Raw genomic sequence first — 57,671 nt, forward strand, 5'->3', positions numbered from 1 at the left:
CAAGGAAACTAAGAACAGAGATTGCCACAATCGATACAACCATCGCTTTGTAACCAAACAACTGCTTTCTTGAGAACGTCGCAAAGATTTCTGAGAAAATACCGAAAGCCGGCAGGATAACGATATATACCTCAGGATGTCCCCAAATCCAGAAAAGGTTCGCCCAAAGCATTGGCATACCGCCCGCTTCGAGTGTAAAGAATGCTGAACCGAATAAACGATCGAATGTCATAAGTGCTAAAGCAACTGTTAAAACAGGGAATGCGAAAACGATAATGACAGACGTGATCAATGTTGTCCATGTAAACATCGGCATACGCATAAGCGTCATACCTTTTGTACGCATTTTTAAGATGGTCACCATGAAGTTAATACCTGTCATTAGTGTACCAATACCTGCAATTTGGAGCCCGAGCAAGTAGTAGTTCTGTCCAGGTCCTGGTGAGAAATCATTTCCGGCGAGCGGCATGTAACTCGTCCAGCCTGCACTTGGTGATCCTCCAATAACGAAGGAAATGTTGAACAGCATTGCTCCGACCATAAATGTCCAGAAGCTCAAGTTGTTCAAATACGGGAATGCAACGTCACGTGCACCAATTTGAAGAGGAACCACGACGTTGATTAAGCCAATTAAGAATGGCATCGCCATGAATAAAATCATGATCGTACCATGCGTTGTGAAAATTTCATTATAGTGGTTTGAATCTAAAAACGTATTATTAGGAAGCGCCAGCTGCGCGCGCATCATCAGTCCGTCTACCCCACCGCGGAAGAACATAATCACAGCAGCAAGGATATACATGATTCCAAGCTTTTTATGATCAACTGATGTCAGCCATTCTTTCCAGAGCCATTTCCACTTTTTGAAGTAGGTTAAAACAAACACAATAGCAATGGAAGTAAGAGCGATAGAAATTTGCGCACCAAGAATTAATGGGTCTCCAGTTACAAAAAACTCATCCCATTTTAAATGCATAACGGCCTCCTCCTTTCCTTAGTCAGTTTATTCGTTTTCTAGTTTTCTTTTATAGTTCTTCACATTCTCGAAAGGATCTGTCTTGGAATGCGGAGAAACTGATTGGTACCCTAAACGTTTGCGTGCTTGGAGTGCATATTCAGAATCCTCTCCGTGCTTCGCAAAAGATAAATGTGTTGATGAGAATGTCTGCACATCTGCAGCATCAGGAAGCATCAAGTAGTCATACGTTTTCTTCGTTAACTTTGGTGCTTCTTTTTTCGTTTTATTTACCCATTTATCATAGTCAGACTGCGTCATCGCATTGACTTTGAATTTTTGCTGAGCAAAGCCTTCGCCTGTGAAGTTGGCGTTTCTTCCTTCATATGTGCCTACTTCATCAGCTTGAAGATATTGTTCCATTTCCATTCCAGCCATCGCATACTTCTCCCCGCCTAGCTGAGGAATCCATAGTGATGCCATTGTATCAGCGGAAGTGATTTTGAATAAAACCGGCTGATCTTTTGGAATGTTTAAGTAGTTCACTGTTTCAATATTTTCCTCTGGATAGCTGAAGATCCATTTCCAATCAACTGCTGTAGCATAAACGACAAGTGGATCTTTATGACTTGTTGCTTGAGGCGCCTCTTCCAAAGAGTAAATGGTTTTTACAGTTGGAACTGAAAGGGCAGCAACGATTAATATTGGGATCACTGTCCAGACAACTTCTAGAAGCGTATTCCCGTGTAGTTCTGGGTTATAAGAGGCGTTTCCAACGTCCTTACGCTCACGGTATTTAACCAAAATGATGGTAAACAGTACAAATACCGCACCAACGATAAAGAGCATGAATCCAATAGATAATAGGATTAAGTCTTTTTGTTGTGCTGCGACTGGTCCTTTAGGATCTAAAACAGCGATATTGCTGCAACCTCCTAATACAAAAACACTCACGAGCATCGCTAATAAAAGCATAGGTTTAATGGCTCTGAACAAGAAGATCACCATCCTTCCTTAAATAATGTATAAATTGCTGAATAATTGTGAAAAGCCATCTGCCTTCGAAAACTTTTCTTCCCTTTGTAATGCTATCAAAATCTGTTGGAGTTAGCTCCCCTTTTTTCAAAAGTTCATTTATTTTTCAACAGATTTCTATTGAAATGTCATAAATTCGCCATAAATTTATATTATTGCACACACAATAAATTTCTAGGAATTTGAAAAGTTGAGAGTTGAAGGCAAAGGACAAACAATCAAGAACTTTGTCAAATTTAGGTTTACCACAATAAAAAAGTTTGGTCAAATTTCAATTTAACTTTATGAAATTTTATCTAGGTAAACAATTCTGAAATAGGTATCCCCATATTTAACAAAAACCTTACTCATTTTAACGCAAGTCGACAAGAAAAGAAAGTATCGATCCTCCGCCTATGCGCTGTAATGATTGGTAATGGTGATAAATGAGTGGAAACTCACTAAAGACTTCCAGCAAAAAACCGGCTCATCGCCGGCTTCTCATTATTCGTCTCTCACCAAAATGTCTGGTCGTCTATAGATGCTTCCTTCATGTTCTATGTCTATATACGTCCACTTGCCTGTATAGGTTAAAAAGCGATTCCCCTCTTTCTCGACGACCATCGTATCTTCTGATTTCAATCCTGGTAAGGAAGGATTCCAAGTGAATACTTGATGAACCTGGATCTCTTCCACCGATGTAGGAACTGCAATGATCTCTCTAGACACAAATCCAGTCTTGCCACCTTGGTGAAGCTTTTTCCAGCTATCAGGAAATCCTTCTTTTTCATATTGAGCAATGCCGGCCTTCAATACATCTCCAATGGTGTTCCCTGGACGAGTAGCCGCATTCATGACCGTGTCAATTCGCGCAAGCCTTTCCTTGTTTTCTTCAAGCTCCTTTGGTAGCTGTCCAAAGTAAACGGATCTTGTGACATTTGCCACGAGTCCATGCCGTTCAGCACAAAGGACAACCAGTGCATGCTTTTGAAGTGCTTTTTCTGTTGGGATCGGATGGCGATATTGATGAATCCGGTCATCTGTTGCCACAAGCAGCACTTCTATCGTCATCCCCTGCCCGATCGCTCTTTGAGCAACAAGCGAAGCAATTTCATGCTCCGTCTGTCCTGGAACGATTTCTTGGCAGACACTTTCTACAATAACCGCTGTTTCATGACAAAGGGTTTCATATTGGCTGAGCTGTGGCGCTGAAAGGATCGATCGAACACGAGACAAATCGGGTTCGATCCATTCCACTCCTTCCATTTGAATGTCCGCACCGATTCGTTTGTCTTTTATGAGTGTTTGAATGTAAGGAGTCTCATCCTCAAACCAATCCATTGTGACGACTTGAAAGGGATGGTCAAAATACGCCATTTCTTCTTCAATGATTCGTTTTTCTTCCATTTGATTCACAACTAGGACAATATCGTCTTTCAACACAAGTAGCTGACAAACGCCCTCTGGCGTGTTTAACACAATGTGGTTTCTTCTTCCTCCTGTAAGCCAAGAAAAGTTATTACGCTTTTGAATCAGAACACCGTCGAGTTGTTTTTCTTCCATTAAAGTTCTTACCTGTTCAATCATCAACTCATCACCTGCCTGTATGGAGTGTTTGAATGAAACGTTTAAATGCTGTTTTCCCTTGCTCTGTTCTTTTAAACACACCCGCCTGCGCGAGTATACGAGAAAAAATGAGGCCGATTTCTTTTTGTAAAATGGCTTCTACGTTGTCCTTCGTAAAGGTATTCTCTTCGATCAGACGCTCTGCCCATGACTCGTGCTTCATGATAGACGGGCAGGCTTTGATTTCTTCAAAAGGGTGTTTGGATAGCAGCGCCGCTTTTAGCAGGCTTAATTCCTCTGCTAATCTTCCAGGAAGGACGGCGAGACCCATGACCTCAATTAAACCGATATTCTCTTTTTTAATATGATGAACTTCTTTGTGCGGGTGGAAGATTCCGTCGGGGTGCTGCTTGTCTGTACGGTTATTTCGTAGCACGAGATCTAATTCGTACTCATCCCCATGACGACGTGCAATTGGTGTAATGGTATTGTGCGGGGTCTCTCCTGTATGAGAGAACAGACCCGCTTCTGGATCTGAATACATTTTCCACTCATGTAATATAAAATCCGCTGCCTCCGCAAGCGTCTGCTGGTCGCTGCTTTGAAGCCTGATCACTGACATCGGCCATTTCACAATGCCCGCCTTCACCCTCGGAAACTTTTCGAGAGAAAACACTTCTTCCATCTTTGCTTTCGCCATCGGAAATTCATGAGCACCACCTTGAAAGTGGTCATGACTTAATATGCTGCCTCCAACAATGGGAAGATCAGCATTTGATCCTATGAAATAGTGCGGATATATAGATATGAAGGAAAGCAGACGCTCGAAGGTCTTTTTAGATATCTGCATTGGTTCATGCTCGCCCTTGAACACAATACAATGTTCGTTGTAATACACATACGGCGAGAATTGCATAAACCACGACTCATTTGTAAGTGTCACCGGAATAATCCGGTGATTCTGTCTTGCTGGGTGATTGATGCGTCCCCCAAACCCAACGTTTTCTTTACAAAGGAGACAAAGAGGATATTGCTTTTGACTCAGCTTTTTGGCTTCAGCGATCGCTTTTGGGTCCTTTTCCGGTTTCGATAGATTAATCGTGATCTCAAGCTCACCATCTTCGGTCGGTGTAAACCACTGCACATTTTTGGCGATTCTGCCTGTATGAATATAGTGGGCATGCTGCTGCATTTCATAAAACCAGCTTGTCGCTGCCTTTGGTCCGCAATGCTTGCGTTTCTCTTCAAACTTTGCATAGATGACACTCGGAGGCGCCACCAAGCAGCCCATGATTTTGGCATCTAATAAATCACGATACGTATCTGTCCCGTCAGGAATAAGACCTGTTTCAACTGCCCAATCGAGCATCGGCATTAAGATGTCTTCAAGGTCGCTGTCTCCTGAGACTGTTCTTGGCTCAGCATCATCGAGACCAAGCACCTCTAGCAGCCGGTTCCTTGTATAATCCATATCTAGTGGTGATATTAGCTCTTTATTGATCCCGTATTGAATCAGCTGTTCTAGCTTTTCAAAAATATCAATCGCCATTCCCTTTGTCTCCTCCCCTGCCTGCTACACGTTACTCACTTTGATAGCCATCTGGATGTTTCTGAAACCAATCCCATGCACTTTGAATGATGGTGTGGAGATCTGCATATTGCGGCTTCCATCCTAGTTCTTTCAGCGCTTTTTCTGATGAAGCAATCAGCTTAGCTGGATCACCCGCACGTCTTTCTGCCACCTGTGCTGGAATGGCATGGCCCGTCACTTCTCTTGCGGCTTCTACTACCTGCTTCACAGAGAAGCCTGTTCCGTTCCCTAAGTTGTATGTCGCGCTTCCTTTTCCTTCACGCAGACGCTCAACCGCTAGAATGTGCGCCTCTACTAAATCCATGACATGAATGTAGTCTCTAATGCATGTACCATCCTCTGTTTCATAATCCTCACCGTAAATCATGATTTGATCACGTTTTCCTAATGCCACTTGCAGAATAATTGGGATTAAATGCGTTTCTGGCTGATGATCTTCACCGACAATCCCTTCTGTATGAGCACCGGCTACATTAAAATAGCGAAGCACAACGTATTCGATACCATATGCCTGCTCAGACCACTTCAACATTTTCTCAATCGCGAGCTTTGTTTCCCCATAAGGATTCGTTGGGTTCGTCTCATCCGTTTCAACGATCGGTACACGCTTTGGTTCACCATATGTCGCAGCAGTTGAAGAGAATACAATACGTTTCACATCAAATTCATTCATCACCTGAAGTAAAGCCGTTGCACCTCCGACGTTGTTGTCATAGTACTTCAGCGGGTCTGTTACACTTTCTCCAACAAGTGAATCTGCCGCAAAGTGCATGACCGCTTCAATGTCATGTGTTTGAAAAACACGTCTTAAAAAAGCGTGATCCCTTAAATCTCCCTCTTCTAATACGGCACCCTTTACGACTGCCTCTTTATGACCTGTCTGCAAATTATCCACAATCACCACTTGTTCTCCTTTAGCCAAAAGAGCCGCTACCGCATGACTGCCAATAAAACCTGCTCCTCCACATACTAAAATTGCCATCAAATGTCCTCCTTCGTTAATTCTCTAGCGCCGCCTCCAATTCCAGCTGTGTAAAAAGAGGCTTGAATACCTGTTTTTTCTTGATAAATCGCACCTGTTTCTTCTATAAATGAGTCCAGCAGCTCTTCTTTCACAATGCTGACGGTACAGCCCCCAAAGCCAGCACCTGTCATACGAGAACCAATCGCCCCTGGATGTTGCCATGCGGCTTCAGCCAGTGCATCTAGCTCAAGCCCAGTGACTTCATAATCATTCTTTAAAGAAAGGTGAGATGCCTTCATGAGTGCACCTAGTTCTTCCATTTTATCATCTTTCAGAAAATTTACTGCTTTCATGGTCCTCTCGTTTTCCGTGATGGCATGTCTTGCACGTCTTCTACACGTTTCATCTTGTATCAAATGTTCATGCTTAGCGAATTCATCCACCGTGAGCTCACATAAATGCGCAATATCTCGTTCTTTTCTAAGATCGTTTAAAGCAGATTGACATTCTAAACGGCGTTCATTGTATTTGGAATCTGCAAGTGTTCGTTTTTTATTTGTATTGGCAATGACAAGGGCCAGACCCTCTTGCCGAAATGGGCTGTATTCAAAGGAAAGCGTGTCACAATTGAGCAAAATAGCGTGACCTTCTTTTCCAAGACTAATTGAAAATTGATCCATAATGCCGCAGTTCACGCCAATAAACTCATTTTCAGCACGCTGCGCAAGAAGGGCTAGGTCGATTTGCGTTACACCGAATGACGACCATTCATTGATCAAGACAGCCGTGACGAGCTCAATAGAGGCAGAGGATGACAGGCCTGCGCCATTTGGGATATTGCCGGCATACACAATATCAAAGCCTTCTTCCACATCCATGCCTGCTTCGATAAACTGTTGGAATACTCCCTTCGGATAGTTCGCCCAGCCGTCCGATTCTGAGAAAGCGATTTCAAAAAGGTCGAACTCTTTCACACCTTCTTCTTCAAAATTCAAGGAATACATTCTGACGCGTCCATCTGATCGTCTTGCTCCCGCAGCATATGTACCAAGGGTAAGTGCACATGGAAATACATGGCCCCCATTATAATCTGTGTGTTCACCAATCAGATTGACTCTGCCTGGGGCGAAAAAATAGCGGAGTTCTTCCTGATCTCCAAATTGCTGGTGAAATGCTGCTCGTAATGTGTCGATCATATCCATTCCCCTTTTCTCTTCTGATAATCTTATTTTAGTTGCCCCGTCAGCTGAAGTTCAATGGTAAAAAAATCGTTAAAAAATACCCTTTTTTTGCTGTGAATGGTACGATGTGATATGAGGTGTACCATGATTCAAAATAGAAAAAGGTTGTTTTTTGCTGTGAAGGAGGGTTTCCAATTTGAAGAAAGAAGCATTTGCATTTCGTTTTCACCATTCTGATGTGACATTGCCGGCCCAAATCTGGTCTGTTGGCTGGGAAGTTCAATCATCTTCGTTATACAGCTGGAATGGCGTAGAGCGGAAGGATCAGGGCAAGTGCATCTTTCAGCTCACACTGTCTGGACACGGCATGATTGAAATCGGACAGAAACGATTCAAAGTATTGCCTGGACAGGCCTTTCTGGTGAAAAGCCCTAGTGCTTATCAATACTATTTTCCAGAAGACAGTGAACATTGGGAATTTCTCTATTTAACACTTTATGGGGAAACCTGTGACCTTTGCTTTGATCAATTTATCGATCAAGGAAAGCAGGTCATGCGTTTTCATCCGAATTCCAAACCGATCCGCCTGCTAAAGAAGATTTATGATGAAGCCAGTGAAAGACGGATTACCAATCCATTTGAGGGGTCTAGCCTTGCTTATCAATTTGTCATGGAACTGTATTCATATTTGCCAAAGCTTGAGGGACAAATGGAGAAATGGCCTGAGCCCATCGTCCAAGCGGCCTTATTTGCAAGCCACCATTTTCACGAGGAGATTGGGCCTGACGATATGGCAGCTGCGGCACGTTTATCCAAAAGTCATTTTACGAGGGAATTCAAAAAGGCAACTGGCTTCACACCGATTCATTATTTAACCAATATTCGTTTAGAAAAGGCGGAAACGTTACTGAAAACAACGAAATACTCGATTGAAGAAATCGCCACACAGTGCGGCTACCGAAATGCGAATTACTTGAATAAAGTCTTTCGAAAGAAAATCGGCATGTCTCCAAAGCAACTCCGGGAAACAAGCGATGCATAATAAAAAGCAGCCGCTTTTCAATTGGCTGCTTCTTTTACGCTTTCGTTAGGTCAACACGAATTCTCCCTTGTCTTAAAACAATGGTCATTTGCGTATCAGGGGTCATTAAATTTTCTAAAATGTCCGTTGCTGTTTGAAGCGCAATGTCCATTCGGTTGATCTTTTCCTTTTCTTGTTCAGAAAATGCTTCTGGATGTGCGGTCATTTCTTTGACTAGCCTCAACACTTGTTCATGCTGCTTTTCTGTTTGTTGATATATGGCATCATATAATTCGTCTGGCCTGCTGCTCATTTCACATCACCTATCTTTTTCATGTGTTAAATCGCATCTTCTTTTGTTTTCTTGAAGACGAACCATTTACTGGCGACATAATTGACCACGACAATCACAAAGTTAACAAGAATTTTTGCGACGGTTTCGTTGAGCGCCATTTGGCTCACAAATAAAATCATCAGCCCCAGATCTACACCTAGAGACATGAGACGGACACTAAAAAATGAAGAAAGCTCACGCATTAGGCTTTTTGTGTCACGAGCCTTTTGCTTGAAGACATACTTCTTATTGGTGATATAAGCAAAGAGCACAGCAAATACCCATGAAACAACCGTTGCTGTTTTGTAATCCATAGAAAACATCTCAACGAATAAATAGAAGCTGACTATGTTGACAATGGTTGTACACACACCCATGATCAGATACATGACAACTTCTTGATACTTTTGAAAAAGGCTATACATGTCTTTCTTCATTCCTTCTTGGTGAATTCTGTTTCTTTTAGAATACCATCTTAAGAAGAACTTCCCAAACGAACAATATGTGCGTCCTATAAAGATGAAATTTGTTCACGCTGATGGCATATGTCAACCTTATTGGTTTATATGAGTCAAATGATTTAGGTCTTTATCATTATTTTAATTTATAATCTTTTAACTGACTTTACAATTGTTTATTATGAGAAGTAAGAATTCAATATTTATGGGTTTTTTAGTCATTTTTTTAGGGACGTGGTAGGTGATAGATTTTACAAAATAGGTTAAATGTCATCATTTTTCGACAAAAATCTATTTTTGTACTCCATTCACATACACGTACAGTTACTAGACGGTTTGTTCAAGTCATTGGTTGCAGATGAATATGTCTTATTGAACTGGAGGATATTATGGATACGCAAGTGAAAAGAAGAGTTGACGAAGAGTGGGTTTATTTGATTCAAGAAGCGAAAAAAATTGGACTAGGCATCGAGGAAATACAAGCTTTTTTAACATCCAACGGTGATCAGAAGATGATAAACAAACCGTAATCAACGCCGTTATCCTTTGTCTTTCAGATTGCTTTGGCTAAAGTTCTAACCTGTCAATTGACCTTTTAAACATCCTTTCATGACGATACGCTACAATAATTGAACACCTCATCATACCAATCCCTTCCACTCAATGGGGTTCTGTCTTTCTATTTTTAGGAGGACAGTCCGTTCCCTGTTCTTTATATGACCCCTTTTTAGCTGTCATTCATGAAAATTGCCCATTTTCGTTATAAAACCAAGCTCCCCACCCATATATTAAGCATAAGACACAAGAAAGAAGAAAGGTGGGTGGCGCGTGAGTTCAGATTCTCTATCTTATTATCATCAAAAGAAGGATCAATATTATCACGGTGTGAACCCTGTGATTGTCCATCGTATTCGCAAGGAATGGACGTCTATCTTGGATATCGGATGCGGCACAGGCCAGCTTGGAAAAGTCCTAAAACAGCAAGACCGTACCATATATGGAATTGAATCTTTTGAAGATGCGGCAAAGCAGGCTGAGAAAGCGCTGGATCATGTTTTATGCGGCAATATTGAACAGTTGGCGCTGCCTTATCAGCATGAACAATTTGACTGCATCATTTTCGGAGATGTTCTTGAACATTTATTGGACCCTTGGGCCGTTTTAAAAAAGGTCAAACCCTTTCTAAAAAGGGAAGGGGCCATCTTGTCTTCCATTCCGAATATTGGTCATATTTCAACGGTTTTAGAATTACTGGCTGGGAGATTTTCTTATACAGATGCAGGATTAATGGATCAAACACATTTACGCTTCTTTACCCTTCACGAAATTCATGCCCTCTTTCAGTCAGCCGGGTTTCATGTTCGTGAGCTTGAAACCATTCGTGTACAACACTCTTCCTATACGGGCGTCATGAATGATCTACATGAATTACTCGTAAAACATGGCATCCGTTTTGATTTTAACGAGGCTGCGACAGCCTATCAATACGTGGTTGAGGCGGTTCAACTCAATGAGTAGCCCCACCATCTTATTTGTTTTATGTGTAAATGATGAGTCGATGTTTCAAGCTTGCTTCCGGCAGCTCGCTTCACTTCCTGCTCCGCACGGGTATCATGTAGAGGTTTTGCCCATTAGACATGCATCAAGTATGACCTCTGCATACAATGAAGCTCTCACTCATCCTGCACAGTTTAAAATTTATCTTCATCAAGATACACTCATCGTCAAACAGCATATGCTTCTCGAGCTGATTCCACTTTTCTTGCAAAATCCGTCACTTGGCATGCTTGGGGTAATAGGTGCAGAAAGTGTGCCAGACAATGGAATCTGGTGGGAGAGCCATGATTGCAGAGGGAAAGTCATTGAATATCGGCACGACACCTATCAGCTGCTAACGTTTGAATCTGGTCATCCACAGACAGAGCCCCAAGGTTATATCAAAGCTTCTGCTATTGACGGTCTTTTTATGGCAACACAATATGATATCAAGTGGCGTGAGGACCTCTTAGACGGGTTTCATTTTTATGATGTGTCACAATCTTTTGAGTTTGCACAGCAGGGATATGAGGTTGGGATTGCAAGGCAAGAAGAGCCCTGGTGTATTCACAAATGCGGAGATCATTTTGATGCAGAAGCATATGAAAAAGCGAGACAAACATTTCTTGCGCATTATCGGTAGAAAGCACCCTTTTCGGGTGCCCAGAATGTAGAGAAACTCATGTTTTTCTACATTCTTTTTTATTTTCCACGTCATGATGTTAGGTGAGCATGAATGAAAATGCCTCCCACACATGTCTTGAAATGGCCTTTTGGTGCTTTTGAGATCTTGTGCAGCTTTCAAGAAAAGGACACGGAGCTCATACTTTCGGATCTGATTTGTAGAACCGATAACCTTTCCGATCCGTTATTGTATATGCTTTTCTCTATTATAAAATGGGGTGATGTAAGTTTTAATGGGGACAATAAAGCTGTCGAGATTTTCTCGACAGCCTGACAGACCCTAAAGGTCTGTTTGATTCATTAAGTAGATAATCTAGAATCACGGGTTCCAAAACGAACATCAGGATTTTCACTAGAACGGGTTCCATTCCTCACAGCAAAATCGTTATCTTGTTGAGATAAAGTTATAAGAGGAAAATCCTCAGTAGTAACGCTACTGCCTGTAGCATTTCTTACAGTCAGATCAGTGGATTCTGGAGAAGTAGCATTTCTTGAATTCACATCAAAATCGACAGATGATAATGAGATCACACCTAGCAATGTTGAAGCACTCAAAAAACCAGTAAGAACCGTTTTAAAATTCATATGAACAGTCGCCCCTTTGGATTTGTTTTCGGGCGTACATCACTTTTTCATACATTTTTACAGATTCATCCATACGCCCATTCTCATTATAGTACCGAGCCGCTTCGAGCGCTAGGTCTTCCATGTATGGATAACCCCTCTCATTCTCTAATTTTTCCAATGAGCTCATGACTTCACTTAAATTTGCTGTTTTTAAAAATAAATTTTCCAATACCATCAGTAACGATAAAAATAGATCATTTTTTCTATTCTTCGCTTCTTCCCAGCCTCTTTTGAAAAATCTTTCACCCTTAATAAATTCCTTTTGACTCAAATGAAATAACGATAATTCATAATAAACCAAAAGCAACTCTGTAGCATTAATAGGCTCTCCTTCTAGAATAACCTGATTAAAATAAGCTAGTGCCCTATTAAAATCACCTAATCCTTTAAAACAACACCCAATATTAAATAATGACTTCACAATCATTGGCTTATTAGACATTGCCTTAGATTTTTCTAAAGCTGACAATAAATGAGGAAGCGCCTTTTCTCTGCATTCAAAATCAATGAAATTACCTGCCATAACAGTTAGACAATTAATTTCTCGAATCATATAAAGGGAATTGCTCTTATGTGCCTTATAAGTATCATAAGAAAGACCAACGTAATACATAGATACGTGTGTCTGTTTCATGTGATAAAACACTTCTGATAATTTGTAATAAAATTCCGCTCTTTCTAACTCATCCCCTACTTGCTCCAGGCGCTTTTCCGCGCGCTTATAGAACACAATAGCTCTAATAAACTCACCTTTTTTAAATTCATACATTCCTTGAAAAAAATTAAAATAGTATTCAAGAATGGCTGACATCTTCTTGCCTTGTCCTTCTACAGCTTTCAAGTAATCCGATTTTTCAAGTGGTTCTTTAGAAGGCTGCACATAGTCTGTCATCAATTGATGACGGAACTCCATCAACTGAAAATAAAGAACCGCCTGTTCATCTTCTTCCATGACATCGATTTTTTTTCTAACCTCTTCTCTTAGCTTCTGAGCCTCTTTAACATTGAATCTTTTTATTTGCTTATACCATTCATTTATCTTGATCGCTACAACTGGAGACGGTATAGACGCCATCTACAATCCCCCCTAGAAAACCAATTTTTAATAAATGTTAGCACAATAACTCCTAATAAAACCCTATTTACCCATTTATATGTAAAATTTTCGGCATAGCGCAAGCACTTTTTAAGCAAGTAGGGCACAAGACATATCGGTTTTTATACGCAATCGCATTGGTGTTTTTGAAATAGGCGCCATGTATTTTAAATAACAAAAAAACAGGCTCTTCAGCCTGTTCTTTATTATCCAGTGATGACCATATTGATGAATGGGACACTTAGTAAAAAGAAAACAACAGCAAAATAACAAGCACCATTTAACATCATCAATACTGATATTACCGTCATCATACATTCTCCTCCTAAAAAGAACCTAAGTTGCGGTCAACGCAACCCAAAAAGAAATTTTCCAACGAATTCCCAAATGCGAATCAATCAATGATAGGATGAAAACATGTCAAAAAAGGAGGGAGCACTATGAATTATTATGCTGTTGTATTTTTTTACGCCGCCACTTAATAAAAGCCACTGAAAACACAAGAAGTAAAATCGCAATAAGCTTGAAAATAAAGCGAGTGAAGAAAGTAGCATCTTCGAACTCCGTTGCAAAGATACAAGCCCCTATGATTATCCCGATCATGCCTACTACCCAATTCCAAAACACATCAATCACTCCTCAATTAACTTTTTTTAAAAGAAAAGCATTTTTTATCCATATGTTTATTATTGCACAAAAAACAAGGGGGAAATATCCAAAATGAAAAAGTTCATAATCGGACTTTTAGGCCTGACGCTATTTTTAACAATTCCATTACAAACCGTAGCCGCAGTAACCCTAGAACCTCAAGAAATTAAAGAATCTTATCAAACTGAAATTGAAGGCAAACTACATACTTTCAATTCTGTAGTGAAAGGCAGCACTCAAACAATAACGATTGATAATGGTGAACAAATAGATAGCGTCTCTTATGACCGGGCAAAAGAAGAACTCCGTATTAACAATGAACTAGTAGACATTAAAGAATTTAAAGAAGCTGGATCAGAATTATTAAGTGAAGACGGCGAATTTAACACAAAATCAAACAAAGATTATCAGTGGAGACTTGTAAAAACCTATAAAAACAAATTCAACGTTACTCTTGCTATTGTCGTTCTTGTGACAACAACAATTTTGGCATTACCGACAGGGACCGGTGCTGTTGCTGGCGCAGTCTTGACACTAAAAGCAATAGCCATACTCGCTACAACAGTAACTACAGCTTCAGGATCAACAGGTCAAAAAGTCTTTCATTACACATTCAAAACATACTACAGCCCGAAAAATGGTTACTGGAACAACAAATTTGTCCTATCTGTCTACAAAGATTCAAAGCGTAAAAAGCATGTTAAAACAGTTTCACATACGACACGTCTTGGGAAAAAATATTAAAAGAGAAGCAGGCTCCATCAGCCTGCTTCTCTACATGTTTATGTAATGTAATTCTTGATGTTAATATGCCAACGCATTATGACCTCAAATGTTTCATTTGCTAAATCGAATCTACAGACTATGTGACAATGGATATCACAGAGTTTTTTTCTTTGATCTTATATTTGATTTCCAGCTTCTTGTGTTTATTTTCATTTTCCCAATATTTATATCCACAATTGATCAGGCTAATCACCCTTTTCGGGTGCCTTTTTTATGATATACTGTCATAAACAACCAGATCGTCTCATATGCATTGGAGTACCTTGTCCCTAATTCGTACAAAGGAGGAAACGATGGCAGACAAAAACGTTCATTATAAGAAGGTTGCCGCTTCAAAGGATTTTCGAAAACTTCTTGAGGAAAAACGCAGATTTATCGTACCGATGACGATTTTCTTTTTTCTCTTTTACTTTTCACTTCCGGTTGCTACATCCTACTTCACCTTTTTGAACACGCCAGCAATTGGAGCGATCACGTGGGCTTGGTTATTTGCCCTCACGCAATTTGTGATGACATGGGTTTTATGTGGACTTTATGCAAAAAAAGCAGCTCAGTTCGACAAATATGTAAGCGCTTTAAAAGTTGAATCAAGAGGTGATGACGAATGAGTATGACCGCTTTTATTTTATTCATAGCGATCGTAGGGCTCACATTGGTCATCACGTATTTTGCTGCGAAAAAAACAAGCAATGCGAGTGATTTTTACACAGCAGGCGGTGGTCTGACTGGGTTTCAGAACGGCCTTGCCATTGCCGGGGACTATATGTCTGCTGCTTCATTTTTAGGGATCGCCGGCATGATCGCCTTAAATGGATTTGACGGCTTTTTCTATAGTATTGGTTTTCTTGTAGCGTATCTTGTCGTCCTTTATGTCGTGGCTGAACCGCTTCGAAATCTAGGAAAATATACGATGGCTGATATGATTGCTGCACGATTCAAACGCCCTGCTATTCGAGGCGTGGCTGCTTTTAACACCATCACGGTTTCCACTTTTTATATGATTGCGCAGCTTGTTGGGGCAGGTGCATTAATCAAACTGCTTCTTGGCATTGATTACTGGATTGCGGTGCTGATCGTAGGTGTCTTGATGACTATTTATGTCGTGTTTGGCGGCATGATCGCAACAAGCTGGGTACAGATCACTAAAGCTGTGCTTCTCATGCTGGGCACGCTGATTATTTCGCTGCTTGTGTTTGCCAAGTTTGATTTTAGTCTGCTGAAGATGTTTGAACAGATGAAAACAGCGACCCCGCTTGGTGAAGCTTTTCTTCACCCGGGAAATAAATATGATGTGCCTTTAGAGACCCTGTCTCTGAACCTTGCACTTGTGCTTGGAACAGCAGGTTTGCCGCATATTTTGATCCGTTTTTATACGGTAAAGGATGCCATTTCTGCGCGTAAATCTGTTCTATCCGCTACGTGGATCATCGGGATTTTTTATTTAATGACGGTTTTCCTCGGCTTCGGTGCCGCTGCTTTTGTCGGAACAGATGCAATTACGGCAGCCGATGCAGCAGGAAACATGGCAGCACCACTGCTTGCACAGGCCCTAGGGGGAGATTTATTATTTGCCTTTGTTTCCGCTATTGCCTTTGCGACTATACTGGCAGTGGTCACCGGTCTCGTTTTATCCGCCGCGTCTGCCTTTGCTCATGACTTTTATAGCCAGATTATTCGCAAAGGAAAAGCAAGTGAACGTGAACAGGTGAAGGCGGCACGCTTTGCTTCTATCGGCGTGGCCATCCTTTCCATCATTCTTGCATTATTTGCGCAATCTTTAAACGTCGCTTTTCTTGTGTCACTTGCCTTCGCAGTGGCAGCAAGTGCGAATTTACCGTTGATTATCTTCACTGTCTTTTGGAAACGATTTAACTCAACAGGGGCTATCGCAGGAAGCTTAACAGGTCTTCTGAGCGCACTCCTGATCGTGTCACTCAGCCCAAGCGTCTGGGACCCATCAGGGGCAGCCATTTTCACAGGAGAGCCGCTTATCCCACTATCGAACCCTGGGATTATCTCGATCCCGCTCGGATTCCTTGCGGCCTACTTAGGCACCATTTTCTCCTCTGAAAAAGCAGATGAAGACACCTTTACAGAAATTCAAGTAAAGGCACACACAGGTATGCATATGGATACAGATTGATGAGAAAAAGCCGGCTGCTCTGCCGGCTTTTTAATATCGCTGGAATAACTCTGGGTTTTTCGGGACGTTTTCTAAATAAACGATCTTTCCTTGATCATCCAGCTCCGCAATATCAATGCCTTCTGCTGTATATACACGACCGTCTGTTAACTTTCCGCAAACAGCCCAGTTTGTTTCATACTTCCCATCTTCACGTTTCACCCAGCCATCCCACATATGCTTAATGTCTTCATGTACGTGGAAAAATGTGTTCAAAAACTGTGTGAACGCTTGGATGCCAGGCTTTTCAGCACCATTTAAGACAATCATGACATCATCTGAAAACAATGCCAGCAATTCGTTCATTTGCTCTTGCCCTTTTCCCGCTTCATCATATCGGCGAAAATACGTATCGAGCACTTCCATCATTCATTCTCCTTTATTTACCTGTCATTTCGAAAATAATCGAACAATTAGATTGTACACAATTGTATCTCTACTGTCTATTTTTCACGCAGATAAGAAAAGACATGGATGAGTCAATCCATGTCTTTTACAGATGAAAGAGCTGCTTTCTCTGACTCGACAAGAGATGTTAGTTCTTCCGCAGCTTTTTTCGGATCAGCGCTTTGGCTAATGGCGCTGATGATGCTAATGCCATCGGCTCCCGCTTGGATGACTGGTGCCGCATTTTCATACGTGATCCCGCCGATGCCCACAATAGGAATGTGAAGACCGTGTTGACGTACTTCGTTGATTAAAGAAACACCTTGGACACTGCGTGTATCCTTTTTTGTTTCTGTAGGATAGACTGGACCCATCCCAACGTAGTCTGCCCCGTCCTTCATCGCTTGCCTCACTTCATCTAGATTGTGCGTGGACACGCCTAATATTTTATTCCCGATTCTTTGCCGTACATCTTGTGCAAGTGTATCTTCCTGCCCAACATGGACACCATCTGCATCAAGATCTATTGCAAGCTGTACATCATCATTTACGATAAAGGGGATATTCGCTTCTTGGCAAAGTGCTTGAATCTGTTGAGCGATTTTTTTCTTTTCTTCACCTTGCAGAGCACCTTCACCCTTTTCACGAAACTGAAACATCGTGATCCCGCCTTGAATGGCCTCTTTCACCACATCAAGCGGATGCCGGCTTGTATTCGCTGTTCCCATAATAAAATAAACCGATAATTGCTGTTTGATTAGCTGCTGATCAACCTTCGTCATGCAAAACTCCCCCTATTTTCCCTAACGTGATCACATCTTGACCATTTGTATTGGATAGCGCGTTTAACAATTCGATTTGAAAGGTGCCTGGCCCTTTCTCTTCTGTCTGCTGAGCTGCCTTTTCTGCAGCGACACCATAAAACAGCAGAGCTGATGCCGACGCATGAATGGGCCGTTCCCCTGTTGCACAAAATGCCCCTATGACAGAGGTGAGTAAACAGCCAGTCCCTGTCACCTTGGTTAACCATTCGTGTCCATTATGAATAGATAGAACCTCTTCTCCATCTGACACGACATCCACTTTTCCCGTAATCGCCACAACGGTTTGAAGGGCTTTTGCCGCCTGCTTTGCTAAAGACGATACATCTCCATTTGCCCCTTTTGCATCAACCCCTTTTGACTGCCAGCCATTCACTCCAATTAAATGAGCTATTTCAGCAGCATTCCCTCTGACAACAGTGATGTCCACTTGCTGTAACAGCTGTTTCGCGGCACTCGTCCGAAACGTTGTCGCACCAACACCAACAGGATCTAATAGAACCGGTACACCTTTTTCATTGGCCGCTTGTCCAGCAATGACCATCGCCTCCACCGTATCCTTTGTTAGTGTGCCGATATTCAGCACAAGTGCATCCGCTAATTGCGCCATTTCTGCCACTTCTTCTTTGGCATTTGCCATGACTGGAGAAGCACCTAAAGCAAGCAGTCCATTCGCTGTAAAGTTCGTCACAACTTGGTTGGTGATATTATGGACAAGCGGATTTTCCGCTCGAACCTTTTCCAAAAGATGAGACACGCAGCTTAATTTCATCTGTATCGTCCTCCCTTTTACTCTGCATCCCACACATAGGATTTTGTATGCTTTAACCATTCTCTTGCAGCAAAGGACAAGTAGCGGTCCTTTCGCCAAATGACACCCAAATGCCACGGAATAGACGGATTTAAGGAAATGATCCTCACTTTATCAGGATCTAGATCACGGCAAATCCGTTCAGGCAGAAGCCCGATTCCAAGGTTCTCAGCAACCATTTCACTGATGAAATCCCATTGTGACGTTTCATAAATAACGTTCGGCCTGAATCCCGCATTCATACATTCATTTAAGATTCGGCTGTGCAGAACGAAATCTTCTCGAAAGAAAATAAAAGACTCTTCCTTTAAATCAGCCAAATGAACCTCATCACGTCCTGCCATCGGATGTGATGGATGGGTGACAAGCTTCATATTCTCTTTAATGATGGTGTATGTATGAAAAATTTTATCATTTGCAGGCAGAACAATGACACCAATATCTAATGATCCATCCTCTACCCCTTCCTCTACTTTAATGGAGCCGTGCTCCACCAATTGAAAGGTGACATCTGGATACTGCTGGCGGAATTCCCCCATCACATTTGGGAAAAAGCTTGATCCAATCATGGGAGGCAGTCCTATTCGGATATGTCCTTTTTTCACATTCATTAAATCATTTAATTCACTCGTTAAATTCTGAAAGGATTGTGTGATTTCACTCGCCTGTGTATACATGGTTTGTCCAGCATCTGTCATTTCAACCTGTCTGCCATTACGGTAAAACAACTGCACACCTAGCTCATCCTCTAGGTTTTTGACCATCTTGGAAATGGTCGGCTGCGACACATAGAGCGATTGCGATGCTTTCGTAAAACTCTTTAACCGTGCCACTTCTAAGAAATATGTTAAATGTCTGATGTCCACATGGTTCACCCTTTCTATAGACAAAAGGAATACTAACTATTCGATATATGTATTTTACCTATAATAGAACGTGCTGTACACTTTAAAGTAAGCTCACCGATTAGAACGTTGTGTTGTTTTTGTGAAACAGTGAACAATTTATATAGAAAAAGGAGTGAACAGAAAGTGCAATTGCTCAAAACGTCGCTGATTGCTACCCTTCAGATTATGGCTTTATTTGCTTTTGCGAAATTGATGAATGTGCTGGCGGCCTTTTTGCATTTAAGAATTCCGGGCACGATCTTAGGCATTCTTGTCATTTTCTTATTACTTCATTTTAACATCATTAAATTAAAATGGATTGAACTTGGCGCCGTATGGTTGCTCGGAGAACTGCTGCTCTTCTTTATCCCTTCAGCAGTAGGCGTGATTGATTACGGAACATTACTTTCTCAATCTGGCACAAGTATTGTCCTTGTGGTTTTACTTAGTACCTTTGTGGTCATGCTCTCGACTGGCATGATGACGCAGATGATTGCGAAAAGAAAGGAGCGAAAAAAGCTATGTTAGTTGGCGGACTATTCTTGATCCTAACCATTCTGATCTATCTCGGATCAAAAGCGGTTTATAAACGTCATCCGAAAGTCTATGTCTCCCCTTTACTTGTGACACCGGTTGTTCTTGTGGTCTTGCTGTTAATCGTGAACATTCCTTACGATGCTTACAATCAAGGCGGAAAATGGCTGACAAATATGCTTCAACCTGCGACTGTGGCATTTGCCATTCCTTTATATAAGTATTTTCACATTCTGAAGAAGCATGCAGTAGAAATTATTTTGAATGTGGCTTGCGGTTCTATCGTTGCAATTTTATCAACAGCGTTTATCGCCAAATTGTTTCATTTGGATACGAGTCTGATCGAGAGCCTCGTCCCAAGATCCGTCACAACACCCGTGGCGATGAGTGTGTCTGAAATGATTGGCGGGATGCCGTCCGTTACGGCTGTCTTCGTCATTTTAACAGCATTATTTGGCTCAATCATTGGGCCATTGGTTATCCGTTATTTCCGTATTGATAATGACATTGCAATGGGTGTTCTGCTTGGTACAGGAGCACATGGTGCAGGCACATCGAAGGCCTTTGAACTGAGCTCGGTCTCAGGCACGATCTCAAGTGTGTCCATGATCATTTCGGCCATTATTACATTATGTGCAGCGCCTATCCTGATGTCGTTTGCCTTATAGAAAAAGCCATTTCCCCTTATCGGAAAATGGCTTTTTCTTATGCTTGGATGAAGACAACCTTTAAATAGTTCCCCTCAGGATAATTTTTCGTTGTACGGAAGTCCTCAGGAAGTGTATATTCCTCAAGAATACGATACGTTTTCCCAGATTCTTTAAAGGCCTGTGCAATAAATCCTTTAAACTTTTTCATCCCAAATGCACTGCTATTGGTTGACGCCACAATGACGCCGTTCTCAGCTGTGATCTGGATGGCTTCTTTTAATAGTTTCTTATAATCCTTCGCTGCACTGAATGTGTGTTTCTTCGTTCGTGCAAAGGAAGGCGGGTCCAAGATCACGACATCATAGCTCCAGCCTTTTTTCGCCGCAAACGGGAAATATTTAAAGACATCCATGACTTTGATATCCTGCTCGTCTACATCAATGCCATTCACTTCAAACTGCTCAGATGTTTTTTTCAAACTACGGTTTGCAACATCTACACTTGTCGTACGGCTTGCCCCGCCAAGCGCTGCTGCTACAGAGAAAGCGCCGGTATAAGAGAACGTATTAAGGACGGTCTTTCCTTTTGCATAGCGATCTCGAATTGCTTTTCGCACATGACGCTGATCAAGGAAAATACCTGTCATCGCACCATCATTTAGATAAACCGCCACGTTCATCCCATTTTCTTTGACGATAAGAGGAAATTCACCTTTCTCCCCTTTTACAAAATCGTCATCTTCGATATATTGTCCAGACGTATCAAATCGCTTCTTTTCATAAATGCCTTTATAGTCAGGGTACACCTGCTCAATCGCAACCAATACATCTTCTTTTAATGTATAAACACCTTCGCTATACCATTGGATGAGATAGAATCCATCATAATAATCAATCGTGATTCCACCAATTCCATCCCCTTCTCCATTGAACACACGGAAAGCCGTCGTCTGTGCATCACGAAATAGATGCGTTCTGCTTTTGGATGCCTGTTCAAGTTTAGAAACAAAAAAGGCCTGATCTATTTTTTCGTTAGCGTCAAAGGAAAGCACCCAACCGATGCCTTTATTTTGCACACCATAATATCCTTTCCCTAAAAAAGAGCCTCTTTCATCTACCCATTCAATGAGCTCGCCTTCCTGTACACCGTTCACACGCGACACAGCATCTTTTGAAATAAGCGGATATCCCTTTTTCACTTGTTCTGCAAATGTTTGTTTTAATGAGATTTTTTTCATTTGTGTCATCCTTATCCTAAATTGACTCTCTCTATCCTACCATATGAATGTATACGTTACTTCTATTATGATAAGATGAGGAGAAAAATATCAACTCGACATAGAGGAGGCTCTTTTTTGACAACATTACGCTTAGATCATACAGGGATTATGGTGACAAATATTGATCAGTCCATTGATTTTTATGAAAAAGTGGTGGGCATGAAATTAAAGGATCGCATCACTCATACAAACGGAGTCATTGAACTTGCCTTTCTTGGCTTTAAAGACGAAGCGGAAACGGAAATTGAACTCATTCAAGGGTATAGCAGCGACCTTCCATCTGAAGGAAAGGTCCACCACCTCGCCTTCACAACAGATAATATTCACGCTGAATTCAACCGTATTCAAAAGCTGCAAATTGAGCTAATAGATGAAGAAATCACAACATTACCTAATGGCTATTGCTACTTCTTTTTCCGAGGGCCAGACCAAGAGTGGATTGAGTTCTTCCAACGATAATATTTCCTAGGAAATGCATGCGAATCGGTATATTCATTCTCGTCACAAAGAAAAAGAGTAAGAGCATACCTGCTCTTACTCTTTTTTTATAGCACCTTACTAAGAAACAATTTGGTACGTTCATGCTGTGGGTTTCCAAAGAGTGCTTCTGGTTTGTCTTCTTCGACGATATATCCACCATCCATAAAGATCACGCGGTCTCCCACTTCTCTTGCAAAGCCCATTTCATGTGTGACGACAATCATCGTCATTCCTTCGACTGCTAATTGTTTCATAACAGCTAAAACATCCCCAACGACCTCAGGGTCAAGAGCAGATGTCGGCTCATCGAATAAGAGCACTTTCGGGTCCATCGCCAAAGCTCTTGCAATGGCAACACGCTGTTTTTGTCCACCAGATAATTGGTTAGGGTAACTTTTGGCCTTGTCTTTCAAGCCGACCTTTTCAAGCAAGTCTAATGCTTTATCGACTGCGGCTTTCTTCTCCATCCCTTTTACTTTCACCGGTGCGATCGTGATATTTTCTAACACGGTTTTATGAGGAAATAAATTAAAGTGCTGAAACACCATACCAACTTCTTGTCGTACTTTATTGATATTCACTTTTGGGTCTGTAATCGTATGTCCGTGGACAACAACTTCCCCAGCCGTAATATCCTCTAATTTATTGAGACATCTTAGAAATGTGCTTTTCCCTGATCCTGAAGGACCAATGACACATACAACCTCTTTTTCCTCGATGACTGCATTAATATCCTTTAAAACTTCGTTGTCACCAAAGGATTTCTTTAAGTTTTTCACCGTAATCATACTCATTTCACATCAAATCTCCTTTCTGCGTAGCTAGCCAGTAGAGAAAGTAAATAAATGATCACGAAATAAATGACACCGACAATGAGCCAGACATTCAAAGGATCAAAGGTAGCCGATGCTTGAACTTGTCCCCGCTGCATGATATCAGCAATACCGATAATCGATAAAAGAGAGGTGTCCTTCAAACTGATGATGGCTTGGTTAGTAATGGCTGGAAGCATACGGCGAAATGCCTGTGGAAGGACGATAAAGCGCATGTTTTGTCCACCTGTGAATCCTAAAGAGCGTGCGGCTTCAGTTTGTCCTTTATCGATGGACTGAATCCCTGCACGAATAATTTCTGAGAAATAAGCTCCTGCGTTAATCGCTACTGTAATAATCCCTGCCGGCACTCGGTCAAGTGAAATGAATTCAAGTGTATTTAACCCAAAATAAATGAAGAATAGCTGTACGATAAATGGCGTTCCTCGAATGGCATTGACAAAAACGAGTGAAATAAAGTTCAAGATTTTAAATGGTGATAGGCGGAATAGCGCCACAATTAACCCGATGATAAAACCTAAAATGATAGCAACAACAAAGATATATAAAGTGGTTTGCAAACCCTCCATTAAATACGGAAATGCATTAACAATCGTATCCATGTTTCTCCCTCCCTAATTCACATACGGTTGACACATAAAGAAAGCGCGCTCTGAGCGCGCCTCGCTTGTGTTATGACTTCAAATATTTCTCAATAATTTTGTCATATTCACCGTTTTTCTTTAGGTTTTCCAGCCCTTTATTGATTTTCTTCAATAAGTCCTGGTTTTTCCCCTTCATCACTGAGATCCCGTATTGGTCTCCATTCAAGCGATCTCCAACTGTTTTCAATTTCAAGTCTTGCTGTGCGATCGCATACGTAATGACAGGATAATCCTCAATTAAAGCATCTGCATTTCCATTAGATACTTCTTGGAACATAGATGGACTGTCATTGAATTGAACTACTTCATACCCATATTTGTCTGCGTTATCTGTTGCAAATTTTGCACCTGTTGTCCCATTTTTAACAGCTAGCTTTTTCCCCTTTAAATCATCAATTGATTTGATGCTGCTGTCCTTTTTCACAACAACTGTCAGACCAGCGTCGAAGTATGGATCTGAGAAATCCACTTTCTTTTTACGCTCATCTGTAATACTCATACCACCCATTCCAACATCAAGCTGACCTGCTTGCATCGCTGGAATAATCCCTGAGAAATCCATTGCTTCAAGCTTCACTTTGAAGTCTTGGTCTTTCGCAATGGCGTTAATTAAATCAACGTCTATTCCCACAGTTTTACCGCCCTTTTCAAATTCAAATGGCGGATATGTTACATCTATCCCGATTTTATATGTGCCTTTGCCTTCTCCCGAACCGCTGTCTGATTTTGAACCACAGGCTGCCATGACGAGCACAACAATTAGTCCCATGATCAGTAACATCGATTTCTTCATAAAACACGACCCCCAATTGTCAGTTTTGTCTAAATATTCGCAACAACAATCTTACTATACCACGCTAAAGCTATACTGTGTGATATTTTTTATCAATACCAAAGATCCATACAATTCTAGATCGATAGTCTCTTTAAATTTTACTTTTTTGCGAATAACTCATTTTATTCTGAAAGAAGCATGTTTCACAATATTCATGTGATATAATCTCACAAAAAACCGCGAACACTCCTTTATAAATAACACTTCTTTCTCATCTATGAAAAAACCCTCTTTCACTGTCTCTCTTCCTCTATTGATATCCTGATATATTTTTTTCAATATCCTCTTTTTACCTAAAAAAATGTAAGCGTATACAATCCAATCGTTACTCCCTATTTTTTTCACTACTGGTTGAATTTACATCAAAAAACATGTTTTACAAATTGAGATAGACCGCTTAAAATATAAGAAGATACTTAATATGGAAAGATGATTCAGACAAATAAGAATCAGCAGAAATGAATAAGTGAAGAAAGGAGGATACCAATTGGCAGAAACAGGTGTTTTGTCATCCGTTGATGTAGCAAATATGCTAAATGACTGGTATGTCTTGATGAAAAAAAGAGACATACAAGAAGCAATACAGCTAAAAGAAGAGATTCTTCAAGCATTTGATCGAATGGAAGAGAATCAAGACGTCTTACTCTACTATCAACTTTTAGAATACCGTTTCAAAGATTTAGTCGAAGATACAGCTTCGTTAGATCACAGTCTTTTTGTAGATGAAAATGCGATTCGCACAGATGATATGCTCAGCTACTATTTCTATTTCTTTAAAGGCATGTATGAAATGCGCAGAGGGAATCAAGATACAGCATTTCACCATTTGAAATTGGCCGAGGATAAATTAGATCTCGTACATGATGACATTGAAAAGGCAGAATTCCATTATAAAACAGGATGTCTATACTATAATATAAGATCCACACTTCTCTCCATCCACCACTTAAAAAAGGCTTCGTCTATTTACGACGCAGATCCATGTTATGTGAAAAAATCAATCAGCTGTCAAATGATGCTTGCTCTGAATTATGCGGATCAATCGAAATATGAAGAGGCAGAAGCTTTGTTTGGACAGGTGATTCACTCACTCGAACAGATGGAGGATCCAGATTTACTTGGTCACGCGTATTGCAATGCAGCCTTTATTAAAAGTCTAAGAAATGAATACAGTGAAGCTGTACCGCTCCTAGAAAAGGCTTTATTGATTGAGGCATTCGAAACTTCTTCTCCAGGCGGCTATTTACTGGCCTTGTATGCCTACACGAAAGCGCTGTTTAAGCTGAAAAAGCCTGGTTTGTTCCACTATTATGTACAGCTTTCACTTCAAAAAGCAGAAAATTTAAAACAACGAAACATTTCACTTAAATTATCCATTTTAGAAACATTGATGCTCCAGCCAGACAACATGATTGAGCAGATCATTTCTTATTGTGATCAATTAGAATCTATGAATTTCCTTGTTGATCTTGAGGCTATCTGTCAGGATGTAGCCGCCTACTTAACTGAAAATGGTCTTCCGAAAGAAGCGATGTATTTTCAGAACAAGGCATTGTCATTCAAAACTTGTTAAGAAGATGGAGTGATGTATGATGAAAAAATGGCTGATCTCAAGTGCGATTTTTACGCTCTTGTTCACAGGTGTTTGGATTGGCACTTCTACACAAAAAGGCAGCCCGTCCGCACAATCGCAAGATGACGGTACGATCATTCAAAAGAGAGATCGAGGCACCAACCCTTAATAAGACTGAAAAGAGTAGCTGTCATTCAAAACAGCTACTCTTTTTATTGGTTAATCAATTTCTCGTTTGATATTTTGCATTTTTTCATCTAAGTAGTGAGCGATATCTGCCGCTTCCTTTAGTTCATCGGTGAGCTGATGAGGAACATCGTTTTGCAGTTTATAATAGATTTTATGTTCGAGACTCGCCCAGAAATCCATCGCAATGGTCCGCACCTGAATTTCAACCTTCACATGCTCCACACGATTCGTTAAGTAAACAGGAATCTCAACAATTAAATGAAGACTTCGATAGCCATTTGGTTTCGGATGCTGAATGTAATCCTTCACTTCAAGGATCTTTAAATCCTCTCTTTGCCTCAGAACATCAATAATGTTATAGATATCTTGAATAAACGAACAGATGATGCGGACACCAGCGATATCATGTATGTACTCCTTGGCACATTGTGTGGTGATGTCACATCCTTTTCTCGCTAGTTTATTCACGATGCTTTCAAAGGATTTGATCCGTGATTTTGTATGCTCTATTGGGTTGTGTCCATGGATTAAATTATATTCCTGACTAATAATCGAAAACTTTGTATCCATTTCATCTAATGCAAATTTATATACTAATAATTCATTTTTCCAGTCTTCCATGACACTTTTCAAATCTTCTACATGAGTTGCTGACATATTCATTCTTTTTGTCATCTCCTTTTGGCAAACAGCTGTTACACTGCTTTCCGTTTACTAGACGGAGAGAGGACACAAATGGTTTTAAAAAAATACATCTTAGCCCCGTTGTTTGTAATAAGTCAGCGCGAGTGCCAGTGCAAGCACAGATCCTTTCACGATATCCATTGCATAATACGGGACAGACATCATCACAAGTCCATTTTGCAAAATACCGATGAGCACCGCACCAATAAATGTACCGAATGCGTTTGGTTTACCTGCTCCCATGACTGAAAAACCGATAAAAGCAGCAGCTACCCCATCCATTAAATATGGCGTTCCTGCGTTAATTTCTGCTGTCATCACCCTTGATGCCAGCACGATACCACCGATCGCCGCAAATAAGGCAGACAACAGATATGCTGCGATTTTGTATTTGTTCACATGAATACCAGATAATCGAGCGGCTTCTTTATTTCCACCGATGATATACATCAATCGCCCATGCTTTGTGTAAGTCATAAAAACATGGGCAAAAAGCACAATGGCCGCCATAATCAAAATGATAAAGGGGACCTGCCCAATCTTGCTGAAAAAGGCAGGGATGGTGCCAGTTGAAAAAGTGCCATCAGGCAGCACCATATTTTCAGAAATGGTCGCACCTTTCGTATAGGTTTGTGCGAGCCCTTGAATGATAAACATCATGGCTAGTGTCATGAGCATATCTGGAATCTTCATTTTGACAATCATCCAAGCATTCAGCAAACCGACAATAAGAGAAGCCGCCAGCGCAGAAAGGATCGCAATGAGTGGGTTTTGCGAGAACCATACAAACATGGAGATCACAATTGCATTTGATAACGTAGCAACTGAGCCTACAGATAAATCAAAGCCGTTCACTGCTAGGGAGATCGTCAGCCCTACCGCAATGATGGTTACAATCGAGATCGATCGTAAAATATTGATGATATTTCCTGACTGTAAAAATGCCGGATTGGCTGCCGCAAAGACAACAATCAATACGACAATCGTTAAGATGGTGCCATATTGATAAAAGAAATCAAACAGATGAAAGGATGGCCGCTGTTTCTTGATTTGTTGAACTGGGGCTGAAACTTGTCGTTCACTCATGATTGTCCTCCTGTTGAATGATATAAAAGCTCTTCTTCAGTCATTGGTGCCGTCATTTCCCGGGCAATGCTGCCATCATATAAGACGTATACTCGGTCGGCAATTCCTGCAATTTCTGAAAGCTCACTTGAAGCATAAACAACCGCTTTTCCTCTTGCAGCTAGCTCTGCAATGAGGGAGAAAATGTCCTTTTTGGCTCCAACGTCTACACCTTTGGTTGGTTCATCAAAGAGATAGACATCCGCCTCAGCCAACAGCCATTTTCCAATCGCAATCTTTTGTTGATTTCCACCGGATAGATGCTTCACCTTCGCTTCAAGAGAAGGTGTCTTGACGCCAAGCCGCTTGACGATTCCATCTGCTGCCTTCCGTTCCTTAGAACGATGTAAGAAGCTGAACGGCCGTGTAAACGAACGTAGACTTGCAGCTGTTACGTTCCATCCAACAGTTTCTTCTGTTAGAATCCCTTCTTTTCTCCGTTCCTCAGGCACAAGGGCAATACCCGCTCTCACAGCGTGATGAGGCGACTTGATATGAATGGTTTGACCATGCAGCTGCACAGTGCCTGATTTTTTTTCTGAGGCGCCGAATAGGGCTTTGCACAATTCTGTTTTACCAGCACCGACTAGTCCTGCAATCCCGAGAATTTCTCCTTTTTTCACATGAAGATGAATGTTGTTTAATTTATGCTGGTCATGCAACTCTTTCACATCAAGCACAATCGGTGCATCCTCTAGCGGTGTACGGAATGGGAATTGATCCTCTAATGGCGCGCCAAGCATTTCTTCAATGACCTGCTTTGGATCTGTTTCTTTAATGAGGTGCGCCGCCACATCAGTTCCATTCTTCATCACAGTCAGTTCATCACAGATGTTGAAAATCTCCGGCATGCGATGCGAGATAAAAATGATGCCTGTGCCGTTCTTTTTCAATTGATGAATCATTGAGAATAACTTGCTTGTTTCTGCATGACTAAGTGGAGCGGTTGGTTCATCTAAAATTAAAATGCTGCATTTGATCGACACAGCCTTGGCAATGAGCACCATTTGTTTTTCTGCCAGTGTCAGATCACTCACAAGACGCTTCGTTGAGATGTCAATGTCCATCTCTTGTAACAGCTGTGCTGCCTTGCGGTGAATCTCTTTCCAACGGACGAATGTTTTTTTCTCCATTTCATGGATCATCATATTTTCGCCAACACTTAAATAAGGCACTAGAGCTGTATCCACTTCTTGATGGACGGTCTGCACACCGTATGAGGCCGCATCCTTCGGTGTATGAATGGTCGCCGCCTCGCCATTGATGTGGATGGTTCCTTCAAAATGTGAATGAGCACCAGAGAGAACTTTCATTAACGTTGACTTCCCAGCACCGTTCGCCCCAATCAGGGCATGGACTGTGCCTTTTTTTAATGTGAAATTTGCTTGATCTAACGCTTTGACTCCTGGGAATTCAATCGAAATGTTTTTCATATGAACTAGCGGCGTTGTCATAGGTGTCCTCCTTCTCTCCTGATCGTCAATTGAAAAACGAAACACCCTCTATGAAAAGAGAGTGCACGTTGTTTATTTTGCATAATGCTTCTTCAAGGTCTTCATCCAGTCTTCTTCAAAAGCAGTCGATGATCCGAATCCTTTTACTTCATCTGCAAGATTGACCATATTGATGGCCTTTCCTGCATCCTGAAGCTGCTTTTGTGAAATGAGAGAGGCCTCAAGGTCATAGGAAGATGGCGTTTTCTCGCCAGCTAGTTTCTTCGCAAGAATCCTTACGTCGATTGCGCCAATGAGCTTCGGATCGACAGCGGCAGTGTACTTCCAAGGACTGTCTTTCGCAGTCATTTCTTGCAGATCGGCATTAGACACATCAATACCGTATATTTTCACTTCGGTTCTTCCTGCTTCTTTTAAAGCTCTTGCGGCACCAATCGCAAATGCATCCCACGTGGCAAAAATCGCATCCAGTTTACCCTTTGGATATTTATTTAGCATAGCCGCAACCGCATTTTGTGTTTGAACTGATGTATCAGAGGCCGCAACGCCAAATCGGTCAAGTTCCTTGATTCCTGTATGCTGTTTGAGCGTTTCTTGGTACACCTTGTTTCGTCTCACCATTGGAGGGAATCCGTCTACCCAAAGATACGCAATATTTGCTTTCCCTTTAAAATCAGCCACGAGTGCATCTAATGATTTTTTCGCTAATTGCTCGTCATCTTGAGACGTCACTGTGACCCCTTTGATGTCCTTCAGCTTCGGATTTGAATCAAACGCCACAACTGGAATGCCTTTCGCTGTGATCTTCTTCACATCAGCGACTGTCGCCTCATCATCCCCATGAGAGATGATAAAGCCATCATAGTTTTCTTCTAGTGCTTGAGAAATAGCATCATGAAACTTCGCCGTATCACCATTTGCCGTGTAGACATCTACTGTAAAGCCTAGCGCTTCACCTTCTGCCTTCGTTCCTGCTAAAAACTGAGCAGTATGATCGTCCCCGCCAATTTTACGGATGACTTTAATTTTTGCTCCCTGTCCTTTTGCAAATCGCTTCGGGACATTGTCAAAGGAGACCTTTTCGTTTGCATTAGCCTTTGAGCCTGCGCTTGATCCCGTACCGCAACCAGATAATAGCACGGTCAGGACCGTCAATAATACAAGAGATGATGTCCAATATTTACGTTTCATTGCTGTTCCTCCTCAAGTTGTTTTATTTTTCACATCGGAAAACTAGGTAAAGAAGTGGAAATATGCCTGTGAACCCAGTCTTTTGATTCTAAAAAAAGAGATCAAAAAAGCCTCTCTTGATAAAGAGAGGCTTGATCACCGTTGCATGAAACATGTATCGGGAAGTCTTCCTCTCTTATCTGTCAAAGCTGTAACAGCTTTGCAGGAATTAGCACCAATTTCTTAAATAGAAACGGTTGCTGGGCGTCATAGGGCCAGTCCCTCTGCCTCTCTTGATAAGAGATCCGTTATGAAATTTGTTTTAGTTGAAATGTCTTCTTTACTTTAATGTGATGTCTCATCAATGTCAATGACTTTTTTGAAAATTTCTAAAATGATCATTTGCACCGAATGCCTTGTTTAACTGCCGATGATTTTCTTAGCAGGTGATGATGCCTTAAGACGGAAATCATATTTTTTCTCATTCACAAATTGGGGATTGAGGTGTGCTGATCCTTTATCTTGACCGCTTTTCGAGCGATACGTTTTGTAGCCTTCCAGCCATTTCCCGCGCCATACCCACTGTGAGGCTTTTGCACCTTTGCGGTCATCGTAGACATTCTTTTGGAATGTATTCTTCTTGTTCACTTCGTAGAGATTCACGACTAAGTAATGCGAAGCACTGGCTGTCATGATATTATTCGTGATTCGATTGTTCACCGATTGATATTGCATGAGCAATTGACCGCCTTCTAAGCCGGCTGTGTCATTTTTGTACAAAATGTTATGGGAGATGGTCGTGTTTGTGGTTCCGCCCCGCTTCTTGTCATAGCCGCCAATGGAGATGCCTGTATAACGATTTAAATATACTTGATTGTGCTCAATGCGAATGCGTTCGGCCATCTTCCCTTTATGTTCACTTGTGACCTCAATCCCAAGGTCATTATGATGGCTGATGTTATGATCAATCACGATGTCTTTCCCGCCATCCACATAGATTCCTCCTGCGGAGATGTCCTTGCCGTACGCTGGATTCCCAACACTCGTAATCTCATAAACTTTGTTTCTAGATACGACACCATTTCGCACTTGATCATACTTTTTAGAAGGTGCGACATTCTCAAAACCAATTAAATCAATCCCGATATTGTCCGTATGCCGGACTGTATTATGTGTCACACGGAATTTTTTCACGTTTCCGTTTAGCACAAGGGCTTCACTAAAACCCAGCTTTAACTTTTCCACAGTGTTTCCTTTGATTTCGATGTCTTCAATGGCTGCAGGTGCTTTCGTTCCATAGACCGCAATGCCATGAGCATTCCCATTTTGATGTGTCGTCTGAATGTCGTACACACGGTTGTTAAGCAGTTTGACGCCTTTGCCGCTTCCTGTGATGAATATACCGATGGGTGTCACATCTTCTTGATTCGTTTTAATATGACCGACTGTCAAACCTTTCAGGGTGATATAGCTTTTTTGGTCAAGCTTCACGAGACCTCCGTCTGCTTGATTTCCTTTAAGAGATGCTCCGCTAATGACAGGTTTCTCTTTTCCATACGCTTGAAAAACAACTGGTGCTTTCTTTGTTCCAGAATGGCGGACAATCAATCTCTCTTTGTATGTACCGCCTCTCATATAAACTGTTGTCCCAGCTTTCGCGATACTTGCCGCTTTTTTCAGCGTACGGAAAGGCTTTTGCTTTGTCCCTGGATGTTTGTCGTTCCCATTTGCTGCGACGTAATAGGCAGTACCTTGCTTCGCACCAGCCTCCTCCGTCATCGCTTGACAGCCAAAACTAATGGCGGTCATCAATAAAATCAATAAGGCGCCTGATATCATTCGTTTCATCTCGTTGTTTGCTCCCTTCCACTCTCTTCTACCTTTATCGGTTAAAAAAAAGAGGATTAAAATATGGCAATGCCCCTTGCAATGTACTAGTCAAAAGGTGTATGGTTGAAAGAATATCTTACAGGAAAATAAATCGCTTTTAAATTGTCAGATTAATCAGTTAATAATGAAATTGGATTTTATTTCTAAGGGGAAACTTCAGTAAAACCACGACAGAGAGGAGGAAAGCGCTTTAACAGATTTTTCTTGTCTGAATTCCAGAAAACCTATTGCTAATATTTTGTGAAGGTATAGAATAGAATCATAATTATTTCATATTATTAGAATTTTCAAATAATCAAACAGCAAGGAGATTTACGATGCCAAAACAACCCATCCGCGTTGAACTTAGTTCAACAAAAAAACCAAAACCTCAATCTGATCAACTTGAATTCGGAAAAATCTTCACAGACCACATGTTTGTGATGGATTATTCAATTGATAAAGGCTGGTATGATCCGAGAATTATCCCTTATCAGGCGATTCCAATGGATCCAGCTTCTATGGTTTATCATTATGGCCAATCTGTTTTTGAAGGCTTGAAGGCGTATGTGTCTGAGGATCAAAAGATTCTCTTATTCCGTCCCGAAAAAAATATGGAACGCTTAAACAGATCAAATGACCGCCTATGTATCCCGCAAATTGATACAGAAACGGTTTTAGAAGGCTTAAATGAACTCATTCGCATTGATAAGGATTGGGTACCTGATGCAGAGGGCACTTCTTTGTATATTCGTCCATTCATTATTTCTACTGAGCCCTATTTAGGTGTTGCACCGTCAAGCACCTATAAGCTGATCATTATTTTATCTCCAGTAGGTTCTTATTATAAAGAAGGCATTCATCCGGTCAAAATTGCGGTGGAAAACGAATTTGTCCGCGCTGTTAAAGGCGGAACAGGAAATGCCAAAACAGCTGGAAACTATGCATCAAGCCTGAAAGCACAGCAAGTTGCTGAAACGAAAGGATTTTCACAAGTCCTGTGGCTTGATGGCATCGAGAAAAAGTATATTGAAGAAGTCGGTAGTATGAATATCTTCTTTAAAATCAACGGAGAAATCGTGACGCCTGAACTGAACGGCAGCATTTTAGAAGGGATCACACGGAATTCTGTGCTTGAGCTGTTAAAGCATTGGGAAATCCCTGTGACAGAACGTAAAATTTCAATTGATGAGTTAATCGAAGCACATCAGTCAGGTGAACTTGAAGAAATCTTCGGGACAGGAACGGCAGCCGTCATTTCTCCTGTCGGTGAATTAATTTATCACGATCAGCCATACGTCATTCAAAATGGTCAAACAGGCGAAGTATCGAAGAAATTGTACGAAGCGATTACTGGAATCCAAAAAGGAACTCAGCCAGATATCTTCGGCTGGACAGTAGAAGTCGATTCGGTCGTCAAGCAGGCATAAGCAAGCGAAAGAACCTTTCATTTGATGAAGGGTTCTTTTTTTGTTTCTTTATCTCCTTATCTACCTCATAATGGAAAATATGGATCTATTCCACGCTTAAGGAGTGATATTATGTTTTTTACTTATTTACTAGCGTTCTTTGGGATTTGCATCGGATCGATCATCATCGCTACAGGTTTCGATGATTCATCGTTCTTCACCCGTTTTCTATTTAAGTTTCTCGGAATTTCTATCTTTGTTCTTTCCATTACTTTTGTAAAAGTGAGGCGAAAGAGGTTACGCAACAAAAAGGCGAAAAAGACTTAGTTGTCAGTTAGCCTTCAATCAAATCGTGCACCAAAACAAGACCGAGATCCCCACAATGGCCCCTGCATATATCCACTGTTTCCCTTTGATACTCCGCTTTCTCTCGATCAGTAAAAAGATCTCTGGTAAAAAGACGATGATGATTTCTAGGATAAAAACAAGATGATAAACTGGCGGCATCGGCTGGAAATCAAAGTCTCTTTCATCTCCACCGATGGTTGCGAAATACATTAACAGATTGGTTACTGGAATAGTAAAACAAACGAGCAAGCGGAGAACATACATCCACACATCCTGTCTATGCCGAATCAGACCAATAAATGAAGCGATGATTCCATACAAAAACAAAACCACTGTGCCGTAACTAAGTAGAGGTTGAACGATAAAGCCGTAAAGCATTAAACCAATTGCCACCATATTCTAACCGTCCTTTCTTTGAAGCAGTACATGTTGTTTTTTCTATCATACACTGCTTTCTCCGGTTTCCATATGAAAAAATCATAAAAAACGACCCCATAAAGGGGCCATTTTATTTTACGCATTCACTGATTTGAAGAACTGCGGTAAATATTCACGGTGCGCTTCAAGCATTTCATCTAAGATTTGCTTTGCAATTTCGTCAGAAGGAACGAGTGGATTGATGGTCATGGCGACAAGAGCCGTCTCGTAATCTCCTGTCACAGCTGCTTCAGCTGCCACACGCTCGAAGGACTTGATTTGTTGAACGAGTCCTCTCACAGCCACAGGCAGATCACCTGTCGCGATTGGTTTCGGTCCGTCCTTTGTAATGATACAGTTCACTTCAACCGCTGATTCGGCCGGAATGCTGGCAATCGCTCCTCTGTTCACTGTATTTACCGGTTGAATGTCATGTTTATCATTATAGATGGAGCTGATCAAATTACATGCTGCATCGCTGTAATAAGCCCCGCCTCTTTTTTCGAGCTGCGGCGGTTTAATCGATAAATCTGGGTCTTTATATAACTCAAATAGTTCATGCTCGACTTGCTGCACAACCTCTGCTCTTGTTCCTTTTTCTTGAGCCGCTTTTTGTTCTTCCTCCAGCATATCTTTCGTTTTATAGTAATAACGATGATACGGACATGGAATGACCCCTAAGCCTTTGACGAAAGAAGGCTCCCAGTTTTTCGCTTCAATATTCCTCATGGACCACTGGCTATTTGGATTTCCTAATTCATCGAGCACTTGATCCATAATGCTGACCCCGTCTAAATACACATCTAAGCCATAGACCATGTGATTGAGGCCTGCAAATTGTACTTCAATGCGTTCGACATCGACATCCAGCGCTTTTGCAATGCCCATTTTGATTCCAATCGGCACATTGCATAGACCGACCACTTTTTTCAGATTCGTGTAGCGTAACACCGCCTCTGTGACCATGCCTGCTGGATTTGTAAAGTTCACCAGCCATGCATCTGGGCAAAGCTCTTCCATATCCTTCACGATGTCTAGAATGACTGGAATGGTGCGTAGACCTTTAAATAACCCGCCTGGACCATTCGTTTCCTGTCCAATGACGCCATATTTAAGCGGGATTCTCTCATCCTTGGCTCTGGCTTCGAGCAGTCCTACACGAAATTGTGTCGTGACAAAGTCCGCATCTTTCAGAGCTGCCCGGCGGTCAAGGGTGAGGTGCACTTCAATCGGCAAACCTGCTTTTTCAACCATACGTTTTGCAAGGGCACCCACGATGTTCAACTTTTCCTGACCTGCTTCAATATCCACAAGCCATAATTCCTTTACAGGCAATTCTTGATATCGTTTAATAAACCCTTCGACGAGCTCAGGCGTATAGCTTGATCCACCGCCTATTGTGACAATTTTAATTCCGTCTTTCATGAATTGACACCTCCGAATTGCTTCATTTTTTCATGGAGCTCAATGATTTCAGCTGCAAGCTCCTTGACGGTCATTGCGTTCATCAGATGATCCTGTGCATGAATCATCAAGAGACTGACGTCGGTTTTCTCTCCTCTGATTTCTCCTTGGATCAGCTCTGTCTGTGCGTGATGCGCCTCATTTAACGCGTCTTGTGCTTCCTGCAATTTTTGCTTCGCCTCATCAAAATTGCCTTGCTTTGCACATGTAATGGCCTCCATGGCCGAGCTTCTGCCATTACCACCGTGCAAGATGAGTTGAAACACAATTTGTTCCATTTCCATCGGCCGCATCCCCCTTGTTCCCTCTATTACATGCTGACGACATTTTCATCTGTTGATGCTTTTGCTTCAAGCTCATTTTCTTCTTTCAATTTCTGCTTATCCCACATTCTAAAGAATGGATAGTATAGCGCAAATGACAAGGCAAGGTTAAACAGCTGCATGACCGCGCCAGAGATTTTCCCACCTGTTGCGAGATAGCCTGAAATGATTGGCGGCATTGTCCACGGGACAGCGATCCCTGCCGGTTTTGCTACAAGTCCTGTGCTCATTCCGATATATGTGGTGATGATCATCATAATTGGGGTAAGGATAAACGGAATGAGAAGCATTGGGTTCATCACAATCGGCATTCCAAAAATGATCGGTTCGTTGATGTTAAAGATGGCTGGCCCAATCGCAAGACGGCCAAGCTGTTTCATTTGTTTACTTCTCGCACGCAAGATCATGGTCAGTACCAAAGCAAGCGTCGCGCCGCTTCCGCCGACATTGATAAAGATTTCAAAGAACTGCGCTGTGAAAATATTCGGCAGCACTTCTCCTGCTTGGAAGGCAAGACGGTTTTCATCCATCGCACCGAGCCAAATCGGACCCATGACTCCACCGACAATGGTGGCTCCGTGAATACCACATGCCCAGAGGAGCATTTGCACACCGATGGCAACGATACTTCCGCCTAAGCTTCCACCAAGAATGGATAGTGGTGTGCCGATTAAGACCGTGATGATATTATGAATACTCTCAAAAGGTGTCATCTCAATCAGAAGCCTAGCGACCCAGATCAGCGTGATGACCACAAAACCTGGAATAAGTGCGATAAACGATTTACTAACTGCTGGCGGTACACCATCAGGCATTTTGATAACGATATTCCGCTGTACAATAAAGCGGTAAATTTCGGTGGAAAGCATGGCAATAATCATGGCAACGAATAGCCCTTTACTGCCCATCAGTGTGACGGGAATACCGCCATTCACTAGGATAGCTTCTGTTGATCCTTCAGGTGTGAACGGTACTTGATAAGGTGTGGCTAGGAGGAAAGCTGCGACAGCAATTGCACCAGATGACAGTGCATCGACTGCATACTTTTCAGCTAACCTGTACGCGATCCCAAAGGTCGCAACAAGTGCCATAATGTCAAAGGTGGCATTCACAGGATAGGATAGTTTCGTGGCCCATTCGGCTCCGAAGACACTTGCCATAAAATCGCTATATCCTGGAATCGGAAGGTTGGCTAAAATAAGAAACAGTGAACCGACGATAATGAGAGGCATGGTTAAAACAATTCCGTCACGCAATGCTTGTAAATGTCTTTGAGCGGCAATCTTCCCTGCAAACGGCATAACCTTCTCTTCTAGAAATCGGTTGAATCCATTCATCCCTTCCGCCCCCTTTATCCGTTCACTAACTGTTCAGCAGATTTTAAAACCTCAGCACCATTACATACGCCATAATGCACGGTATTAATCACGTCTACTGGAATTCCTTTGTCTTCTCCGAGTTTTTTCATTTGCGGTAATAAATATCGAACTTGAGGTCCTAATAAAAGCACATCGGCTTGATCAATATGATTTTTTGCAGCATCTCCAGATACTGCCCAAATACGATAGTCTTTTCCTTGTTCTTGTGCACTTTTCTCCATTTTTGTGACAAGTAAGCTTGTTGACATACCTGCTGCACAAACTAATAAAATGTTCATTGTAAACGCCCCCTTTTTGAAGTATGAAGCTTTTCTTTACACATTCATCATATTATGAAACCGCTTTCATAAACACCCATACTTTTTCCTTTAGGAAGCGGAAAAAGTTAATATCACACCATTAGTTCTTGTACGAAGGCGCTTTTTTATCCATGACATCCAGCATGTCTTCAAAGGTGTCACAGGTGATGAGGTGCTGAATAAATTTCACATGATGGACAAGCTCTCCAAGCAGACGGTACATGCCTTTTAAGTCTTTGGCATTCTCTTTTTCGACACAAAGCAAGCACACAAATTGAACTTTTTTCTCTCCCCAAATAATCGGTTTTTCTAATGTACAGATCGCCCAAAACGTCTCTTCTGTTAGCGGGGTCATCGGATGCGGAATCGCTGTATAATGCCCAAATGAAGTCGGTGCAGACGCTTCTCTTTCCATCACAGATTGTGTAAGTTCTGCTGGCGCTAAGCCCATGTCAATGACCTTTTGCGTGAGAAAGTGTATGACCTCTTCCTTTGTTTGAAAGGCGCGTTTTGTAAAGACTAATTCCTTTTTCATATATTGCGTGGCTAATGTCACTCTTGTTTCACTTGTCAAAGCATCTTCTATTTTTAAAAAATCACTGCCTCCTAAAATCGTGTTCACTTGAATGACCGGAATCGGTAAATCCATATGAATGGGAATGGTCGAAATAATTAAATCCAATGCATGTAAAGAGACATGCGGAAGGGAATAAAGCTCTGCTGTTCCTAAAATGGTCAGCTTCGACCCAAATTGTGACCGCAAACGATCTTGAAGTAGCCTTGCACTCCCTGCACCAGACGCACAGACAATCAGGCATCGCTTCGGTGGTATCTCCATTTTCCTGCGCTCTAAGGCCGCACCAAAATGAAGTGCCATATAGCCGATCTCATTTTCATGAATGGACAAACCTGTCTCTTCTTCAATGACCCTGCTCGCCACAATCCCTGCTTCAAAGGCAATTGGATAGCCCGCTTTGATCTCATCAAGCATTGGATTTCTTAAATTCATTCCATACTTACACCGATTGATCGCTGGCTTTAAGTGCAAACTGAGGCCAATCAGCAATTCCGCATCTCCCGCTAAATCCAGCTGCAATTTTTGATCAATGGCTTTCAGCATCAGCTGAACAAGACGGCTCGTGTCATCATCCACAATTTGTTTTTGACCGCCCGTTGAAAAAGACTGTACCATTTTGGCTGTTCCTAGCAAATGAATGGCGATATAAACGATTTCCTCTTGTGGAAATGAGACATCCAGCAGCCCTTCAAGACGCTCAACCATTTTTTTGGCTACCTTGTATTCTTTTGCCCTTGGGATTTCGTTGATTTCTTCAGGCAGCACAGATACATAGTTTCCGTGTCTAATCCGTTTACAGGCAATAGCAATATGAACAATTAAATTATTCATGCAAATGTCTGATAGATTCATTTTTTCCTCGTTGATATAATCAATCATGGTTCTCTGAATCAATTCCAGCTCATGTTTTGGCAAAATCGTAACCGCCGTGTTCAGCATTGTTTGATAGGAACGCCGTTCATTGAATAAATATTCTGACATGCAATAACGGATTTTCATCTCAGATCCTTTGATCCGGCAGCCTTTATTCGGCTTTGCTTCCAGCTTCAGATCAAAGGGTTCGAGCTTACGTTTGACCCATTTCATGTCATTACTCATCGTCGATTTACTAATAAACAGCTGCTCCTGTAAGTCTTCCAGCTTCACATATGATTCCGCTAGAAGCAGCTTTTTCAAAATAAATCGAACTCGTTCTTCTGGAAGAATAGCAAGCGGTTCTTCCTGTTCGACTTCTTCCTTCATAAAACGGCGAAAGGCATTCTCATCGTTGATCAACAGCTCATAGCCAGCGCCTCTAACAGCTGATACAGCTGCTTGATAAGGGGCTAGACGCTCATTCAGTTCCTTGATGTCTGTTCGGATGGTGCGGCTTGTCACTTGTAAACTGACAGAAAGCGCAGCGCTCGTGAGAGGAGTCTCAGCTGCCATCAGCTGACTTAAAATGTGCGCCAGTCTTTTACTCAGCATTAGGTCGGCCTCCTTCATTTAGGGTGGAGAATCTGCCTTGTTTGGACAGGTTGTATACGCTTACAGTTCTCTTCATTACTCATATTCTACTGAAAAGAAATAAAAATTGCCAACTCATTTATATGACAAACGCCCCTATTTATACAACCAACCATATCTAATGACCTATGAATCTTCTTCTAAGATGCTGTTGTGGAAATCATGAAAAAAAGGCGTTACACCTCCGTGTATCCGCCTTTTTTATGAGGAAATCAGTTGTGTAAAAACAACCAATCTTTTTTCATGTGTACCGGCTGCATGATCAAAAGTTCCCGTACATGTGATGAAATTGAGATTCCGTGTAAAGGCGTACCCGAAAAAAGCATTTGGTTTCTCTTCGCGCGGATAGCTTTTCACCTTGAGAACCTCAAAGGTTCGCTTTTCCCCTGACGAGGATGTCACAATGACTTTGTCTCCCTTTTTTAGCTCCTTTAGTCGATAAAAAACAGCTGGACCCCATTTATTATCAACATGACCATTTATAACAGCATTCCCTTTATCACCAGGCTTCGGACCATCTTCAAACCAAGCTGTGTGATCTGAATTTTGCGGAACACCCATACTGCCATCCTTTGATAAAGTCGTTTTTTCCACTTTTGCTTGGACATCAATCGCTGGAATGGAGATGTCAGCTGGCACAATACCCGATGGCTCATCTTTTAACGTGTCGTGTGAATGAGATGGATTCTTGGCTTGTTTTGCTGTCATTGGCTCAGGAGATGATGCAGTTTCAGAGGATGACTTTTCATCTATTGATTGGGATGCGCAGCCCGTGATGATGAAAAGCGTCAGAATACCAAACAGCCATCTTTTCACGCAAGTCGACCTCCTTTTGAAGAAAGGAACGGCACGATTGTGCACGTTCCCTCTTGTCTTGATGCCTGCTTAATTTGATGGTTTACGGCGAATGAGGAAGAACGCCCCCACTGCACCTCCGGCTAAGATGAGACTTGCCATCATCCCAGCAAATGCTTCATATGACATACCTAATGGACCGGCTGTGCCTCCCATACCTGTTTTCGGCATCTCATTTGGCATGTTGGATTTGAACATGTCAGGATGCTGATCGACAATAGCTGATGCGACATCTTGACCAACCATGAACATATGGCCGTATGCTTCTCTGACAGTCGGGTACAGCTGATCATATTCACCATGATGATAAGACGTGTACGTTTTGATGAGCTCATCAATATGGGTTTTCAACCCAGCTTCTAAGTCAGCCGCCTTCAATCGTCCATCTGTCGCTTGATCTAAAAATTTTGCTTGTTTCATACGGTAAGCATCTAAATCTTTGACAGCCTTTTCTTTTGCTTGCTCGTCTCCTGATGCATCCGCTTTAACATAATCAACTAAATATCCGATATGACTTGACCAGATCGTTTTAAATTGTTTTCCTGCATCTTTTCCGTAGACAGAAGCGATAGCATCTGATAAATCATTTGTATTTTCATTTAAGGCTGCTGCCGCTTGGTCAAAGTCCTTGCTGCCATCATTCCCTTTTTGCATAGCCACTACCGCGAGTGCCAAATGCTCTGAGAACAAGTAGTTTAAATCCTCACGAAGATCTGCCGCTGGAGTATCGACTGATTTTTGATCAAATTTCCCAGGAAATTGATCTGTAATCGCCCATGATACACCTTTACCTACTTCAAACATATGATGAATGGATTTTCTGACCGTTTCATAGGTTGTATCAAAATCCTTTTCTGTGTAACTGTCAAAAGCTTTTAGCAGTTCATTGACGTGCATCTTTAACCCTTCTTCAAGTTCACTTGCTTTCAATCTTCCACCTGTTGCTTTATCAAGCATATCAGCTTGTTTCATGCGGTATTGATCAAGCTCTTTGACCGCTTTCTTTTTACCTGCTTCATCTTTTTTCGCTGTCGCTTGTACATAATCAACGAAGTAGCCGATATGGCTTGACCAAATCTCTTTGAATTGTTTCCCTGCTTTTTTTCCATACACAGAGGCGATCGCATCCGATAGATCATTCGTGTTTTCATTTAACGCTGTTGCTGCTTGATCAAAATCTTTACTGCCGTCAATTCCCTTTTGCATCGTGATCACTGCTAAATAAGCATGCTCTGAGAAGAGCTGATCAAGCGCTGCGCGAAGATCCGTTGCTTTATTTGACACCTCTTGTGATGGTGACGACTTTTTTGCATCCCCATGCATATGTCCTTCGTGTGCACTTGCCATTTGAGCAGTTGGTAATAATAATGCTGCACTAAGCGGGATCGTTAAAAATGCTTTTTTCATTTTCATCTGTTTTGCCTCCTCTTTCCGTTTGTTATGTACTTAACGGAGAGAGAAGTGATATGGATCATTCACACAGCATATTTTTTTGTTTCATGCATTTCATAAAAAAAAGCCGGATTACCCGGCTGATACGTTACGACTTTTGGATGCTTTTCGTTCTTTGTATATTTTCCTCACCACTGGATAAATCACTGGTGCCCATTTGACAATTTGTTTCAGCCACTTTTTCATTTTCTCCCGCGCCTCCTTATTGTCATTCTTACAAGACGATTCCCGATCTTGTCATGAAATAAACAGGTGCGGGAGAGCAGGAGTTAAATGACGCCTTGTGCGATCATGGCATCTGCCACTTTGCGAAATCCTGCAATATTTGCGCCTACCATTAAGTTTCCAGCGTATCCGTATTCTTCAGCTGTCTCAGTACACTGACGATAAATCGACTGCATCATTTGTTTCAACTGACCATCTACTTCTTCAAAAGTCCAAGACATTCTCGCACTGTTTTGCGCCATTTCTAACGCCGAAACACCCACTCCCCCTGCATTTGCTGCTTTTGCTGGTGCAAACAAAATATCATGTTGTTCAAATACTTTGACGGCCTCAAGTGTGGACGGCATATTGGCCCCTTCTCCTACAGCGATGACACCGTTTGCCACTAGTTGCTGTGCTTGCGACTCTGAAATTTCATTTTGGGTCGCACATGGCAGCGCAATGTCACAAGGGAGAGACCAAATTTGTTCGCAATCTTCAATCAATTCAGCATGCGGGTGAATGTCTATGTAGGCACTAATTCGCTGGTTATCGAATTCCTTCAGCTGCTTCACTGTCTCAAGTGAAATGCCTTGAGGGTCGTAAATGGCTCCGCTTGAATCACTACAAGCCACAACCTTTCCGCCTAATTCCAATACTTTTTCTATCGCATAAATCGATACATTTCCTGACCCAGACACAACAACAGATCGTCCTTCAAATTGCATTCCGTGGGCTTTTAACATTTCTTCCATAAAGTACACCAGTCCATAGCCGGTCGCTTCTTTTCTTGCTAAACTGCCTCCGAAGCCAGGGCTCTTTCCTGTCAGGACACCTGCTTCATACGCACCACGCATTTTTTTGTACTGGCCGAACATATAGCCGATTTCGCGTGCGCCTACCCCAATATCTCCTGCCGGTACATCTTGATCAGGTCCAATATAACGACTGAGTTCACTCATAAAGCTTTGAACAAAACGCATGATTTCTCCATCAGATTTCCCTTTAGGATCAAAATCTGATCCACCTTTTCCTCCGCCGATCGGCAAACCTGTCAGTGCATTTTTAAAGATTTGTTCAAATCCTAAAAACTTGATGATGCTTGCATTGACCGATGGGTGGAAACGAATGCCCCCCTTATAAGGACCGATGGCACTATTAAATTGAACCCTGAATCCTCTATTCACCTGTACTTTGCCTTCATCGTCTACCCATGGTACACGAAACGTCACAAGCCGCTCAGGCTCAATTAAGCGTTCTAAGACCCCCTGTTTTTCGTACTCTGGGTGTTTTGCAAAAACTGGGACGAGGGATTCCAGAATTTCTTTCACGGCTTGCTGGAATTCCGCCTCGCCTGGATTCCGTTTTTCTACATCCTCTAGCACACGGTGGATGTAGCTTTGTGCTGTTTGTGCTGCTCGATCTAAGGTCAACATGTCTCATCTGCCTCCTTGTCAATATCTCACTCTTTGGTTGTTAGATTTTCTAACGCATATTGAGATTAATTTAACACCATTTGTAAAAACTGATCAATATTGATAACAGATGAAAACGATGCCGAAATGAGATAGATCAAACAGAATCACCTTCCGTCATGAAAATGACCCGCTCAAAGAATGACTATCGTGCTAGAAATGACGAACTGGACGTTCAACATCCCGCTTTCTTTGACACATTCATGAAACTTTCATTTTTTCTAGATGATGATCATTCAAAAAAAAGGTCAAAAGTTTTACAACGTCTTTCAATCTTTCCTGAGCTTTTCTCCTCTTTTACGATCAGGTAAGACAACACACAGCCAATATAAAATAGAAGAAGATGGGAAGTTGATTAACCCAATGATGCCCCAGAACCATTTATAACGCCCTCTTTTCTTAGCATCCATAAATAAGAGAAATCCCTGTGCAAACAGTAACGGTAATGCGCACAATAAGATGATCATTTCCGTCTGACTCATAAGGAGGACCCTCCTTTAATATGTTGGTATTCCTTGATGCCGACAACCACACAGAGTGGCACGCTCACCACTTGGAGAAGAATGAAGATGATGGGCAAATGAGTAATGGCAGCTGCAAAAAGTGTCATGATGGTCAGACTGACGATGATGTACGCCAGCACTTCTTGTTTAAAACGTTTTTTCTCTTTTTCCTTTGCCTGCTTTAGCATCAACATCAAAGCTTGTTCACTCGGCTTTTCTACTTCGATTTGTTCATCGAGCTCCTGCAACTCCTCTTTTAAACGATCGGCGAAACGATCTTCTTTCATCAGTCCCACTCCTTTCGAATTTTCTTGATCCCATGATGAACCCTCGATTTCACCGTACCTTCTCTCACCCCGAGCATCGAAGCGATTTCAGGGTAAGTAAAGCCATAATAGTAATGGAGAAGGATCGGTGCTCTCTCCTGAGCCTTTAACTCATTTAGAGCATCCCACATGTCATGCCAAGTATGGCCTTTTTGCTGAACATCCCATTTGAACCGGCGGATGGCTTCTTGATTCGCCTTTCCTTCTCTCGTTTGTTCACGTTTTCTTTTCTTTTGATGATCTAAAAATTGTCTAGATGCAATGGACATGAGCCATGTTGAAAATAATGAATCTCCTCTAAAAGAAGAAAGTTTCATGTACGCTTTGAGCATCGTTTCTTGCATGATCTCCTCTGTCAGCTCTTGTTGAAGGGTCAATTTCATCAAATAACGGTAAAGAAACGAATAATGATGCCGATAAAGGGCGGTAAATGCGGCATCATCCCCCTGTTTTGCCCGCTTGATCCATAAAGTCTCCTCGGTCTGCTCCAAACACGTCCCTCCTTCCTTTCTATCTCTTATTGATTAGACGACACCGGTGATCGCATCGTTTAAAATAGACCTTCTTTTTTTAAATTGGAGCCTTTTCTACCTACTGTTTAGCGCATGGATCTATTTGATATCCATTTTTTTCTTATGTAATGATTATGACATGTCTTTGTCTCTAACAAAATGACGCTTTCGTAATCATCTTGATTTTCCTTGAAAAGAAGAACGTCCTTTTCATAATCACTAGGTTACCCCAATACCTATCGTCAATGATCCTTGTCTCATGTAGATAAATTGAAATAATCATTGCCTTAGTTTCCTTGAAAATCGTGGAATACTTCGTTCCAATTCTTAGCCGATGATACCTTTTTGCGTGCTATGCTCTTCCTACATTCCGAAAGAGGCGATGCTGGCGAAGGAAGGAGGAGCGGTTGAATCGCAGCTTATTTTGGAAACGTTTACATTAAAACAAAATAGAGAATGGAGATGTTCATGTTGAAGAAAAAAGTTCCAATGTTAGCTGGTGTGTTAGCGGTTGGTCTCGTGACTTCATTATTTGCGCCAAATGGGGAGGCAAAAGCAGCAACGAAATATCCAGAAAGCCCTTCGATTATGGCCAATTTTAATCAGCAAGGATTCTCCACATTAAATGGCGGTACAACAGGCGGTGAAGGCGGTAAAACGGTGACGGTGAAAACCGGAAATGAACTATTAGCTGCCCTCAAAAGCAAAGGAACAAATGAAAAATTGAAAATCGTGGTAGACGGAACGATTACTCCTTCTAATACATCAGCCAATAAAATTGATGTGAAAGATACAAACAATGTCTCCATCGTCGGTAAAGGGACAAACGGCGAATTTAATGGGATTGGTATTAAAGTATGGCGTGCTAATAACGTCATCATCCGCAACCTCAAAATCCATCACAGCAAAATCGGTGATAAAGATGCCATCGGAATCGAAGGTGGCTCTAAAAACGTATGGGTCGACCATAATGAACTCTACAACACTTTGAACTCTGGGAAAGATGACTATGATGGGTTATTCGATGTGAAAAATGACTCCGATTACATTACGTTCTCATGGAACTATGTCCATGACAGCTGGAAAACAATGCTGATGGGCAGCTCCGATAACGATAACTACAACAGAAAAATCACATTCCACAACAACCGCTTTGAAAACTTGAACTCTCGTGTACCGTCTATGCGCTACGGAGAAGGTCATGTGTATAACAACTACTACAAAGGCATCCATACAACTGCGATTAACTCTCGTATGGGCGCAAAAATGAGAATTGAGCACAACGTATTTGAAAATACAAACAATGCCATTGGCAGCTGGGACAGCCGTCAAGTCGGTACATGGCATGTCATCAACAACTCATATATTAATAGCACAGGCAGTCTGCCAACGTCTTCAACAGGTACGTACAACCCTCCTTATAACTACTCTTTGCTTAACGTGAACAATGTGAAATCAGAAGTTGTATCAAATGCGGGTGTAGGAAAAGTAAATCCTTAAACTCAAAAAAACGTTCGGGCAGAAATCTTCTGTCCGAACGTTCTTGTCATACATTTTTTACACGTTCGAAAATGGACGATCCATTTCATACAGCTTTTGATAACGCACATTTTCTTTCAGCAAATCATGATGCTGCCCTTCCATCTCAATACGTCCACCTTCAATAAACATCATACGGTCACATGCCTCACAGCCAGTGAGATGATGGGTAATCCAAATGACTGTTTTCCCTTTTAACACACGGAAGATTGTTTCAAGCAATTCACGCTCTGTGCGTGGATCAAGCCCGACGGTTGGTTCATCTAATACAACAATCGGTGTGTTTTGCAGCAAAATCCGTGCTAGAGCCATACGCTGTCTTTCTCCACCAGAGAAACGAACCCCTGTCTCTTGTACACCTGTGTGATAACCTTCTGGCAAAGACTCAATGTAATCGTGCAGCTGCACTTGCCGCGCGGCTTCTTTTACTTGCTCTTCTGTCGCTTCTGGAGAACCTAAGCGAATGTTGTTTAAAACAGACGTATCGAATAAATAGGGCTGTTGATTGAGCACAGACACATAAGAGGATATCTCCTCTTGAATGCTTTGTACCGGTTTCCCTGAAATGCTGACAACCCCTTGATTTGGCACGACTGCCCCTTCTAACAATTTTAAAATGGTCGATTTGCCTGCACCGCTTTTTCCTAAAAGAGCGAGCGATTCACCTTGCTTCATGGAAAACGAAAAATGCTTTAGTACATGTTGATCTACTTCATATCCGAAGGTGACTTGATCAAAACAGACCGCTTCAACGCCATCAGAGACGGGTGTATCGTCTGCTGCCTCCCTCTCCACTAATCCTTCATACGACTGCTCTTCATAATGATTTAATCTGCTGACGGCATGCTGATAAACAGGAATATCGCCTGCTGCATCTGACAGCGGAAGAAAGGCTTCTGTTAATGGAAACAGCACAAGCACAAAGGCTGCGATGAGCGTGTGCGGCATAGAACCAGCCTGAACGACTGAGCCGCTCCAATACACGACAAGGACGACTGCTCCTCCAATCACTAGCTGGGCTAAAAATTGGCGCAGACGGATAAACCGGTGCTTTGCCGCTTCGAGTGCTAATAGCTTTGCTTCTTTTCGTTCATAGCCCTCAACAAAATCGTTCTGTCTGCCGCTAAACAACCAGTCACTCACGCCCATGACAGCATCCGTTAAATGGCTGTACAGTTCATTTCTGCCTTTCTTCATTTGAATTTGTCGCGCCCGGTTCACAAGTACTGTGATGTATGGGAATACAAATACGAGCAGCGCCATATAAAGCAGCATCAACCCGGCAAAAGGCCATGAGAAAAGCCCAAGTGCTCCAATCGAAGCGGCATATAAAAGCAGCGCACCGATGGATGGAAAGATTGTTTTTAAATACGCATCCTGTAATCTCTCCACATCTTCTGACAACAGCCCAAGCATTTCACCTGTTCCAAGCTTAGTCTGTTTGGCACTTCGTTCAGCCATATCATAAAGACGTACCCGCATTTTTTCAATCATCGTCAAAATGAGCTGATGACTCGCCAGTCTTTCTGCATAACGAGCCGCTGAGCGTGAAATACCAAAGGTACGTACTGCCACGATTGGGACATAGACCATCAAGATATTCTCAGGTCTTGTGGCAGCTTTTGAAATGAGGAACCCTGACGTATACATGAGCATAGAAGCAGAAAACACCGCAATCGCCCCTAAAAAAAGCACCAAGGCAAACAGCTTTTGATTCTCCTTGATATAAGGTATAAACCAGCCTTTACTGACCATGTGTGACCGCCCCCATTTGTTCCTGTACCAATTGATAGTACACACCTTTTCTTTCCATTAATGATTCATGAGTCCCCATCTCTGCAATCGTCCCATGATCCATCACAATGATTTCATCCATATCCGTCATCCAATGAAGTCTGTGTGTAGCTAAAAACACAAGTTTATCTTCAAACAATGGAAGCATTGTTTTCTTCAATTCATACTCTGTCTCAATATCCAGATGAGCCGTTGGTTCATCTAACAGCATAATGGATCGCTGGCCGAGCACTGTGCGAGCGAGTGCAATCCGCTGCGCTTGTCCACCGCTCAGTCCTCTGCCCTGTTCGCCAATGACCTCATCCAGTCCATTGGGGAGATCAGCTACGAGCTGAGACAAACCTGCCTCTTGCACCGCTCTTTCGACGTCTTCATCTGTTGCATTCGGTTCATAAAAACGAATGTTTTCTCTCAGTGTCATGTGAAATAAATAAGGATGCTGCGGCATATAAACAACTTCTTTTTGCCATGCCGCCAGCTGTAAATGAGCAAGCGGCTTTCCGTTTAGGATCATTTCACCTGCAGACGGTTCAACAAAACCGCCGAGGACATCCGTTAACGTCGATTTCCCCGAACCACTGGCACCGATGATCCCAATCTTTTTCTTTCCTTTCACAGTGAGGTCCACATCCTGAATCGAATAAGGAGCATGTTCATCATGCAAGACACTGACATCTTGCAGTATGAGCTCAGATTGCTCATTCCACTCGTTCAGCTGCACGGATTGTGTCTCCTGCTCTCGGAAGCCCTTTTCCTCTAAAATCACTTGAATCGCCTCATTCGCTTCTTTACCGTTTAACGTCGCATGATAATCATTTCCCACTTCACGGACTGGCAAGAAATATTCTGGCGCAAGCATCAGTGCGGTCAAAGCGGGCAATAACAAAAGATCTCCCTCAATTAAGCGCAAGCCGAGAAATACAGCGACAGTCGCAATGGACAGCATTGAAAAGAAATCGAGAGCAAAAGAAGAAAGAAAGGCGACTTTCAGTGTGCTCATCGTCGCCTTTCGATAACGCTTTGAGACCTCTCCAATATTGCGAGAATGCTTTTTGCTAATCCCTAAGTAGCGAAGCGTTTCAAGGCCACGGAGAGAATCAGTAAAATGATTGGATAATTTCTCATACGATCTCCATTGTTTGGCCGCTTTACGCTGAGCGACAAGTCCTAGCAAAATCATAAAAACAATTAAAATCGGCAGCGTGACAATGAGAATGACAGCAGATGTTTCATCTAATGTCCAAACATAGACAAGCACCATCACCGGAATAACTGCCATGTTCACCATTTTCGGCAAAAACAGCTGTAAATACTGACGATATTGGACAATGCCCTCCATCGCCAATGTCACAAGCTTTCCTGTTCCTTTTTTCTTCGTGAAAGCTGGCCCTAAACGGAACAGCTGGTCCAACAGCTGCTTTCTCACGTCTGCTCCAATTCGGGAAGAATAGGTGAACATGACCTTCTCCCGCATCAAGGTGAGACCGTGCCGCACCAGAAAGGCAGCAAGAAACAGCAAGACATAAGGTGTTGCCTGCATGAGGCTCTTCCCGTCAAACAGCGTTGTTATGGCATGTGCCAGCCACTGTGCTTGAAAAATAATACTTGCTCCTTGGATGATTGACACAATACCTAAGAGGGCAAGAAGCCCCCTCATTCCTTTTAGTTGAAGCAAACGTTTATCCATTAGTAGGTCATTGGCTCCTTACCGCTTACACGTTTACGGAAGACATAGTAGCTCCAGATTTGATACCCAAGCACAAAAGGTAGCAAAGAAATGGCAACAATCGTCATGACCGTCAGTGAATAAGATCCTGATGCAGCGTTTTGAATGGTGAGGTCGAATGCATGGTTGATCGAACTAATCATGACACGCGGGAATAATGCTGTGAAAAGCATGGTCACCGTCACCATAATACCTGCACCTGTGAATAAAAATGTCCATCCATCACGCTCTTTTCTCATAAAGAATAGAGCCGCTACATAACAAACCACAATGAGTACAGTTAAAGGGATTGTGATGATCGGACGCACGGTATAAATGTCTGTTTCAAGAATAGACACACCAACAAATAGAACAAGAACTGGTAGTGCAATCAATAAAACACGCTGACCGAGCTTTCTTGCACGATTTCTTAAATCACCCTCAGTGCGGAGTGTGACGAAAATCAATCCATGCAGGAGGCAAAGCACCGTCACAGCTACCCCGCCGATCACTGAATAAAGATTGACGAAGTCTGTAAATCCAGCGTACATATTCATATCTTGATCAATGGGCATTCCTCGTAACATACTTGTGAATAGCACTCCGAGTAAAAATGGCGGAAGCAGACTGCCAAAGAAGATGATCCAGTCCCACGTTTTGATCCATGAAGCCTTCTCGACCTTCCCTCTAAATTCAAAGGCGACCCCCCGCCCAATGAGCGCTAATAGGAGAATCGTAAATGGAATATAGTATCCGCTGAACATCGTAGCGTACCAGTGAGGAAAAGCGGCGAAAATAGCCCCGCCAGCTGTAATCAGCCAGACCTCATTCGCATCCCAGAAAGGGCCAATCGTATTGATTAAAATGCGGCGCTCATGTGCATCTTTTCCAAGCAGCTGCATGGACATCCCGACACCAAAATCAAATCCTTCTAAGAAGAAAAATCCAACAAACAATACTGCGACAAGAATAAACCAAATCTCGTTAAGATATGCCATGATATGCGCCTCCATCAAATGGATCTGTAGACAGGTCCGTTTCATCCTTTTGATCTGTATTCTCTTCAGAATGTGCACCTTTTTTAATTTCTCGAATGAATAAGTAGGCAAGCACGATGGCAAGAATCAGATAAATGGTCGTAAAGCTAATGACTGAGAATAGCAACATGCCGTACGATACGTTTGGTGAAATGGATTGTGCGGTTGTCATCATACCAAAGACTGTCCACGGCTGACGCCCAATTTCCGTCATGATCCAGCCCGCTGAGTTTGCAATAAACGGGAACGCAATCATCCATACCATGAAGCGTAAATACCATTTGTTTGATTCTAGTTTTTTTCTAAAGCTCAAATACAAACCAATCATACTAGCAAAAATCATCAACATGCCGGCACCCACCATGATTCTAAAGCTCCAGAAGGTTGTTTTGACTGGAGGAATGTAATCTCCAGGACCAAACTTTGCTTCATATTCTTTTTGAAGGGTCAGCATGCCTGGCACATCTCCACTAAACTTCGAGTAAGCCAAGTAACTTAAAGCAAACGGAATATTGATCTCCGCAGAGTTTTCTTTTTTATCTGTGTCAATGTTGGCAAATAGTGTCCAAGCCGCTGGATCTCCACTATCCTTCCAAAGGGCTTCACTTGCTGCCATCTTCATCGGCTGTGATTCCATTAAGTGCTTCGCTTGATCATGTCCAGAGAACGCCACACCTAAGCCAGAAATGAAAGCAAGCACCATGGCAATCTGGAAAGATTTTTTGAAAAAGGTCACTTCTTGTTTTTTGATCATTTTATAGGCACTAACACCCGCGATAAAGAAAGCACCGGTTGCCAATGCACCAAACAGAACGTGTGGGAACTCTACCCAAAGTTGCGGATTTGTCACGAGCGCCCCAAAGTCATTCATTTCTGCACGGCCATTTTTAATCACAAATCCAACTGGCTCCTGCATAAATGAGTTGGCGAGTAAAATCCAAAACGCCGAAAAGATCGTACCAAGAGAAACAAGCCAAATACATAACAAATGAATTTTTTTCGGTAGACGGTCCCAGCCGAATATCCAAAGACCAATAAAGGTCGATTCAAGGAAAAAGGCCAATAGCGCTTCAATGGCAAGCGGTGCACCAAAGACATCACCGACAAACCTTGAATAATCTGACCAGTTCATCCCAAACTGGAATTCTTGCAGAATCCCTGTCACCACACCTACTGCAAAGTTAATTAAGAAAAGGTGACCCCAAAATTTTGCCATCTTTTTATAGATGTCTTTTTTCTTCACCACATAAAGGGTTTGCATCAATGCAACGATAAATACCAAACCTATAGACATAGGAACAAAAATAAAATGAAATAATGTCGTTGAGGCAAATTGAAATCTTGCTAAAAACAGCTCACTCACAGCCTTACATCCTCCCTTACTTTCGCATGCCGAATGATTCGAGATATTTATGCTCATCATTTCACAAAAAGTTCACTATTTGTTCAATGATTCACAAGTGAAAGTCCATTTGATATAGTTCACTCGGTGAAATTTTACTCTTGATTTTCATTCGGTTAGTTATTTATACCTGTACTTTACACCCATGTGCTTCAAAAATAAAGTAAATTTTACCTAAAATTTGGATAGGATTGTGTCAGTTGTTTGAATACTTTGTCAAAAATATGTGACGGAAAGAGACAATCACAAAAAAAATAGCGCTGCTTCTTCGCTGCAGCGCTTTTGAATATTTAGGCTTTTTTCTGTAAAGCGGGTCTTGTGACTTGCACTTCATAGTACGTAATTTTGTTTTTTAACAGGCCTTCAGGTTTCGCCTTTCCATGAGCATGCGCATCACCAAATGCCTGAGATTTTGTCCAATTCACAAAGTCTTCTTTTCGATTCCAGCGGGTGTGAATGGTCACTTCATCGTAATCAGTTGTCTGCTGAGTGACCCATACTTCCATTCCTAAAAAGCCTTCCATAAATTCTACTTGTCCCTGCTTGTTAAACCGTTTAACAAGGTGGTCTGCACTGCCTTTTTCTACTCTTACTTGGTTGTTTACAATAATCATGTTTGGTTCATCTCCCTTTTGTTGTTGAATGGAGGCGATTGGGATAATGAGCGGATGCTCACCGTCTAAGTGAACCTCTGCCTGAATCCCAAAAACCTCCTTGAAAAAGTCTTCTGTTAACACTTCTTTTGGTGAGCCAATTTGATGCACTTGACCTCGCTTCATAGCAATGAGACGGTCACAATATTTTGCGGCCTGCTGCAAGTCATGGAGAACCATTAAAATGGTGATGCCATGTGTTTGATTCAGCTGTTTGAGTAGCTCCAGTAATTCAAGCTGATGCGCAATGTCTAAATAAGTGGTTGGCTCATCGAGAATGATGGTTTCTGTCTTCTGAGCCAGTGCCATTGCAATATATGCCTTTTGTCTTTCTCCGCCTGACAATGTATGAAGCATTCTGTTTTCATTGGTGCGGCTATTCGTCACATCAAGCGCCCACTCAATCGCTTCATGATCTGACGTACTGCTTTTTTTCCAGATGGAACGGTGCGGACTGCGTCCAAGTGCGACAAGCTCACGTACTGTCATCGATGGAATGGCGGTTCTTGTTTGCATGAGAACCGCCACCTCCTTGGCGATCTCCTGTGCCGTCATCTCTTTTTGCGGGATGTCGTGAATGTAAATCATGCCGCTTTCGATTGAGGTCAGTCGTGCGGCCGCTTTGATAAAAGTCGACTTACCTGACCCATTCGGGCCAATGATTCCGGTTACACTCCCTTTAGGAACAGCTGCTGAAATGGAAGACAGCCGAAAGCCGCCTTGACTGAGACTCACGTCATCCATTGCAATGACATCCATCTTAACCCCTCCCTTTCTTTTTTAATAAATAGAGGAAGAAAGGTGCACCGATGCAGGCAAGCAAGATCCCTACAGGCAATTCAACCGGTGTAAACCAGACCCGTGCCGCTGTATCGGCAAAGACCACAAGCACGCCCCCTCCAAGCATTGAAATCGGCAGCAAATACCGGTAATCATCTCCGATTAAAAGACGGATAAAATGAGGTACAACAAGCCCGACAAATCCGATTAAACCACTGACACTGACAGCCGCTCCAGCTAAAAGAGCGGCCAGCGCAATGAGAAAAAATCGAGTCCGCTCTACTCGAAGGCCCAATAGCTGAGCCGATTCATCGCCAAGTAAAAGGAGATTGGACGGTTTAATGGCGAAAAAACAAAGACATAATCCAGCCAGCGCATATGGCGACACAAAGCTAAGATGATGCCAGCTCCGTCCGTTTAACCCCCCTGATAGAAAAGGCAAAACAGCCTGCACACGCTCACTATAAAGCACCATAAACCCATTCATCACCGCACCAAGCAGGGCATTGACGGCAACACCTGCCAAGATCAATTTAAGCGGGGAAACCCCTTGATCAAATGACAGCATATACACGACAAGAGCTGCTAATAAGGCGCCCAGAAAAGCAGCTGCCGGAAGCAAATACGTGAACTGCGGGAGAACAATCATGCTGAGTACAGCAGCTAACCCGCCGCCCGCAGTCACACCAATGATCCCAGGGTCAGCAAGTGGATTTCGGACAACTCCTTGTAAAATCGCCCCTGATGCCGCGAGACAGGCCCCAACGAGAAAACCAATGAGCACACGGGGAAGCCGTAAATCCATGACAATTTTTTCATGAACAGGCAGACCTGTTCCCGTGAAGACAGCCATTAAATCCGTCAGCGACAATTGGACAGAACCTACCGCAAGTCCTAGACAGACGCCCACACATAAAGAGAGAAACAATCCTGGTAACAGCCATTTTCGTCTTGACTGCCTTTTTTGAAAATCTAGTTCTGCATTCATCTTCATGATGACAATCGCTTCAATTTCTTCTCTAATTCATCGATCGCTCTGATGACTTCTGCGCCTGGATTTGTCCCAAATAGGTCACTTGGCAGAATCTCAACGTGTCCATTTTTGACAGCTGATACATCGTGCCACGCCGCATTTTGCTTCATTTCACTCATAAAGCCTGCTTTGACATCTTCAGGATTGCTGTGTGTCATCAGCAAAATGAGATCCGGATCGGCCTCGATTACCTTTTCTGCATTGATTTGTGCATATTGCGGAAACTTCTCGAGTGCTGGTTCATTTTCAGCAATATTCGCCCCACCAGCGATCCGCAGCAGATCACCGCTTAAAGATTGTGGAAGTGCCGCCATATATGTGCCGGGCGCACCATATACAACGAGTGTCTTTATTTTTTTCTCAGGCTGCTTCACTTGCTTGATCCGCTGATCGATTTGAGCATTGAGCGCTTTGGCCTTTTGCTGTTTTCCAAGTAAATCACCAAATAAAGTAACTTGACGCTGGATGTCCTTCACTGAGTTGGCACTTGTCAAAAGAAGCTGTGAACCAATTCCTTCTATAGTAGAGATATCCTTGCTGTTTAATGATTCATTCCCAAGCACCACATCGGGCTTTAAACTCGTGATCAGCTCGACATCAAATTGATGGGTTGTGCCAATTGATTGTACGGACTTTGCCTTTTGTAGATTGTCTGGCAATTCGGCAGTTGGCCGGCCGACAACCTGACCACCTAGAGCATAAATGATGCTCATGTCGCCAGTTGACAACGAGACGATCCGTTCAGGTGATTCATGAAACGATAATGTTCTGCCGGCAAAATCCTGAATGTTGAGCGCACCTTGCTTGCTCCCATTCTCGACAGGCGCCGCCTGGCTGCATCCGCCGAGGAGAAGCACGACGACGAGTCCTGCCCAAATCACATGTAAACATTTCAACCGTCTGTCTCTCCTTTTCTAGTAAACTTTCTTTAGCTTCGCCTGTACCACGAGACGCTTGTTTTTAGGTGCCAGCACGTGATCACAGGTCGATAATGTGAGAATCAAGTCATCTGTGGATACGTCTGTTTTCGTTTGATAGATTGACTTCTTACGCACAGCCTGCAAGTAGTGCGCATATTCACCAAGATCCTGAAAATCAGTCTGAATATAATCGAAATCGACTGTCGTCTCATACACAGCAAAAATCTCTGCTTCATAGCTTTGGTACAGTGTATCGTACTGAAATGTGCGATGATCTTGGAAGAAATCTTTTTTCAAATAGTTTGTGAGACCAGCAAACATAGACCCATCCCTCATCCGATGACCGTACACCACTGTATTGGGACTTTCATGCAAGACGTCATTACGATAATCCATAAAGATACTGCCTGCCCGTGTGTCATCCTTTACATAATTACGAGTTAAATAGAATGCATTATCGTTTGACTGAACAATTGGATACTGAATCATCGTGTCCTTCATATCAATCCAACCGACAATGTCTTCATTCACCTTTCGCAAATCATCAAATGACTGACGGATTTCTCCAGGTTTTCGCTGTTTCATTCCATCCTCGTGTGTGTAAAGTGTCTGAGCCTTTGCAAGCACCTGACGATTTTGATAATTGCCAAAGAGCTCCAAGCCAATGGCAGTACCGCTATATAGAAAAACACCTAAACAGACGATCGTCAGCATTCGCTGCCCGATTCTTTTCCCTCGTTTCACACTGTCTCACCTGCTTTTTGCACAACTTATATGCCTACAGGCACGATATACATCCCTGTTTCTGCATCCTGCTTAATTGTGACGGACACATGATAAATGTGCCGCACCATCTCTTCTGTTAACACATCATTTGGCCGTCCTTCGCGG

General features: G+C 42.2%; 59 protein-coding genes and 1 riboswitch (2 of these 60 running past the window's edge). Of the genes, 14 read left to right on the forward strand and 45 right to left on the reverse strand.

Going from position 1 to position 57,671, the window contains the following annotated elements; translation table 11 throughout:
* From qoxB to NST24_RS18170, 6 genes are all read right to left on the reverse strand, one after another.
* Nucleotides 1-976, reverse strand: partial view of a cytochrome aa3 quinol oxidase subunit I gene (qoxB, locus tag NST24_RS18145; protein ID WP_007497822.1) — the 5' portion only. Its footprint begins 983 nt before the window's first position; the window shows 976 of its 1,959 coding nt (coding positions 1-976); it begins with the start codon at nt 974-976; its stop codon lies beyond the left edge, outside the window.
* A gap of 27 nt (nt 977-1,003) precedes the next feature.
* Nucleotides 1,004-1,960: a cytochrome aa3 quinol oxidase subunit II gene (qoxA, locus tag NST24_RS18150; protein WP_089374137.1), complete on the reverse strand. Its 957-nt coding sequence runs from the start codon at nt 1,958-1,960 to the stop codon at nt 1,004-1,006.
* A gap of 513 nt (nt 1,961-2,473) precedes the next feature.
* Entirely contained in the window at nt 2,474-3,556 is a 1,083-nt protein-coding gene (locus NST24_RS18155; RefSeq protein WP_178929757.1) for an aminopeptidase P family N-terminal domain-containing protein, read from the reverse strand.
* Between the two features lie 7 nt (nt 3,557-3,563).
* Nucleotides 3,564-5,084, reverse strand: a complete 1,521-nt coding sequence (galT, locus tag NST24_RS18160) for a UDP-glucose--hexose-1-phosphate uridylyltransferase (RefSeq protein ID WP_058337075.1) — start codon at nt 5,082-5,084, stop codon at nt 3,564-3,566.
* A gap of 31 nt (nt 5,085-5,115) precedes the next feature.
* A complete protein-coding gene (gene galE, locus NST24_RS18165) occupies nt 5,116-6,108 on the reverse strand; it encodes a UDP-glucose 4-epimerase GalE (RefSeq protein ID WP_017368288.1) in 993 nt (330 codons plus the stop codon).
* A complete protein-coding gene (locus NST24_RS18170) occupies nt 6,108-7,292 on the reverse strand; it encodes a galactokinase (RefSeq protein WP_342462085.1) in 1,185 nt (394 codons plus the stop codon). Before NST24_RS18170 ends, galE begins: the two co-directional genes overlap by 1 nt.
* 175 nt (nt 7,293-7,467) lie before the next feature.
* Here NST24_RS18170 and NST24_RS18175 point away from each other — a divergent pair, with 175 nt between their 5' ends.
* Nucleotides 7,468-8,313 (forward strand): AraC family transcriptional regulator, encoded by an 846-nt coding sequence (locus NST24_RS18175; RefSeq protein ID WP_178929755.1) that lies wholly within the window; start codon nt 7,468-7,470, stop codon nt 8,311-8,313.
* 34 nt (nt 8,314-8,347) lie between these two features.
* On the opposite strand, the gene NST24_RS18180 is transcribed toward NST24_RS18175, so the two are convergent.
* The gene (locus NST24_RS18180) at nt 8,348-8,605 is read right to left on the reverse strand and encodes a hypothetical protein (protein WP_008345502.1); all 258 of its coding nucleotides are present in this window, start codon (nt 8,603-8,605) and stop codon (nt 8,348-8,350) included.
* A 26-nt stretch (nt 8,606-8,631) separates the two neighbouring features.
* The gene (locus tag NST24_RS18185) at nt 8,632-9,015 is read right to left on the reverse strand and encodes a GtrA family protein (protein ID WP_024719496.1); all 384 of its coding nucleotides are present in this window, start codon (nt 9,013-9,015) and stop codon (nt 8,632-8,634) included.
* A gap of 458 nt (nt 9,016-9,473) precedes the next feature.
* Between NST24_RS18185 and NST24_RS18190 the strand changes: the two genes are divergently transcribed.
* From NST24_RS18190 to NST24_RS18200, 3 genes are all read left to right on the forward strand, one after another.
* A complete protein-coding gene (locus tag NST24_RS18190) occupies nt 9,474-9,614 on the forward strand; it encodes an anti-repressor SinI family protein (protein ID WP_008345506.1) in 141 nt (46 codons plus the stop codon).
* Between the two features lie 298 nt (nt 9,615-9,912).
* The gene (locus NST24_RS18195) at nt 9,913-10,602 is read left to right on the forward strand and encodes a class I SAM-dependent methyltransferase (RefSeq protein WP_178929754.1); all 690 of its coding nucleotides are present in this window, start codon (nt 9,913-9,915) and stop codon (nt 10,600-10,602) included.
* Nucleotides 10,595-11,263: a glycosyltransferase family protein gene (locus NST24_RS18200; protein WP_342462086.1), complete on the forward strand. Its 669-nt coding sequence runs from the start codon at nt 10,595-10,597 to the stop codon at nt 11,261-11,263. Before NST24_RS18195 ends, NST24_RS18200 begins: the two co-directional genes overlap by 8 nt.
* A 341-nt stretch (nt 11,264-11,604) precedes the next feature.
* Here NST24_RS18200 and NST24_RS18205 read toward each other — a convergent pair whose 3' ends face one another.
* Nucleotides 11,605-11,889: a hypothetical protein gene (locus tag NST24_RS18205; protein ID WP_048003004.1), complete on the reverse strand. Its 285-nt coding sequence runs from the start codon at nt 11,887-11,889 to the stop codon at nt 11,605-11,607.
* Nucleotides 11,879-13,006: a RapH N-terminal domain-containing protein gene (locus tag NST24_RS18210; protein WP_178929752.1), complete on the reverse strand. Its 1,128-nt coding sequence runs from the start codon at nt 13,004-13,006 to the stop codon at nt 11,879-11,881. The genes NST24_RS18205 and NST24_RS18210 overlap by 11 nt, the downstream gene beginning before the upstream one ends.
* Before the next feature lie 741 nt (nt 13,007-13,747).
* On the opposite strand from NST24_RS18210, the gene NST24_RS18215 reads away from it, so the two are divergent.
* The 3 genes from NST24_RS18215 (at nt 13,748) to NST24_RS18225 (ending at nt 16,604) form a co-directional block, all read left to right on the forward strand.
* Nucleotides 13,748-14,419, forward strand: coding sequence for a hypothetical protein (locus NST24_RS18215; protein WP_178929751.1), 672 nt, complete (start codon nt 13,748-13,750; stop codon nt 14,417-14,419).
* A gap of 335 nt (nt 14,420-14,754) precedes the next feature.
* On the forward strand, nt 14,755-15,069 hold the full coding sequence (locus tag NST24_RS18220) for a DUF485 domain-containing protein (RefSeq protein WP_024719499.1): 315 nt from the start codon (nt 14,755-14,757) through the stop codon (nt 15,067-15,069).
* Nucleotides 15,066-16,604: a cation acetate symporter gene (locus NST24_RS18225; protein WP_007497838.1), complete on the forward strand. Its 1,539-nt coding sequence runs from the start codon at nt 15,066-15,068 to the stop codon at nt 16,602-16,604. The genes NST24_RS18220 and NST24_RS18225 overlap by 4 nt, the downstream gene beginning before the upstream one ends.
* Nucleotides 16,605-16,634: 30 nt before the next feature.
* Here the strand turns inward: NST24_RS18225 and NST24_RS18230 are convergent, their stop codons facing one another.
* The 4 genes from NST24_RS18230 to NST24_RS18245 all read right to left on the reverse strand — a co-directional run bounded on the left by NST24_RS18230 (nt 16,635) and on the right by NST24_RS18245 (nt 19,528).
* Nucleotides 16,635-17,009: a nuclear transport factor 2 family protein gene (locus NST24_RS18230; protein ID WP_008345523.1), complete on the reverse strand. Its 375-nt coding sequence runs from the start codon at nt 17,007-17,009 to the stop codon at nt 16,635-16,637.
* A gap of 113 nt (nt 17,010-17,122) precedes the next feature.
* Nucleotides 17,123-17,812 carry a thiamine phosphate synthase gene (gene thiE, locus NST24_RS18235; RefSeq protein ID WP_047946593.1) on the reverse strand — a complete coding sequence of 230 codons (690 nt, stop codon included), beginning with the start codon at nt 17,810-17,812 and terminating at the stop codon, nt 17,123-17,125.
* Nucleotides 17,799-18,623, reverse strand: a complete 825-nt coding sequence (gene thiM, locus NST24_RS18240) for a hydroxyethylthiazole kinase (RefSeq protein WP_024719502.1) — start codon at nt 18,621-18,623, stop codon at nt 17,799-17,801. Before thiM ends, thiE begins: the two co-directional genes overlap by 14 nt.
* Before the next feature lie 17 nt (nt 18,624-18,640).
* Entirely contained in the window at nt 18,641-19,528 is an 888-nt protein-coding gene (locus tag NST24_RS18245; RefSeq protein WP_008345526.1) for a LysR family transcriptional regulator, read from the reverse strand.
* A gap of 165 nt (nt 19,529-19,693) precedes the next feature.
* Between NST24_RS18245 and NST24_RS18250 the strand changes: the two genes are divergently transcribed.
* On the forward strand, nt 19,694-20,077 hold the full coding sequence (locus NST24_RS18250) for a CidA/LrgA family holin-like protein (RefSeq protein WP_008345527.1): 384 nt from the start codon (nt 19,694-19,696) through the stop codon (nt 20,075-20,077).
* Nucleotides 20,071-20,751, forward strand: a complete 681-nt coding sequence (locus NST24_RS18255; protein WP_007497850.1) for a CidB/LrgB family autolysis modulator — start codon at nt 20,071-20,073, stop codon at nt 20,749-20,751. Before NST24_RS18250 ends, NST24_RS18255 begins: the two co-directional genes overlap by 7 nt.
* A 37-nt stretch (nt 20,752-20,788) precedes the next feature.
* On the opposite strand, the gene NST24_RS18260 is transcribed toward NST24_RS18255, so the two are convergent.
* Nucleotides 20,789-21,970 carry a class I SAM-dependent rRNA methyltransferase gene (locus NST24_RS18260; protein WP_342462087.1) on the reverse strand — a complete coding sequence of 394 codons (1,182 nt, stop codon included), beginning with the start codon at nt 21,968-21,970 and terminating at the stop codon, nt 20,789-20,791.
* Nucleotides 21,971-22,087: 117 nt separating this feature from the next.
* On the opposite strand from NST24_RS18260, the gene NST24_RS18265 reads away from it, so the two are divergent.
* Nucleotides 22,088-22,471 (forward strand): VOC family protein, encoded by a 384-nt coding sequence (locus NST24_RS18265; RefSeq protein ID WP_008345541.1) that lies wholly within the window; start codon nt 22,088-22,090, stop codon nt 22,469-22,471.
* 86 nt (nt 22,472-22,557) lie between these two features.
* On the opposite strand, the gene NST24_RS18270 is transcribed toward NST24_RS18265, so the two are convergent.
* The 3 genes from NST24_RS18270 to NST24_RS18280 form a co-directional block, all read right to left on the reverse strand.
* Nucleotides 22,558-23,286, reverse strand: coding sequence for an amino acid ABC transporter ATP-binding protein (locus NST24_RS18270; RefSeq protein WP_007497858.1), 729 nt, complete (start codon nt 23,284-23,286; stop codon nt 22,558-22,560).
* Nucleotides 23,283-23,927 (reverse strand): amino acid ABC transporter permease, encoded by a 645-nt coding sequence (locus tag NST24_RS18275; RefSeq protein ID WP_024719504.1) that lies wholly within the window; start codon nt 23,925-23,927, stop codon nt 23,283-23,285. Before NST24_RS18275 ends, NST24_RS18270 begins: the two co-directional genes overlap by 4 nt.
* 70 nt (nt 23,928-23,997) lie before the next feature.
* The gene (locus NST24_RS18280) at nt 23,998-24,762 is read right to left on the reverse strand and encodes a transporter substrate-binding domain-containing protein (protein WP_007497862.1); all 765 of its coding nucleotides are present in this window, start codon (nt 24,760-24,762) and stop codon (nt 23,998-24,000) included.
* A gap of 529 nt (nt 24,763-25,291) precedes the next feature.
* On the opposite strand from NST24_RS18280, the gene NST24_RS18285 reads away from it, so the two are divergent.
* Together NST24_RS18285 and NST24_RS18290 are read left to right on the forward strand one after the other, a co-directional pair.
* A complete protein-coding gene (locus NST24_RS18285) occupies nt 25,292-26,377 on the forward strand; it encodes a tetratricopeptide repeat protein (protein WP_058337081.1) in 1,086 nt (361 codons plus the stop codon).
* A gap of 19 nt (nt 26,378-26,396) precedes the next feature.
* Nucleotides 26,397-26,546: a hypothetical protein gene (locus NST24_RS18290; protein WP_178929748.1), complete on the forward strand. Its 150-nt coding sequence runs from the start codon at nt 26,397-26,399 to the stop codon at nt 26,544-26,546.
* Between the two features lie 50 nt (nt 26,547-26,596).
* Here NST24_RS18290 and NST24_RS18295 read toward each other — a convergent pair whose 3' ends face one another.
* The 5 genes from NST24_RS18295 to NST24_RS18315 form a co-directional block, all read right to left on the reverse strand.
* Nucleotides 26,597-27,229 (reverse strand): GTP pyrophosphokinase family protein, encoded by a 633-nt coding sequence (locus tag NST24_RS18295; protein ID WP_007497867.1) that lies wholly within the window; start codon nt 27,227-27,229, stop codon nt 26,597-26,599.
* Nucleotides 27,230-27,322: 93 nt separating this feature from the next.
* On the reverse strand, nt 27,323-28,336 hold the full coding sequence (locus tag NST24_RS18300) for an ABC transporter permease (RefSeq protein ID WP_178929747.1): 1,014 nt from the start codon (nt 28,334-28,336) through the stop codon (nt 27,323-27,325).
* A complete protein-coding gene (locus NST24_RS18305) occupies nt 28,333-29,829 on the reverse strand; it encodes a sugar ABC transporter ATP-binding protein (RefSeq protein WP_178929746.1) in 1,497 nt (498 codons plus the stop codon). The genes NST24_RS18300 and NST24_RS18305 overlap by 4 nt, the downstream gene beginning before the upstream one ends.
* A gap of 72 nt (nt 29,830-29,901) precedes the next feature.
* Complete coding sequence (locus NST24_RS18310) at nt 29,902-31,020, reverse strand: sugar ABC transporter substrate-binding protein (RefSeq protein WP_007497873.1); 1,119 nt, start codon at nt 31,018-31,020, stop codon at nt 29,902-29,904.
* 172 nt (nt 31,021-31,192) lie between these two features.
* A riboswitch (SAM riboswitch) is annotated at nt 31,193-31,302 on the reverse strand.
* A gap of 117 nt (nt 31,303-31,419) precedes the next feature.
* Complete coding sequence (locus NST24_RS18315) at nt 31,420-32,847, reverse strand: right-handed parallel beta-helix repeat-containing protein (RefSeq protein WP_125589333.1); 1,428 nt, start codon at nt 32,845-32,847, stop codon at nt 31,420-31,422.
* Nucleotides 32,848-33,206: 359 nt separating this feature from the next.
* On the opposite strand from NST24_RS18315, the gene NST24_RS18320 reads away from it, so the two are divergent.
* The gene (locus NST24_RS18320) at nt 33,207-34,298 is read left to right on the forward strand and encodes a branched-chain amino acid aminotransferase (RefSeq protein ID WP_008345553.1); all 1,092 of its coding nucleotides are present in this window, start codon (nt 33,207-33,209) and stop codon (nt 34,296-34,298) included.
* Nucleotides 34,299-34,622: 324 nt separating this feature from the next.
* On the opposite strand, the gene NST24_RS18325 is transcribed toward NST24_RS18320, so the two are convergent.
* The 13 genes from NST24_RS18325 to sigY all read right to left on the reverse strand — a co-directional run bounded on the left by NST24_RS18325 (nt 34,623) and on the right by sigY (nt 45,896).
* Nucleotides 34,623-35,021, reverse strand: a complete 399-nt coding sequence (locus NST24_RS18325; protein ID WP_025208200.1) for a hypothetical protein — start codon at nt 35,019-35,021, stop codon at nt 34,623-34,625.
* Nucleotides 35,022-35,138: 117 nt separating this feature from the next.
* On the reverse strand, nt 35,139-36,467 hold the full coding sequence (locus tag NST24_RS18330) for a 6-phospho-beta-glucosidase (protein ID WP_007497885.1): 1,329 nt from the start codon (nt 36,465-36,467) through the stop codon (nt 35,139-35,141).
* The gene (locus NST24_RS18335) at nt 36,464-36,790 is read right to left on the reverse strand and encodes a PTS lactose/cellobiose transporter subunit IIA (protein ID WP_008345561.1); all 327 of its coding nucleotides are present in this window, start codon (nt 36,788-36,790) and stop codon (nt 36,464-36,466) included. Before NST24_RS18335 ends, NST24_RS18330 begins: the two co-directional genes overlap by 4 nt.
* 26 nt (nt 36,791-36,816) lie before the next feature.
* Entirely contained in the window at nt 36,817-38,166 is a 1,350-nt protein-coding gene (celB, locus tag NST24_RS18340; RefSeq protein ID WP_178929745.1) for a PTS cellobiose transporter subunit IIC, read from the reverse strand.
* A gap of 14 nt (nt 38,167-38,180) precedes the next feature.
* Entirely contained in the window at nt 38,181-38,486 is a 306-nt protein-coding gene (locus tag NST24_RS18345) for a PTS sugar transporter subunit IIB (RefSeq protein ID WP_007497889.1), read from the reverse strand.
* A gap of 121 nt (nt 38,487-38,607) precedes the next feature.
* Entirely contained in the window at nt 38,608-40,551 is a 1,944-nt protein-coding gene (locus NST24_RS18350) for a BglG family transcription antiterminator (RefSeq protein ID WP_178929744.1), read from the reverse strand.
* Between the two features lie 240 nt (nt 40,552-40,791).
* Complete coding sequence (locus NST24_RS18355; RefSeq protein WP_096882032.1) at nt 40,792-41,406, reverse strand: class F sortase; 615 nt, start codon at nt 41,404-41,406, stop codon at nt 40,792-40,794.
* Nucleotides 41,407-41,475: 69 nt separating this feature from the next.
* Nucleotides 41,476-42,858 carry a hypothetical protein gene (locus tag NST24_RS18360; protein ID WP_061420658.1) on the reverse strand — a complete coding sequence of 461 codons (1,383 nt, stop codon included), beginning with the start codon at nt 42,856-42,858 and terminating at the stop codon, nt 41,476-41,478.
* Between the two features lie 111 nt (nt 42,859-42,969).
* Nucleotides 42,970-43,083, reverse strand: coding sequence for a hypothetical protein (locus NST24_RS18365; protein WP_008345567.1), 114 nt, complete (start codon nt 43,081-43,083; stop codon nt 42,970-42,972).
* Nucleotides 43,084-43,166: 83 nt separating this feature from the next.
* A complete protein-coding gene (gdhA, locus tag NST24_RS18370) occupies nt 43,167-44,537 on the reverse strand; it encodes an NADP-specific glutamate dehydrogenase (protein ID WP_342462088.1) in 1,371 nt (456 codons plus the stop codon).
* Nucleotides 44,538-44,845: 308 nt separating this feature from the next.
* Nucleotides 44,846-45,058, reverse strand: a complete 213-nt coding sequence (locus NST24_RS18375) for a hypothetical protein (protein WP_008345569.1) — start codon at nt 45,056-45,058, stop codon at nt 44,846-44,848.
* A complete protein-coding gene (locus NST24_RS18380) occupies nt 45,055-45,366 on the reverse strand; it encodes a YxlC family protein (RefSeq protein ID WP_035389913.1) in 312 nt (103 codons plus the stop codon). Before NST24_RS18380 ends, NST24_RS18375 begins: the two co-directional genes overlap by 4 nt.
* Nucleotides 45,366-45,896 carry an RNA polymerase sigma factor SigY gene (sigY, locus tag NST24_RS18385; protein ID WP_007497895.1) on the reverse strand — a complete coding sequence of 177 codons (531 nt, stop codon included), beginning with the start codon at nt 45,894-45,896 and terminating at the stop codon, nt 45,366-45,368. Before sigY ends, NST24_RS18380 begins: the two co-directional genes overlap by 1 nt.
* Nucleotides 45,897-46,385: 489 nt before the next feature.
* On the opposite strand from sigY, the gene NST24_RS18390 reads away from it, so the two are divergent.
* A complete protein-coding gene (locus tag NST24_RS18390) occupies nt 46,386-47,417 on the forward strand; it encodes a pectate lyase (RefSeq protein WP_008345573.1) in 1,032 nt (343 codons plus the stop codon).
* Nucleotides 47,418-47,474: 57 nt separating this feature from the next.
* Here the strand turns inward: NST24_RS18390 and cydC are convergent, their stop codons facing one another.
* The 9 genes from cydC to NST24_RS18435 form a co-directional block, all read right to left on the reverse strand.
* Complete coding sequence (cydC, locus tag NST24_RS18395) at nt 47,475-49,211, reverse strand: thiol reductant ABC exporter subunit CydC (protein ID WP_342462089.1); 1,737 nt, start codon at nt 49,209-49,211, stop codon at nt 47,475-47,477.
* Complete coding sequence (gene cydD / locus NST24_RS18400) at nt 49,201-50,937, reverse strand: thiol reductant ABC exporter subunit CydD (RefSeq protein ID WP_301232123.1); 1,737 nt, start codon at nt 50,935-50,937, stop codon at nt 49,201-49,203. The genes cydC and cydD overlap by 11 nt, the downstream gene beginning before the upstream one ends.
* Nucleotides 50,937-51,953 carry a cytochrome d ubiquinol oxidase subunit II gene (gene cydB, locus NST24_RS18405; protein ID WP_024719518.1) on the reverse strand — a complete coding sequence of 339 codons (1,017 nt, stop codon included), beginning with the start codon at nt 51,951-51,953 and terminating at the stop codon, nt 50,937-50,939. The genes cydD and cydB overlap by 1 nt, the downstream gene beginning before the upstream one ends.
* Nucleotides 51,940-53,355: a cytochrome ubiquinol oxidase subunit I gene (locus tag NST24_RS18410; RefSeq protein WP_058213460.1), complete on the reverse strand. Its 1,416-nt coding sequence runs from the start codon at nt 53,353-53,355 to the stop codon at nt 51,940-51,942. Before NST24_RS18410 ends, cydB begins: the two co-directional genes overlap by 14 nt.
* Before the next feature lie 329 nt (nt 53,356-53,684).
* The gene (isdG, locus tag NST24_RS18415; RefSeq protein WP_116306471.1) at nt 53,685-54,806 is read right to left on the reverse strand and encodes a heme oxygenase; all 1,122 of its coding nucleotides are present in this window, start codon (nt 54,804-54,806) and stop codon (nt 53,685-53,687) included.
* A 1-nt stretch (nt 54,807) separates the two neighbouring features.
* Nucleotides 54,808-55,821 carry an iron ABC transporter permease gene (locus NST24_RS18420; protein WP_251210584.1) on the reverse strand — a complete coding sequence of 338 codons (1,014 nt, stop codon included), beginning with the start codon at nt 55,819-55,821 and terminating at the stop codon, nt 54,808-54,810.
* The gene (locus NST24_RS18425; protein WP_342462090.1) at nt 55,818-56,756 is read right to left on the reverse strand and encodes an ABC transporter substrate-binding protein; all 939 of its coding nucleotides are present in this window, start codon (nt 56,754-56,756) and stop codon (nt 55,818-55,820) included. The genes NST24_RS18420 and NST24_RS18425 overlap by 4 nt, the downstream gene beginning before the upstream one ends.
* 18 nt (nt 56,757-56,774) lie before the next feature.
* Nucleotides 56,775-57,524 carry a class B sortase gene (srtB, locus tag NST24_RS18430; RefSeq protein ID WP_024719522.1) on the reverse strand — a complete coding sequence of 250 codons (750 nt, stop codon included), beginning with the start codon at nt 57,522-57,524 and terminating at the stop codon, nt 56,775-56,777.
* Between the two features lie 26 nt (nt 57,525-57,550).
* Nucleotides 57,551-57,671, reverse strand: partial view of an ABC transporter ATP-binding protein gene (locus tag NST24_RS18435; protein ID WP_024719523.1) — the final stretch only. 650 nt of this gene lie beyond the right edge of the window; 121 of the gene's 771 nt are visible here — the last part of the coding sequence; its start codon lies beyond the right edge, outside the window; the stop codon is at nt 57,551-57,553.

This window comes from Bacillus sp. FSL R5-0286 (assembly GCF_038593245.1).
Classification (GTDB): domain Bacteria; phylum Bacillota; class Bacilli; order Bacillales; family Bacillaceae; genus Bacillus; species Bacillus altitudinis.

Bases quoted from the DNA above. Each gene is read 5' to 3' on its own strand.
- NST24_RS18155 (WP_178929757.1), bottom strand. From the start codon at position 3,556: ATGATTGAACAGGTAAGAACTTTAATGGAAGAAAAACAACTCGACGGT.
- galT (WP_058337075.1), bottom strand. From the start codon at position 5,084: ATGGCGATTGATATTTTTGAAAAGCTAGAACAGCTGATTCAATACGGG.
- galE (WP_017368288.1), bottom strand. From the start codon at position 6,108: ATGGCAATTTTAGTATGTGGAGGAGCAGGTTTTATTGGCAGTCATGCG.
- NST24_RS18170 (WP_342462085.1), bottom strand. From the start codon at position 7,292: ATGGATATGATCGACACATTACGAGCAGCATTTCACCAGCAATTTGGA.
- NST24_RS18180 (WP_008345502.1), bottom strand. From the start codon at position 8,605: ATGAGCAGCAGGCCAGACGAATTATATGATGCCATATATCAACAAACA.
- NST24_RS18185 (WP_024719496.1), bottom strand. From the start codon at position 9,015: ATGTATCTGATCATGGGTGTGTGTACAACCATTGTCAACATAGTCAGC.
- NST24_RS18190 (WP_008345506.1), top strand. From the start codon at position 9,474: ATGGATACGCAAGTGAAAAGAAGAGTTGACGAAGAGTGGGTTTATTTG.
- NST24_RS18200 (WP_342462086.1), top strand. From the start codon at position 10,595: ATGAGTAGCCCCACCATCTTATTTGTTTTATGTGTAAATGATGAGTCG.
- NST24_RS18205 (WP_048003004.1), bottom strand. From the start codon at position 11,889: ATGAATTTTAAAACGGTTCTTACTGGTTTTTTGAGTGCTTCAACATTG.
- NST24_RS18210 (WP_178929752.1), bottom strand. From the start codon at position 13,006: ATGGCGTCTATACCGTCTCCAGTTGTAGCGATCAAGATAAATGAATGG.
- NST24_RS18215 (WP_178929751.1), top strand. From the start codon at position 13,748: ATGAAAAAGTTCATAATCGGACTTTTAGGCCTGACGCTATTTTTAACA.
- NST24_RS18220 (WP_024719499.1), top strand. From the start codon at position 14,755: ATGGCAGACAAAAACGTTCATTATAAGAAGGTTGCCGCTTCAAAGGAT.
- NST24_RS18225 (WP_007497838.1), top strand. From the start codon at position 15,066: ATGAGTATGACCGCTTTTATTTTATTCATAGCGATCGTAGGGCTCACA.
- NST24_RS18230 (WP_008345523.1), bottom strand. From the start codon at position 17,009: ATGGAAGTGCTCGATACGTATTTTCGCCGATATGATGAAGCGGGAAAA.
- thiE (WP_047946593.1), bottom strand. From the start codon at position 17,812: ATGACGAAGGTTGATCAGCAGCTAATCAAACAGCAATTATCGGTTTAT.
- thiM (WP_024719502.1), bottom strand. From the start codon at position 18,623: ATGAAATTAAGCTGCGTGTCTCATCTTTTGGAAAAGGTTCGAGCGGAA.
- NST24_RS18255 (WP_007497850.1), top strand. From the start codon at position 20,071: ATGTTAGTTGGCGGACTATTCTTGATCCTAACCATTCTGATCTATCTC.
- NST24_RS18260 (WP_342462087.1), bottom strand. From the start codon at position 21,970: ATGAAAAAAATCTCATTAAAACAAACATTTGCAGAACAAGTGAAAAAG.
- NST24_RS18270 (WP_007497858.1), bottom strand. From the start codon at position 23,286: ATGAGTATGATTACGGTGAAAAACTTAAAGAAATCCTTTGGTGACAAC.
- NST24_RS18275 (WP_024719504.1), bottom strand. From the start codon at position 23,927: ATGGATACGATTGTTAATGCATTTCCGTATTTAATGGAGGGTTTGCAA.
- NST24_RS18280 (WP_007497862.1), bottom strand. From the start codon at position 24,762: ATGAAGAAATCGATGTTACTGATCATGGGACTAATTGTTGTGCTCGTC.
- NST24_RS18290 (WP_178929748.1), top strand. From the start codon at position 26,397: ATGAAAAAATGGCTGATCTCAAGTGCGATTTTTACGCTCTTGTTCACA.
- NST24_RS18295 (WP_007497867.1), bottom strand. From the start codon at position 27,229: ATGAATATGTCAGCAACTCATGTAGAAGATTTGAAAAGTGTCATGGAA.
- NST24_RS18300 (WP_178929747.1), bottom strand. From the start codon at position 28,336: ATGAGTGAACGACAAGTTTCAGCCCCAGTTCAACAAATCAAGAAACAG.
- NST24_RS18305 (WP_178929746.1), bottom strand. From the start codon at position 29,829: ATGACAACGCCGCTAGTTCATATGAAAAACATTTCGATTGAATTCCCA.
- NST24_RS18310 (WP_007497873.1), bottom strand. From the start codon at position 31,020: ATGAAACGTAAATATTGGACATCATCTCTTGTATTATTGACGGTCCTG.
- NST24_RS18315 (WP_125589333.1), bottom strand. From the start codon at position 32,847: ATGAAACGAATGATATCAGGCGCCTTATTGATTTTATTGATGACCGCC.
- NST24_RS18320 (WP_008345553.1), top strand. From the start codon at position 33,207: ATGCCAAAACAACCCATCCGCGTTGAACTTAGTTCAACAAAAAAACCA.
- NST24_RS18325 (WP_025208200.1), bottom strand. From the start codon at position 35,021: ATGGTGGCAATTGGTTTAATGCTTTACGGCTTTATCGTTCAACCTCTA.
- NST24_RS18330 (WP_007497885.1), bottom strand. From the start codon at position 36,467: ATGAAAGACGGAATTAAAATTGTCACAATAGGCGGTGGATCAAGCTAT.
- NST24_RS18335 (WP_008345561.1), bottom strand. From the start codon at position 36,790: ATGGAAATGGAACAAATTGTGTTTCAACTCATCTTGCACGGTGGTAAT.
- celB (WP_178929745.1), bottom strand. From the start codon at position 38,166: ATGAATGGATTCAACCGATTTCTAGAAGAGAAGGTTATGCCGTTTGCA.
- NST24_RS18345 (WP_007497889.1), bottom strand. From the start codon at position 38,486: ATGAACATTTTATTAGTTTGTGCAGCAGGTATGTCAACAAGCTTACTT.
- NST24_RS18350 (WP_178929744.1), bottom strand. From the start codon at position 40,551: ATGCTGAGTAAAAGACTGGCGCACATTTTAAGTCAGCTGATGGCAGCT.
- NST24_RS18360 (WP_061420658.1), bottom strand. From the start codon at position 42,858: ATGAAAATGAAAAAAGCATTTTTAACGATCCCGCTTAGTGCAGCATTA.
- NST24_RS18365 (WP_008345567.1), bottom strand. From the start codon at position 43,083: ATGAAAAAGTGGCTGAAACAAATTGTCAAATGGGCACCAGTGATTTAT.
- gdhA (WP_342462088.1), bottom strand. From the start codon at position 44,537: ATGTTGACCTTAGATCGAGCAGCACAAACAGCACAAAGCTACATCCAC.
- NST24_RS18375 (WP_008345569.1), bottom strand. From the start codon at position 45,058: ATGAGTCAGACGGAAATGATCATCTTATTGTGCGCATTACCGTTACTG.
- NST24_RS18380 (WP_035389913.1), bottom strand. From the start codon at position 45,366: ATGAAAGAAGATCGTTTCGCCGATCGTTTAAAAGAGGAGTTGCAGGAG.
- NST24_RS18390 (WP_008345573.1), top strand. From the start codon at position 46,386: ATGTTGAAGAAAAAAGTTCCAATGTTAGCTGGTGTGTTAGCGGTTGGT.
- cydC (WP_342462089.1), bottom strand. From the start codon at position 49,211: ATGGTCAGTAAAGGCTGGTTTATACCTTATATCAAGGAGAATCAAAAG.
- cydD (WP_301232123.1), bottom strand. From the start codon at position 50,937: ATGGATAAACGTTTGCTTCAACTAAAAGGAATGAGGGGGCTTCTTGCC.
- cydB (WP_024719518.1), bottom strand. From the start codon at position 51,953: ATGGCATATCTTAACGAGATTTGGTTTATTCTTGTCGCAGTATTGTTT.
- isdG (WP_116306471.1), bottom strand. From the start codon at position 54,806: ATGGATGTCATTGCAATGGATGACGTGAGTCTCAGTCAAGGCGGCTTT.
- NST24_RS18420 (WP_251210584.1), bottom strand. From the start codon at position 55,821: ATGAAGATGAATGCAGAACTAGATTTTCAAAAAAGGCAGTCAAGACGA.